This window comes from Mesorhizobium sp. M0664, assembly GCF_040320565.1.
GTDB lineage: Bacteria > Pseudomonadota > Alphaproteobacteria > Rhizobiales > Rhizobiaceae > Mesorhizobium.
Genome location: NZ_JAMYPW010000051.1, coordinates 1 through 46,049, shown reverse-complemented (window position 1 = coordinate 46,049; position 46,049 = coordinate 1). Strand labels below are relative to the sequence as shown.

General features: G+C 62.9%; 48 protein-coding genes, 1 tRNA gene and 2 pseudogenes. 26 read left to right on the top strand and 25 right to left on the bottom strand.

Annotation, left to right across the window (positions count from 1 at the left end):
* Positions 1-266: 266 nt before the first annotated feature.
* On the bottom strand, positions 267-770 hold the full coding sequence (gene secB, locus NKI39_RS29335) for a protein-export chaperone SecB (protein ID WP_352491249.1): 504 nt from the start codon (positions 768-770) through the stop codon (positions 267-269).
* Between the two features lie 113 nt (positions 771-883).
* Positions 884-1,375 carry an FxsA family protein gene (locus NKI39_RS29330; protein ID WP_352491248.1) on the bottom strand — a complete coding sequence of 164 codons (492 nt, stop codon included), beginning with the start codon at positions 1,373-1,375 and terminating at the stop codon, positions 884-886.
* A gap of 198 nt (positions 1,376-1,573) precedes the next feature.
* Here NKI39_RS29330 and NKI39_RS29325 point away from each other — a divergent pair, with 198 nt between their 5' ends.
* The 4 genes from NKI39_RS29325 to NKI39_RS29310 are packed head-to-tail and all read left to right on the top strand — an operon-like array spanning position 1,574 to position 4,366.
* Positions 1,574-2,281 (top strand): Tim44/TimA family putative adaptor protein, encoded by a 708-nt coding sequence (locus tag NKI39_RS29325; protein ID WP_352836183.1) that lies wholly within the window; start codon positions 1,574-1,576, stop codon positions 2,279-2,281.
* A gap of 23 nt (positions 2,282-2,304) precedes the next feature.
* Complete coding sequence (gene mltA, locus NKI39_RS29320; protein ID WP_352836181.1) at positions 2,305-3,411, top strand: murein transglycosylase A; 1,107 nt, start codon at positions 2,305-2,307, stop codon at positions 3,409-3,411.
* Entirely contained in the window at positions 3,408-3,944 is a 537-nt protein-coding gene (locus NKI39_RS29315; RefSeq protein ID WP_352473990.1) for a Smr/MutS family protein, read from the top strand. Before mltA ends, NKI39_RS29315 begins: the two co-directional genes overlap by 4 nt.
* A gap of 53 nt (positions 3,945-3,997) precedes the next feature.
* Positions 3,998-4,366 (top strand): helix-turn-helix domain-containing protein, encoded by a 369-nt coding sequence (locus NKI39_RS29310; protein WP_352473989.1) that lies wholly within the window; start codon positions 3,998-4,000, stop codon positions 4,364-4,366.
* Positions 4,367-4,375: 9 nt separating this feature from the next.
* Here NKI39_RS29310 and NKI39_RS29305 read toward each other — a convergent pair whose 3' ends face one another.
* The 3 genes from NKI39_RS29305 to NKI39_RS29295 all read right to left on the bottom strand — a co-directional run bounded on the left by NKI39_RS29305 (position 4,376) and on the right by NKI39_RS29295 (position 7,098).
* The gene (locus NKI39_RS29305; protein ID WP_352473987.1) at positions 4,376-4,993 is read right to left on the bottom strand and encodes a transglutaminase-like cysteine peptidase; all 618 of its coding nucleotides are present in this window, start codon (positions 4,991-4,993) and stop codon (positions 4,376-4,378) included.
* A 212-nt stretch (positions 4,994-5,205) separates the two neighbouring features.
* Positions 5,206-6,483, bottom strand: coding sequence for a polyhydroxyalkanoate depolymerase (locus tag NKI39_RS29300; protein ID WP_352836178.1), 1,278 nt, complete (start codon positions 6,481-6,483; stop codon positions 5,206-5,208).
* A 255-nt stretch (positions 6,484-6,738) separates the two neighbouring features.
* Positions 6,739-7,098, bottom strand: a complete 360-nt coding sequence (locus NKI39_RS29295) for a septal ring lytic transglycosylase RlpA family protein (RefSeq protein WP_352473985.1) — start codon at positions 7,096-7,098, stop codon at positions 6,739-6,741.
* Positions 7,099-7,403: 305 nt separating this feature from the next.
* Between NKI39_RS29295 and NKI39_RS29290 the strand changes: the two genes are divergently transcribed.
* Entirely contained in the window at positions 7,404-7,589 is a 186-nt protein-coding gene (locus tag NKI39_RS29290; protein ID WP_352491244.1) for a hypothetical protein, read from the top strand.
* Positions 7,590-7,648: 59 nt separating this feature from the next.
* Here the strand turns inward: NKI39_RS29290 and NKI39_RS29285 are convergent, their stop codons facing one another.
* The 4 genes and pseudogenes from NKI39_RS29285 to tauA all read right to left on the bottom strand — a co-directional run bounded on the left by NKI39_RS29285 (position 7,649) and on the right by tauA (position 10,611).
* Entirely contained in the window at positions 7,649-7,837 is a 189-nt protein-coding gene (locus NKI39_RS29285) for a hypothetical protein (protein WP_352453651.1), read from the bottom strand.
* Positions 7,838-7,856: 19 nt separating this feature from the next.
* Positions 7,857-8,720, bottom strand: coding sequence for an ABC transporter permease subunit (locus NKI39_RS29280; protein ID WP_352836176.1), 864 nt, complete (start codon positions 8,718-8,720; stop codon positions 7,857-7,859).
* Entirely contained in the window at positions 8,717-9,490 is a 774-nt protein-coding gene (locus NKI39_RS29275) for a taurine ABC transporter ATP-binding protein (protein ID WP_352686551.1), read from the bottom strand. The genes NKI39_RS29280 and NKI39_RS29275 overlap by 4 nt, the downstream gene beginning before the upstream one ends.
* Before the next feature lie 108 nt (positions 9,491-9,598).
* Positions 9,599-10,611: pseudogene (gene tauA / locus NKI39_RS29270) on the bottom strand (taurine ABC transporter substrate-binding protein).
* A 339-nt stretch (positions 10,612-10,950) separates the two neighbouring features.
* Here tauA and NKI39_RS29265 point away from each other — a divergent pair.
* The 4 genes from NKI39_RS29265 (at position 10,951) to NKI39_RS29250 (ending at position 13,821) form a co-directional block, all read left to right on the top strand.
* The gene (locus NKI39_RS29265) at positions 10,951-11,142 is read left to right on the top strand and encodes a hypothetical protein (RefSeq protein WP_352458582.1); all 192 of its coding nucleotides are present in this window, start codon (positions 10,951-10,953) and stop codon (positions 11,140-11,142) included.
* Between the two features lie 147 nt (positions 11,143-11,289).
* Entirely contained in the window at positions 11,290-11,742 is a 453-nt protein-coding gene (locus NKI39_RS29260) for an RrF2 family transcriptional regulator (protein ID WP_023675902.1), read from the top strand.
* 49 nt (positions 11,743-11,791) lie between these two features.
* Entirely contained in the window at positions 11,792-13,138 is a 1,347-nt protein-coding gene (locus tag NKI39_RS29255) for an FAD/NAD(P)-binding protein (protein WP_352473976.1), read from the top strand.
* A gap of 329 nt (positions 13,139-13,467) precedes the next feature.
* Positions 13,468-13,821 carry a winged helix-turn-helix transcriptional regulator gene (locus tag NKI39_RS29250; protein WP_352473975.1) on the top strand — a complete coding sequence of 118 codons (354 nt, stop codon included), beginning with the start codon at positions 13,468-13,470 and terminating at the stop codon, positions 13,819-13,821.
* 80 nt (positions 13,822-13,901) lie between these two features.
* On the opposite strand, the gene NKI39_RS29245 is transcribed toward NKI39_RS29250, so the two are convergent.
* Complete coding sequence (locus tag NKI39_RS29245; protein WP_352614702.1) at positions 13,902-14,549, bottom strand: cysteine hydrolase family protein; 648 nt, start codon at positions 14,547-14,549, stop codon at positions 13,902-13,904.
* Positions 14,546-14,875 carry a hypothetical protein gene (locus NKI39_RS29240; protein ID WP_352458586.1) on the bottom strand — a complete coding sequence of 110 codons (330 nt, stop codon included), beginning with the start codon at positions 14,873-14,875 and terminating at the stop codon, positions 14,546-14,548. The genes NKI39_RS29245 and NKI39_RS29240 overlap by 4 nt, the downstream gene beginning before the upstream one ends.
* Before the next feature lie 157 nt (positions 14,876-15,032).
* On the opposite strand from NKI39_RS29240, the gene NKI39_RS29235 reads away from it, so the two are divergent.
* The 8 genes and pseudogenes from NKI39_RS29235 to NKI39_RS29200 all read left to right on the top strand — a co-directional run bounded on the left by NKI39_RS29235 (position 15,033) and on the right by NKI39_RS29200 (position 25,023).
* Complete coding sequence (locus NKI39_RS29235) at positions 15,033-15,431, top strand: RidA family protein (protein WP_352614704.1); 399 nt, start codon at positions 15,033-15,035, stop codon at positions 15,429-15,431.
* Positions 15,432-15,618: 187 nt separating this feature from the next.
* Positions 15,619-17,043 (top strand): pyridoxal-phosphate dependent enzyme, encoded by a 1,425-nt coding sequence (locus tag NKI39_RS29230; protein ID WP_352542812.1) that lies wholly within the window; start codon positions 15,619-15,621, stop codon positions 17,041-17,043.
* A complete protein-coding gene (locus tag NKI39_RS29225; RefSeq protein WP_352458589.1) occupies positions 17,040-18,221 on the top strand; it encodes a cystathionine gamma-synthase in 1,182 nt (393 codons plus the stop codon). Before NKI39_RS29230 ends, NKI39_RS29225 begins: the two co-directional genes overlap by 4 nt.
* A 308-nt stretch (positions 18,222-18,529) precedes the next feature.
* The gene (locus NKI39_RS29220) at positions 18,530-19,507 is read left to right on the top strand and encodes a GlxA family transcriptional regulator (RefSeq protein WP_352458590.1); all 978 of its coding nucleotides are present in this window, start codon (positions 18,530-18,532) and stop codon (positions 19,505-19,507) included.
* A gap of 541 nt (positions 19,508-20,048) precedes the next feature.
* On the top strand, positions 20,049-21,353 hold the full coding sequence (locus NKI39_RS29215) for a M24 family metallopeptidase (protein WP_352539769.1): 1,305 nt from the start codon (positions 20,049-20,051) through the stop codon (positions 21,351-21,353).
* A 20-nt stretch (positions 21,354-21,373) separates the two neighbouring features.
* Positions 21,374-22,051: an isochorismatase family protein gene (locus NKI39_RS29210; RefSeq protein WP_352539770.1), complete on the top strand. Its 678-nt coding sequence runs from the start codon at positions 21,374-21,376 to the stop codon at positions 22,049-22,051.
* 16 nt (positions 22,052-22,067) lie between these two features.
* Positions 22,068-23,060 (top strand): alpha/beta hydrolase, encoded by a 993-nt coding sequence (locus tag NKI39_RS29205; RefSeq protein WP_352539771.1) that lies wholly within the window; start codon positions 22,068-22,070, stop codon positions 23,058-23,060.
* 321 nt (positions 23,061-23,381) lie between these two features.
* Positions 23,382-25,023 (top strand): annotated as a pseudogene (locus tag NKI39_RS29200) (ABC transporter substrate-binding protein).
* A gap of 139 nt (positions 25,024-25,162) precedes the next feature.
* On the opposite strand, the gene NKI39_RS29195 reads toward NKI39_RS29200, so the two are convergent.
* The gene (locus NKI39_RS29195) at positions 25,163-25,564 is read right to left on the bottom strand and encodes a hypothetical protein (RefSeq protein ID WP_352683973.1); all 402 of its coding nucleotides are present in this window, start codon (positions 25,562-25,564) and stop codon (positions 25,163-25,165) included.
* A gap of 760 nt (positions 25,565-26,324) precedes the next feature.
* Between NKI39_RS29195 and NKI39_RS29190 the strand changes: the two genes are divergently transcribed.
* From NKI39_RS29190 to NKI39_RS29160, 7 genes are all read left to right on the top strand, one after another.
* Positions 26,325-26,714: a hypothetical protein gene (locus tag NKI39_RS29190; protein ID WP_352836172.1), complete on the top strand. Its 390-nt coding sequence runs from the start codon at positions 26,325-26,327 to the stop codon at positions 26,712-26,714.
* Between the two features lie 33 nt (positions 26,715-26,747).
* Positions 26,748-27,188: a hypothetical protein gene (locus tag NKI39_RS29185; protein ID WP_352473549.1), complete on the top strand. Its 441-nt coding sequence runs from the start codon at positions 26,748-26,750 to the stop codon at positions 27,186-27,188.
* 113 nt (positions 27,189-27,301) lie between these two features.
* Entirely contained in the window at positions 27,302-28,222 is a 921-nt protein-coding gene (locus NKI39_RS29180; protein ID WP_352473550.1) for a Do family serine endopeptidase, read from the top strand.
* A 39-nt stretch (positions 28,223-28,261) separates the two neighbouring features.
* Positions 28,262-30,556, top strand: coding sequence for a lysozyme inhibitor LprI family protein (locus NKI39_RS29175; protein ID WP_352822452.1), 2,295 nt, complete (start codon positions 28,262-28,264; stop codon positions 30,554-30,556).
* A 100-nt stretch (positions 30,557-30,656) separates the two neighbouring features.
* Complete coding sequence (locus NKI39_RS29170) at positions 30,657-31,064, top strand: lysozyme inhibitor LprI family protein (RefSeq protein WP_352473552.1); 408 nt, start codon at positions 30,657-30,659, stop codon at positions 31,062-31,064.
* A gap of 115 nt (positions 31,065-31,179) precedes the next feature.
* Positions 31,180-31,680, top strand: coding sequence for a hypothetical protein (locus NKI39_RS29165; protein ID WP_352614725.1), 501 nt, complete (start codon positions 31,180-31,182; stop codon positions 31,678-31,680).
* Between the two features lie 78 nt (positions 31,681-31,758).
* Positions 31,759-32,130: a DUF4087 domain-containing protein gene (locus NKI39_RS29160; protein WP_352473554.1), complete on the top strand. Its 372-nt coding sequence runs from the start codon at positions 31,759-31,761 to the stop codon at positions 32,128-32,130.
* Positions 32,131-32,259: 129 nt separating this feature from the next.
* Here the strand turns inward: NKI39_RS29160 and NKI39_RS29155 are convergent.
* The 9 genes from NKI39_RS29155 to NKI39_RS29115 all read right to left on the bottom strand — a co-directional run bounded on the left by NKI39_RS29155 (position 32,260) and on the right by NKI39_RS29115 (position 40,943).
* A tRNA-Leu gene (locus tag NKI39_RS29155) sits at positions 32,260-32,344 on the bottom strand.
* 73 nt (positions 32,345-32,417) lie between these two features.
* Entirely contained in the window at positions 32,418-33,038 is a 621-nt protein-coding gene (locus NKI39_RS29150; RefSeq protein WP_352473555.1) for a 2,3-bisphosphoglycerate-dependent phosphoglycerate mutase, read from the bottom strand.
* Between the two features lie 59 nt (positions 33,039-33,097).
* The gene (gene dapB, locus NKI39_RS29145; protein WP_352817860.1) at positions 33,098-33,931 is read right to left on the bottom strand and encodes a 4-hydroxy-tetrahydrodipicolinate reductase; all 834 of its coding nucleotides are present in this window, start codon (positions 33,929-33,931) and stop codon (positions 33,098-33,100) included.
* Positions 33,928-35,787 (bottom strand): ABC transporter ATP-binding protein, encoded by a 1,860-nt coding sequence (locus NKI39_RS29140; protein ID WP_352817863.1) that lies wholly within the window; start codon positions 35,785-35,787, stop codon positions 33,928-33,930. Before NKI39_RS29140 ends, dapB begins: the two co-directional genes overlap by 4 nt.
* A gap of 119 nt (positions 35,788-35,906) precedes the next feature.
* Positions 35,907-36,932, bottom strand: coding sequence for a glucokinase (locus NKI39_RS29135; protein ID WP_352473558.1), 1,026 nt, complete (start codon positions 36,930-36,932; stop codon positions 35,907-35,909).
* 121 nt (positions 36,933-37,053) lie between these two features.
* Complete coding sequence (gene mepA / locus NKI39_RS29130; RefSeq protein WP_502895684.1) at positions 37,054-38,148, bottom strand: penicillin-insensitive murein endopeptidase; 1,095 nt, start codon at positions 38,146-38,148, stop codon at positions 37,054-37,056.
* A 56-nt stretch (positions 38,149-38,204) separates the two neighbouring features.
* Entirely contained in the window at positions 38,205-39,113 is a 909-nt protein-coding gene (locus NKI39_RS29125; protein ID WP_352822460.1) for an SDR family oxidoreductase, read from the bottom strand.
* Complete coding sequence (gene queG / locus NKI39_RS29120) at positions 39,110-40,270, bottom strand: tRNA epoxyqueuosine(34) reductase QueG (protein ID WP_352836169.1); 1,161 nt, start codon at positions 40,268-40,270, stop codon at positions 39,110-39,112. The genes NKI39_RS29125 and queG overlap by 4 nt, the downstream gene beginning before the upstream one ends.
* On the bottom strand, positions 40,251-40,943 hold the full coding sequence (locus NKI39_RS29115; protein ID WP_023678968.1) for a glutathione S-transferase family protein: 693 nt from the start codon (positions 40,941-40,943) through the stop codon (positions 40,251-40,253). Before NKI39_RS29115 ends, queG begins: the two co-directional genes overlap by 20 nt.
* 161 nt (positions 40,944-41,104) lie before the next feature.
* On the opposite strand from NKI39_RS29115, the gene NKI39_RS29110 reads away from it, so the two are divergent.
* Together NKI39_RS29110 and NKI39_RS29105 are read left to right on the top strand one after the other, a co-directional pair.
* Positions 41,105-41,911, top strand: coding sequence for an undecaprenyl-diphosphate phosphatase (locus tag NKI39_RS29110; protein WP_352473563.1), 807 nt, complete (start codon positions 41,105-41,107; stop codon positions 41,909-41,911).
* A 64-nt stretch (positions 41,912-41,975) separates the two neighbouring features.
* The gene (locus NKI39_RS29105) at positions 41,976-43,256 is read left to right on the top strand and encodes a flavin-containing monooxygenase (protein WP_352836167.1); all 1,281 of its coding nucleotides are present in this window, start codon (positions 41,976-41,978) and stop codon (positions 43,254-43,256) included.
* Positions 43,257-43,578: 322 nt separating this feature from the next.
* Here the strand turns inward: NKI39_RS29105 and NKI39_RS29100 are convergent, their stop codons facing one another.
* The 4 genes from NKI39_RS29100 to rsmI all read right to left on the bottom strand — a co-directional run.
* A complete protein-coding gene (locus tag NKI39_RS29100) occupies positions 43,579-43,815 on the bottom strand; it encodes a metallothionein (protein ID WP_352926009.1) in 237 nt (78 codons plus the stop codon).
* A gap of 82 nt (positions 43,816-43,897) precedes the next feature.
* On the bottom strand, positions 43,898-44,869 hold the full coding sequence (locus tag NKI39_RS29095; protein ID WP_352539784.1) for a complex I NDUFA9 subunit family protein: 972 nt from the start codon (positions 44,867-44,869) through the stop codon (positions 43,898-43,900).
* Positions 44,870-45,061: 192 nt separating this feature from the next.
* On the bottom strand, positions 45,062-45,439 hold the full coding sequence (locus NKI39_RS29090) for a YraN family protein (RefSeq protein WP_352822467.1): 378 nt from the start codon (positions 45,437-45,439) through the stop codon (positions 45,062-45,064).
* Positions 45,432-46,049 (bottom strand): 16S rRNA (cytidine(1402)-2'-O)-methyltransferase (rsmI, locus tag NKI39_RS29085; RefSeq protein ID WP_352836164.1); only part of this gene is annotated, 618 nt, incomplete at its 5' end. The genes NKI39_RS29090 and rsmI, both read right to left, overlap by 8 nt.

The following is a 46,049-nucleotide window of genomic DNA, read 5'->3' as shown; positions in this document are numbered from 1 at the left end:
AACAGGTGTGCGAGGACATCGCGAACAGTTTGGCGCGCTTTGCGCCGGGAGGTTCGGGATGCCATTCGAGGACACGAGCGCGATGTCTCCGGTCCAAACAGGGGGGGAGATTGGCAGACCCAGCGTCTCGCTCATTCCTGCGGCGATGAAGGATTGGCGAAGGCTGACGTGAAGTCCGATCTCCCCCCTTGTACTGCCCCGCCGGCGTCTCAAACAAAAAACCCGGCTTCGCGCCGGGTTTTTCAAACGCTGCGAGCCAACCAGCCTCAGCTCACCTTGACCTTGGCGGCGGCAGCTTGGTCCTCGGTCAGCTTCTGCTGGAACATCTGCGCGAAATCGATCGGGTCTAGCATCAGCGGCGGGAAGCCGCCGTTGCGTGTTGCCTCGGCGATGATCTGCCGGGCGAACGGGAACAGCAGCCGCGGGCATTCGATGAACAGGATCGGCAGCATGTGCTCCTGCGGGAAGCCGCTGATGGAGAAGACGCCGCCATAGACCAGCTCGACGTTGAACAGCACTTCCTGGTCGAACGACGCTTTTGCGTTCAGCGTCAAATTGACGTCGAACTGCTTGTCCGAAAGCGGGTTGGCGTTCACGTTGACATTGATGGCGATGCCCGGAGCCTTGTCGCGGCCGCGCAACGAGTTCGGTGCGCCGGGGCTTTCGAAGGACAGGTCCTTCACATATTGCGCAAGCACGTTGAGCGAAGGCTGCGCCGCATTTCCATTACCGTTGGCTGCGCCGGTCGGCGCGTCGTCGTTGCTGGCCATAAGCTGTGGTCCTTTTGCCTGGGCAGCGTTGCTGACCGGATTGAAATTCGGGCGTTCGCTATCATGGCCGGCCCGACAAGACAAGTTTGCAAAAGACACCGGTTGCCTTGCAGCTACTCGTCCTTGAGGCGGCGCCAGGGAGAACCCGGTCCGCGCGTATGGTCGTCGGCCCGCGAATAGTCGCCGTCGTCGAGATCGATGGTCTTGCCGCGTTGCCTTGCCCGCAAACCACTGCTGAAATCGGTTGCCAGCACGATGCGGCCTTTCAGCATCCGCCAGGCAAGATCGCGCACCGGCGGCAGGAACAGCAGAAGGCCGAAAATATCCGAGATGAAGCCGGGGATGATCAAAAGGATCGCTGCCAGCACGATCATGGCGCCATGCGCAAGCTGGCCGCTCGGATCACGCCCGGCATCCATTTCGGCACGGACCCTGGCCATGACGCCAAAACCCTGGTGCCGCAGCAGCAGGGCGCCGGCGACACTCGAGGCCATCACCAAGCCGACTGTCGCCAGCGCGCCGACCTGGCGGCCGACAATAACGAAACCCGCTATCTCCAGCAGCGGAAGCGCGAGAATGAACAGGGGAAGCAGCGAGATACGCAAATCTTGACCGATCGTTTCGATGTTTTGCCGGCCGGCGAGCAATCGCCGCTGGCACCAGAGCTGTTAGATAGGTATGGCTGCCTTTGATTTGAATGATTGCGCCATGCGTTCTATATGCTTTGGATACTGAACGCTATGTGATCGCGGCCCTTGCTTGGCCGCTGGTCCGGCCAAAGCAGGGATTGATTGGCGCAAGATATGGGCTTCTTCGACTTCGGCACGATTTTCTTTCTGATTGCGGCGGTGGTGATCTTCTTCCAGCTGCGCAACGTGCTTGGCCGACGCACGGGCAACGAGCGCCCACCCTTCGATCCATATACGGCAGCGCGCAAAAACGACAAGGATGCCGCCCAGAAACCCGAGAACGTGGTCTCGCTGCCGCGCAAGCGCCTGGCGGGAGAGCCGGCGGCCGATGCCTATGTGGCGATCGATGCCTTTGCCAAGCCGGACACCGATCTCAACCGGGGCCTGCGGGCGATCAAGGACAATGATCCGACCTTCGACCCGAAGACCTTCGTCGACGGCGCCAAGATGGCGTTCGAGATGATCGTCATGGCCTACGCCGATGGCGACCGCAAAACGCTGAAGAACCTTTTGTCGCGCGAGGTCTATGACGGCTTCGTCGCGGCCATCGGCGACCGTGAGGCGAAAGCCGAAAAGATCCAGTCCTCCTTCGTCGGCATCGACAAGGCCGACATCGTTTCGGCCGAGATGAAGGGCAGCGAGGCCCACATCACGCTGCGCATTGTCAGCGAACTGATTTCGGCGACCCGCGACAAGGCCGGCGCCGTCATCGACGGCGATCCCGAAACCGTCGCCGAGGTCAAGGATGTCTGGACCTTCGCTCGTGACGCGCGCTCGCGCGATCCGAACTGGAAGCTCGTCGCCACCGAAGAAGAAGACTGAACTGGACGGCGGCGGAGGCTGTCGTGTCGCTTTCTCGAGCCTTCAGCGAAAAATCCTTTGGCGAATTGCCGGGCTGGGGTGAGGACGACCATCTCCCTGCCTTTGACGCCTTTCGCCGCTCAGCCTTTCATATCCTGAGCAAACCCTACCGCTCCGGCGCGCTCGGCGTCGACTACAATGGCTTTGCCGACGCCTATGCCGAAGCGCGCACCGTTTCGCCGGCGAATCGGTCGCAGGCTCGAAGCTTTTTCGAGCGCCATTTCGTTCCGGCCCGTATCGATGCCGAAGATGGTGGTCCCGGCCTGGTCACCGGCTTTTATGAGCCGGAGGTCGAAGCCTCGCCGGTACGCACGCAACGGTTTTCGGTGCCGTTGCTGGCGCGCCCGGCCGACCTAGTCGACATCGACGACGGCAATCGTCCTTCAGCCTTGGATCCTTATCTCGCCTTTGCTCGTGCGGCGCCGAACGGCCCGGTCGAATATTTCGACCGCGGCGAGATCGAACGCGGCTCGCTTGCCGGAAAAAGGCTGGAAATCGCTTGGCTCGCCGACAAGGTCGACGCCTTCTTCATTCACGTGCAGGGCGCGGCACGCCTCAAGATGACCGACGGCAGGCTTCGCCGCATCACCTATGCCGCCAAATCCGGCCAGCGCTTTACCGGACCGGGCAAGATCTTGAGCGAGGAAGGCGAGATCCCGCGGGAGAAAGTGACGATGCAGTCGATCCGTGCCTGGTTCAAGGCGCATCCGGAACGCGTCGACGAGATCCTTTGGCGCAACCGCTCCTACATCTTCTTCCGCGAGATGGGCGTCGACGACCCAGAGCTCGGCCCGATCGCTGCCGCCAAGGTGGCGCTGACACCCGGCCGCTCGATCGCCGTCGACCGACTGCTGCACACGTTCGGCACGCCCTTCCATATCGATGCGCCGTCGCTGACCGCTTTCGACGGAAAACCGTTCCGGCGGCTGATGATCGCGCAGGACACCGGCTCGGCGATCACCGGGCCGGCCCGCGGCGATCTGTTTGCCGGGTCGGGCGATGCTGCCGGCGAGATCGCCGGCGTTATCCGCAACGCCGCAGATTTTTATGCGCTGATCCCCCGGCCGCTGGTTTCAGGAGCAGGCCGATGACCCGGCGCATCGACAGGCTGAGCGAGGACGACCGGGTGCTGTGGAACCTGGTGGCGCACACGGCAAAACCGCTGAAGGGCAGAACCGCCGTCGAAATTCCGCACGTCGGGCCGGAGATCGACGAGACCAGGCAGGCGCCGCCGCCGGCACAGGTCGCGGGCAATGCTGCCACGGCCGCAAAGCCGAAGGCGCAGCATGTCTCCCACGCACTCGACGAACCGACGCTGGACAAGCTGTCGAAGGGCCGGCTGCCGATCGAGGGCCGCGTCGACCTGCATGGCCTGACCCAGGACGAAGCCTATTCGCTGCTGTTTTCCTTTCTGCACCGGGCGCATGCCGGCGGCATCCGCTACGTCCTGGTGATCACCGGCAAGGGCTCTTCGTCGGGCGGCGATGGCGTCTTGCGGCGCGCCGTGCCGTCATGGCTGTCGACACCGGCCTTCCGGCCCCTCGTCTCCAGCCACGACCATGCCGCCCGCAAACATGGCGGCTCGGGTGCGCTCTATATCCGCTTGCGGCGGGCGCGCTCATGAGGACACGCCGATGAGGGACGCACCTATGAGGATGCACCCATGAAGGTGCGCTTGTGACCCCATTCGGCGAAAAGCTTCGCGTGCTGCGAAACGAGCGCGGCGTCAGCCAGAAGGACATGGCCAAGGCGATCGGCGTCAGCGCAGCCTATCTCTCGGCGCTGGAACACGGCCGCCGCGGTGCGCCGAGCTGGACGCTGATCCAGAAGATCATCGGCTATTTCAACATCATCTGGGACGACGCCGAGGAACTGGCGCGGCTGGCCGAAACCTCGCATCCGCGTGTCAAGCTCGACACGTCGGGCCTTAGCCCGGCGGCGACCGAGCTTGCCAACCTTCTGGCCGACAACATCGAAAAGCTTGACGAAGCCGAGCTTCGCCGCATCATTGCGTCGCTCCGCGCCGCACTGGCACGACCGAAATGAGCTGCCTTGTTACTGGACAGAGCCGACCAGCACCTGCTGGCCGCCGCGGATCGACACCCAGCGGCCGGTATTGTCGATCGCCTGCCGCTTGAGGAAACGATAGCCGGTCTGGTCCCAGGAACGGACCTGGTCGGTCAGATTGTCAAGGATGTAGTCGCCCTTGTCGGTGCGCACCGTCAGCACGGCGTGGCCTTCGCCATCCGGCTTGCGCACGACGGTCATCAGCAGATCGGAAAACGAGACGCCCAGCCGGTTCAGCTCACGGCGCTTTTCCAGGACATAGTCCTCGCAATCGCCGACGCCCTTGTCGGGATAGGCCCAGACCTCGTCCTTGCCGTAGATGTCGAAGTCGCTCTCCGGCTTGACGGCGGCGTTGACCCTTGTCGTGACGCTGAGCAGCTTGCGCCACAGCGAGCCGGTCAGACTGGCGGGCGACAGATCCTTCGGGCGGATCGAACATTCGGACGCGTAGCTCTTGCAGAAATCATAATGGCCGATCGGCTGCGAGGTCGGGCCACCTGTTATCATCGGGCTGGCTGCCGAGGCCGAACCGGCCCAACCTGCCGCCACAGTAAGTCCGGCCAGCGCACACAGGCGCAGCGTTCTCGCCATTGGTGAGGAAATCATTGTCCCCGCTTGTCCCTTGTTGTTAACGAAACGTTAAGGGGTATTTACAGTCCGTGTCAATTATGAGGATGGATTGATTTTTGCGGCATGGTTACCCGCGTGGCGCCAACGCGACTATTGTGCAACAGGTCGACCGGCCGCACGGCCCCGCCAACCGATGATTTTGGCATTGACCGACCTGATGCGGATTGACGGGCATCATCACTGGTCGCCTATTTCTTGCCGGTCCTGACCAGCTTGGGCTTGACCGCAACACGGTTCTGACGGCCGTAGCTGGTAATGAAGTCGACGATGCGCGGCACGATTTCGGAGCGGAAGCGCGAGCCGTTGAACACACCATAATGGCCGACCGCCGGCTGCATGTAATGGGCGTGCCTGTCGGCCGGGATGTTGATGCACAGGTCGTGCGCAGCCTTGGTCTGGCCGAGGCCGGAGATGTCGTCGTTCTCGCCCTCGACCGTGAACAGGGCGACATTGCGGATCGCCGAAGGGTCGACCGCCACGCCGCGATGCGTCATCGTGCCCTTGGGCAAGGCCTGGCGGACAAACACGGTGTCGACGGTCTGCAGGTAGAATTCCGCCGTCAGATCCATCACCGCCAGATATTCGTCGTAGAACTCGCGGTGCTTCTCGGCATTGTCGCCGTCATGCTTCACCAGATGCATGAAGAAGTCCTTGTGGGCGATGATGTGGCGGTCGAGGTTCATGCTCATGAACCCCGAAAGCTGCAGGAAGCCGGGATAGACCTCGCGGCCGAAGCCCGGCACCGGCCAGGGCGCGCGCATGATGACGTTGTCGCGGAACCAGTCGATGCCCTTTTCCTGCGCCAGCAGATTGACCGCCGTCGGATTGCGGCGCGTGTCGATCGGCCCGCCCATCAGCGTCATCGTCGAGGGCACGAACGGATCACCCTTGGCTTCCATCAGTGCCGCCGCCGCCAGCACCGGCACCGAAGGCTGGCACACCGCCATCACATGGGTGTCGGGACCCAGCGCATGCAGCATGTCGACGATGTAGTCGATATAGTCGTCAAGATCGAAGCTGCCGTCGGGAAGCGGCACCATGCGGGCGTCGACCCAGTCGGTGATATGCACGTCGGCATAGGGCAGCATCGCCTCAACCGTGCCGCGCAGCAGCGTCGCGTAGTGGCCAGACATCGGCGCGACGATCAACAGTTTCGGATCCGGTCGGCGCCCAGCAGGAACCGCCCGCTCGAAACGGACCAGGTTGCAGAACGGCCGCGACCAGACGGTATGTTCGCTGACCTCGACGGTTTTCCAGTCGACCACGGTCTTGGTCAGGCCGAATTGCGGCTTGCCGTAGCGGCGCGTCGTGCGCTCGAACAGTTCGGCCGTTGCCGCAACCGAGCGACCCCAGGACGTGTGTGAGACCGGGTTGAGCGGATTGGAGTAGAACAGGCGCACCGCATCGGCATAGAGGCGCGCCGGCTGCAAGGCGGCGTGGTTCAGTTCGTAGAGCTGGTAGAACATCGAGAACCCCGCTGCCGACTGCGATCGAAGGGCCGACGAGCAGCGCCGAGCCTTGAATGCCTTGCGGGGAAGTTAGCAACAATCTGCTGCGATGCAATACGTCAACTTGCGTGATTTAGGCTCGTTCTTTCGTCCAAGGCGTTGAGAATCCGCCTGGAACGGCAACAGCCGGCTCAATGTGCACCTGCGAAGGCCAGGCAGGCAGCACGGCTATTGGGGACGAGCGTCGGAGGCGGTGTCCGGCCGTGGCGGCCGTTAGACCCGTGCCATGCAGACAGCGGTGTGACCCGAGCTGATGAAGCCAAGCTGACTGGCGGCGCCCTTCGACAGATCGAGCATCCGCCCCTTGATGAACGGGCCGCGGTCGTTGATGCGCACGACGACACTGCGGCCATTGTTGCGATTGGTCACCTTCAGCTTGGTGCCGAACGGCAGGCTGCGATGCGCGGCGGTCAGCGCCGACGGGTTCATGCGTTCGCCGGAAGCGGTTCTGGAATGCAGTGAGTACCAGGACGCACGGCCGCACTGAGCGGCGGCGCTGGCAGTGGATGCGCCGACCATCAGGCCAGCCGCGATCGTGGCCGCGACAAGCGCGGTCTGGTTGCTTTTGTTCATGTGTTGGGGACTGGCTCCGTTGACAGACCCGCAGCGGTTAGGGACGAATGAGGCAGCAAATGCGGCAATGATCTGTCGGTTCCATGGCAATGTTACACGTTTGGAGTCGACGCGAAACAATTTGTCAGAGATTTCCCGCAGCGCGGCACAGCTTCCTTGATGATCTTTCCACCGATCTCCGCATGTCTTGCGCAGGATCAGAGGTTAGCATCTAAGTAGAAGTTGGCGTGATTGGGCTGCTTCTTTTAGCTGTTCCATTTCGGCCGGAATGCGGCTGATGATCGACTTGGAGAGGAGTTCTAGCGATGAGATTGATCAAAAATCTGCTGGCCTTGATTGTGCTCGCCATCGGCGTGCTGTGGTCATTGCAAGGCATCGGTTGGGTCCAGGGCAGCTTCATGACCGGCCAGTCGCAATGGCTCTATGCCGGCATCGTGACCGTGCTGGTCGGCCTGGTCGGTCTCGCCTGGGCAAACCGTTCGCGCGGTTGAGCAGGCGTCCATGCTCAGGCGCCCGCCGGAGCAGCACACAGCGGACCCGTGGCGGCCGCTCACCGCGACCAGTACTGCCAGCCCCAGTAGAAACTTTCGTCGCGCGGCGGCAGGCGGTTGCGCTCGGCATCCAGCTGGACCGGCGTCGGCGTTTTGCGTTCGCCGTCAGGCGGCTGTTTGTCTCCGGCCTTGATCAGGCGGAGCCAATGGCCGAAATGCGCAAACAGTACAGCGGTGGAATGGGGCATCGTCACGTCTCCGGTCCGGTTACTCCCGCCCCGCCCACGGGACGAGAACCCGCTCGATCCTGCGGATGATGAATTCGAGCACGAAGGCAATGGCAGCGATCACCAGTATGCCCATCACCACCACGTCGGTGACGAGGAACTGGGCAGCGGACTGGATCATGAATCCGAGCCCGCGCGTCGCGGCCACCAGCTCGGCGGCGACCAGCGTCGACCAGCCGGCGCCAAGCGCGATGCGCAGCCCCGTCAGGATCGAGGGCAGCGCGCTGGGCAGGATGACGTGCCTGATCACCTGGCGCTGCGTGGCGCCAAGCGAGCGCGCTGCACTGATGCGCTCCTGCGAGACGCCGCGAACACCCGATGCCGTCGACAGCGCAACCGGCGCCAGCATGGCAATGGCAATTACCAGGATCTTGGATGGCTCGCCAATGCCGAACCAGATAATGATCAGCGGCAGATAGGCGAGCGGCGGGATCGGCCGCAGGAATTCGAGCAGCGGATCGAAGATGCCGCGCCCGATCGTGCTGATGCCGATAGCCAGCCCGATGGGAACGCCGACGAAAACGGCCGCGACCAGCGCCGCAAACACCCGCCACAGGCTGGCGGCGATATGCTGGAGCAGCGTTGCGTCGACAAAGCCGTCACGGGCGACGACGACAAATTTGTTCCAGACTGCCACAGGCGACGGCAGGAAAACCGGCGACACCAATTGCAGGCGGGCCGATGCCGTCCACGCCGCCAGCATCATCAGAATGGTGATCGCGCTAACCACGCGGGCCGAAACGCGGCTGCGTCTCGGCCGCGGCCGCGACCATGGCACCGACAGCGCGTCGGCTCCGTCGTCGACCTTGCGCTGCGGCCGCTCGGCATAGGAGGTAACGGTCATGCTGCCTCCCCTTCGAAGATCGCGTCGGTCAGCTCGCCGCGCGCTGCGGCGAAGGCGGGATCGGCCTTGATGCTGCGAATGGCCTCGCCGGCTGCATAGCGCCGGCTGAAGCCGGTCTCGAAGCTCCACACCACCCGGCCAGGGCCGGGAGCGAGCACAATGATACGGGTTGCCAGCACCAGGGCTTCCTCGATGCCGTGCGTGACCATCAGCACGCCGACCTGGCTCGCCGTCCACAGATCGAGCAGCGTTGTCTGCATGCGTTCGCGTGTCAGCGCATCGAGCGCGCCCAGCGGCTCGTCGAGCAGCAGGAATTGCGGCTCGGCCGCCAGCGCCCGGGCCAGGCCGACCCGCTGGCGCATGCCGCCGGAAAGCTCCCAGATGCGCTTGTCGCCGGCGCCGTCGAGTTTCACCAGCGCCAGAAGGTCGTCGGCAGTCCGCGCCCGTTCCGCGGCCCTGACACCGCGCAGCCTGAGCGCAAAGGCGACATTTTCCCGCGCGGTCAGCCACGGAAACAGCGCGTCGTTCTGGAACACGACGGCGCGGTCAGAGCCTGGCGCCGTGATCGGCCGGCCGCCAATCGTGGCGCGTCCGCGCACAGGCTCGACCAGGCCCGCAGCGACGTTGAGCAACGAGGTCTTGCCGCAGCCGGAGCGGCCGACCAGGACAACGAAGTCATCCTTGGCGATCTCAATCGACACATTTTCGACCGCCGGCGCCGGCTGACCGTCATAGTGGACCGAGACCTTGTCGAGCACGAGATGCGTCATGGGAACCTCGCCGATATTCCGAATCTGTCTGCCCCGAAGCCGCTCCTCGCAAGCGGTTCGGGGCAGGGAGCACGCGGCGTCAGGGAAGGAGAACCGCGCGCGTTGGCGTCAGTTCGAGGCAAGTGCTTCGCTGACATATTTCGACGACACGTATTCCGAATAATCCGGCAGCACGGCGTCGATCTTGCCCTGCTCCTTGAGGAAGGCCGATGTCGCCTCGACCGCTTTGACCGTGCCGCCACCGAGGAACTTGTCCGAGGCTTGCTCCTCGAGCGTCGGGAAGACATAGCCCCTCAATAGTTGCGGCACGTCCTCCAGCTTGGCCCCGGTGATCGTGGCGATCTTCGCCGCTTGCGGCGACGTCACCGACCAGGCGTCCGGCTTGGCCAGGAACTCGGCATAGCCGCGCCCGTCACCTTGACGAAGTCGCGCACCGCTTCCGGGTTCCTTTCGGCGAAATCGGTGCGCACGATCCAGGCGTCGAAGGTCGGCGCGCCCCAGGCGGCGACCTGCGAGGAATCCAGCACGACCTTGCCCGAAGTCTTGATCTGACCGAGTGCCGGATCCCAGACATAGGCGGCGTCGATGTCGCCGCGCGCCCATGCCGCCGCGATCTCCGGTGGCCGCAAATTGAGAATATCGATCGACTTCGGGTCGACACCCTCATGCTTCAGCGCGGCAAGCAGGCTGTAATGCGTCGTCGAAACGAAGGGCACCGCCACCTTCCTGCCGGCAAGGTCGGCGGCCTTCTCGATGCCGGCGCCGTTGCGGGCGACAAGGGCCTCGGATTCGCCGATCAGCCCGACAATGAAGATTGTCTGGATTGGAAGCTCGCGGCTCGCCGCCGCCGCCAGCGGGCTCGAACCGACATAGCCAATGTCGACCGATCCGGAAGCGATGGCGGCGATCACGTCGGCGCCGGAATCGAATTTCCGCCAGTCGATTGCCGCCTTGGTCGCGCTCTCATAGGCGCCGTCGGCCTGCGGCACCTTCGAGGGCTCGACGACCGTCTGGTAGCCGATAGTGATCTTGAGGTCCTGCGCATCGGCTGGGCCGAGAAAGGCGGCGCCAGCCAAGGCCGCCGAGGACAAGAGAACGATACGTCGCGAAATGGTGGACATGAAACGCTCCTTGGAAACGAGGAAAACCCGGATTGCGTTTCATAGTCATCTAACTCTATCGTTCTTGTAGAGTTAAATCCTTCCAATCGGTGCGGTCTTGTTAGAAAAATTCATCTGGCTATGGCAGTTCGCGCGCTTCTGGGTGACGGCTCGGGTGAGAACTATCGTCCTTGCCCGGGAACCTCTTCCACGTCGTCCTTGCGCGCAACAAGGATTTTCCCGTTTTCGCCCCTGCATCGGCAAATCCATACTGTGGATAGCCAAGAAATTGGAAACAAGTTCCCTGTGTTCGCGGTTAAGTCTAGTATCCTTATCGACATTGAAGGATTGGAGAGGACGATGAGCGACGCCACCCTCCTTGTTGCCGCGCGCGGCATGCTTTGGCCTTCAAATTCAGGGGCAGAAGCTGCTGTTGGTATTCTCGCCGATCGGGACATTCCTGCCGCCGGCCAGTTTGCCGGTGTGTCATTCGCGGTGGCTCCTGTGCTCGCAAGAGCACAAGCCCCGGCCAAAATGGCCATTGCGGCGTGAAAACGAAGCAAAATCAACGTTTCTCGGCTTGTATATCATGTCACTAGAATTTATCTGTAGTGACAGCTTGGACGCGGCGGGGAGGCACGCCAGGCGTTTCGCAACCGGTGGCCTTGCGCCATCGCATGACAGAGAAACGTGCGGGTTATGCTCACGAAAAAAGGTAAATACGGCCTCAAGGCGCTCGTCCATCTGGCGCGCCTGCCGGTTGGACAGCTCGCCTTCGTCAACGACATCGCCACAGGAAACAATATTCCGAAGAAGTTCCTCGATGCCATCCTTGGCGAATTGCGCAATGCCGGTTTCGTTCAGAGCCGCAAGGGCAAGGAAGGCGGCTACCGGCTGGCACGCCCAGCGGACGAGATCAAGGTCGGCCACGTCGTGCGCGTGCTCGACGGGCCGCTTGCCCCCATTCCTTGCGCCAGCCGCACCCAGTATCAGCGCTGCGAAGACTGCAACGAGGCGACATGCCAAGTCCGACACCTGATGCTGGAGGTCCGGCAGGCCATCGCCGAGGTGCTGGATCAGCGCAGCCTCGCGGAAATGCGCGACATCGCCGGCGACGAGGATTTTTCGGCGGCGTTGAAAATCCAGGCCTGAACCAATCTCTCCTGAGCCGGCGACGATCGCCAGGACAGCTGGTGTGCGCATGACCGGGCGCGCTACGCCAAGTTCGATCATCATTGTCGGCGGCGGCGCCAGCGGTGTCGTGCTTGCCGCTCATCTGCTGAAGTCGCCCAATCCCGATCTACGTGTCAGCCTGATCGAAAAACGCCCGCATTTTGGGCAAGGCATGGCCTATTCAACGCTGCTGTCGGCGCATGTGCTGAATGTCAGCGCGTCGGGCATGAGCGCCTATGCCGACGATCCCGGCAATTTCTCGCGCTGGCTGCTTGAACGCGGCCTGGCAACGCCGGAACAGGCGCCGGTCTATGCGCCGCGCAGCGTCTACGCCCGCTATCTCAAGGAGTTGCTCGACGAGCTCGAGGCGCGTGAGCAGCAGACGGGCCGGCTGCGCTTGATCCGCGAGGAGAGCCTGTCGATCTCGCCGACCGCGTCAGGCGTCGAAGTGGCGCTGGCCAACGGCACCAGCGTGGTTGCGCATCTTGCCGTGCTCGCCACCGGCCACGACGAAGAGCCGGGGGCGGGGCAGGGGCATGCGATCAGGATGGGATCCGAGGCGGACACTGCGCTCGACCCCGAAGCCCGAGTCCTGGTGCTGGGCACCGGCTTGAGCATGGTCGATGCCTTCCTGTCGCTCGAGCAGCGCGGCCACCGCGGCGCGATCGTCGCGGTGTCGCGGCGCGGCCTGCTGCCTTCGCCGCATCGCAAGGGCAATCCGATCAAGCTCGACGTTGCCGACATTCCGCTCGGCACCCAGCTTTCCTATTTCGTCGGCTGGTTCCGCGACCTGATCCGGGAAAACCAGAAGGCCGGCATCGACTGGCGCGACGTCGTCGACGGTCTGAGACCCTTCAACCAGAAGATCTGGCAGAACTGGCCGTCCTCGGCCAAGCGCCGCTTCGTCGAGCACACCAAGGCCTGGTGGGACATCCACCGCCATCGCATGGCGCCGGAAGTCTACGCCCGCGTTGCCGAGGCGGTGCAAGCGGGCCGCATCCGCCTTGTCGCCGGCCGCGTCGTCGAGATCGCCGCCGGCGACGGCTTCAGCCTACAGGTCCAGTCGCGCCACACGCAGCAGCTCGAAAGGTTCGACGTCACCCGCATCTATGATTGCACAGGCATCGCCAGGGACATCTCGACCACCTCGAACAGCGTGGTGCGGTCGCTGGTCGAGCGTGGACTGGCACGGCCGGATCCGCTGCGCCTCGGCCTCGACGTGACCGCGAACTGCGAGGTCATCGCCGGCGACGGCACGGTATTCGCCAATATCCTCGCCGTCGGGCCACTGACGCGCGGCACCTTCTTCGAAATCGACGCCATTCCCGATATTCGCGTGCAGTGCGCGCGGCTGAGCAAGCGCTTGCTCGGATGAGGCCGCCTCTGTCTTGACGCGATCTCGGATGCAAGACCACTGTCGCCGGGTGAAAAGATCTCGACCGCATAGCCGCGTTCGGTGAAGGCGAACCAGGGGTGCGGGAGCTCGCTCCACCAGAGCCGACCAGCAGCCTGTGGTGGTCGAGACAGCCAGGCGATGACGCCACACGTTTCGGCCGTCTCGCATCGACCGGATTGATGTCGCGCACGCTCGTCTTCGTTCTCCTCCATGGATTTTGTAGTCGGCGAGGCCGTGAGCCGCGACCCTGGCCAGATGGCCGGGCAAATTCTGCTTTCGTCGTCACCGTGCCTTGCCTACCATGGCGCATGACCCAACGCGGAAGACTCTACGGCTGTCCGGTCGAGTTCGCGCTCGACGCGCTCGGGGGCAAATGGAAGACGGTGATCCTGGCGCGCATCAAGGAACAGCCGATGCGCTATTCCGACCTGCGCCGGCTGATTCCCTCACTCTCGGACAAGATGCTGACGCAGCGCCTGGCCGAGCTTGTCGAGATCGGCTTCGTCACGCTCCAGACGTCGCCCGACGGCAAGGGGCGCTACGCCTTGACCGGGCGCGGTGAAGATCTCGCCGCCGCGCTCCAGGCGCTCTACGACTGGGGTAGCGTGCACGGTCGCGCCGAAGGCGTGCGCTTTCGCACCGACAGCGCAGCCACCACCTAGATCAATTCCGGGAAAGCGCGGAGCGGTTTTCCGTCCGCAATTGCGTGAAACCGTGAATGGCTCCAGCAAGCCGATTGCCCTCAACCCGCGCCGGCAAGGGCGCTGCAGAAGCTTGCGACGTTGGTGACGACGGCTTCGCCGAGGAAGCGTAGCGTCGCCATCGAGCGGTCGCGCGCTTCGCGGTTGCCGAAGCCACAGGCATCCTCGATTACCACGGAGACAAAGCCATTGTCGGTCGCCTGGCGAACGGTCGGCTCGATGCCGATCTCCATGGCGATGCCAGCGAGCGCTATCGTGCGCACGCCGCAATCGCGCAAGGCAAAGCCGAGCGCGGTGGAATCGAAGGCCGACATCGTGAGCTTGTCGAATACCGCCTCGTCCGCGCGGGGGTCCAGCTCGGGCACGATCCGCGTCGCTTCGGCGTCGCGCGGGAACCACGGCTCGACCGTGTCGGGGCTGTCGCGCCGCTGCCAGGCCATGGCGGTGCGCAGCTGCGTCGCGCCCATCCATTTGCGCGGCAGCGACAGGTGGCGCGTGAACGCCACCCGCATTCCGGCCCCGCGCGCCGCTTCCAGCACCGTGCCGGTACGCTCGACGATGGTCGCGGCGCCGGCCACCTGCCGGCAGATGCCGACCTGCATGTCGTAGACCACCAGCGCCGTGCGGCGCGGATCGCACCACTCAGCCAGGCTGGCCGGGATTTCGATCCCGTCGCTCGACCGGATCATGCCGCAGTCCGGTCCCATGGCTTGGCGATATCGACCGTCGGATCGAACAGGAATTCCAGCGGCAATGGCGCGTCGAAGGCGATGAAGTGCCATTCTAGCAGCCCGGCCTTGGACAGCGGGAAGTCCTCGGTGTAGCGCCGCGCTTCCGCGACGCTGTCGAGCTCGAAGACGATGATGACGCCGCCAATATCGGCGCGCGCATAATTCTCGCGCACGATCCCCGCCTTCCAGAGCCGCCAGACATTCGACACTTCGTCGCGCAGATAAGGCCGCAAATCGTCGAGCGTGACGCCGGGCTTGAAATTGTCATAGGCAAGAATCTTCATCGGCCGTTCCTTGTATTGCTGTTCGCCCAGCGCCGGGTAGCATGGCCGAATCGGCGGCCGCAACGAACGAGATGGTGCGTTGAAACGCCCGCACGATTGCCGTTGATCCTATGGGCGGCCGCGGGATAATTTTTGCTGAAGAGGAGGAAAAAGTGCGGTGACCATCGAAAGGCTGAACCCCGAGGGCATGCACAGCAATCCGGCCTATTCACAAGGCGTGTCGCTGCCGGCATCCGCGCGCATCGTGCTGGTCGGCGGCCAGAATGGCGTCGACGCGCAAGGCCGGATCGTCGCCAGGGACGATCTCCCTGCGCAGACCGCTCAGGCGCTTTCCAACCTGGCAAAGGTGCTGGAAGCCGGTGGGGCAAAGCCTGAAGACCTCGTCAGCCTCTCGGTCTATATCGCCGGCGACCTGGACATAGGGCCGGCCTTCGGCGCCTGGATGGCGTTCTGGGCAAACCGTGGCGCGCCGCCGATCATCAAGGTGCTGCGCGTCGCCGGCCTCGGCAATCCGGATTTTCTGATCGAGATCGAAGCCCAGGCCGCGATCGCCTGAACCCTAAGCGGGTTCTGCAAATCTTTTGCCCCTGCCTGCAGGCCGACGAAGCTTTCGCGAAATTCCATTCCCCTGCTGGCGGCCGGATTGGCACGATCTATCTTCTTTCCAACTGCAAACGGCTGGAAAAGACGGTAGGTTGCCGTCTTCCAGGGCGGTTGCTCATTCTGGCAACGGAGCATCTGACATGAGCAAGCACAAGATCGTGGCATCGGACGATGCATCGTCCCGCCTGCGCCCGCCTTATGCCTCGGTTCTCGACCTGATCGGGCAGACGCCGGTCGTCGAGCTGACCAAATTCGACATCGGCAAGTGCCGGCTGTTCATCAAGCTCGAAAGCCAGAATCCCGGCGGCTCGATCAAGGACCGCATCGCGCTGTCGATGATTGCCGCCGCCGAAAAACAGGGCAAACTGAAGCGCGGCGGGACGATTGTGGAGGCGACCGCCGGCAACACCGGTCTTGGTCTCGCCCAGGTCGGCATCCCCAAGGGCTACCGCATCATCCTGGTCGTCCCCGACAAGATGTCGCGCGAAAAGATCCAGCATTTGCGGGCGCTCGGCGCGGAGGTGCGGATGACGCGTTCCGATGTCGGCAAGGGTCATGCCGAATATTATCAGGACATGGCCGAAAAGATCGCCGCCGAGCTGCCCGGCGCCTTCTATGCCAACCAGTTTGCCAACCCGGCCAATCCGCTGGCTCATGAAACCACGACCGGACCGGAAATCTTCCAACAGCTCGAAGGCGACGTCGATGCGGTTGTCGTCGGCGTCGGGTCCGGCGGCACGCTGACCGGGCTCGGCCGCTACTTTGCGAAAGTCTCGCCAAAGACCGAGATGATTTTGGCCGATCCGGTCGGCTCGGTGCTGGCGCCGTTGATCAAGACCGGCAAGATGATAGAGGCCGGGAGCTGGACCGTCGAAGGCATCGGCGAGGATTTCGTCCCGCCCAATGCCGATCTGTCGCTGGTCAGGAAGGCCTATTCCATCCCCGACAAGCAGAGCATGCTGGCGGTGCGCGACCTGCTTTCGAAGGAAGGCATCCTCGCCGGCTCGTCGTCCGGCACGTTGCTTTCGGCAGCGCTCCGCTATTGCCGCGAGCAGACCGTGCCGAAGCGCGTCGTCACCTTCGTCTGCGACAGCGGCAACAAGTACCTGTCGAAAGTGTTCGACGACTTCTGGCTGGCCGAGCAGGGCCTTGCCGAGCAGGAGCAGCATGGTGATTTGCGCGATCTGGTGATGCGTTCGCACCGCACCGGTGACACCGTGTATGTCGGTCCGGACGAAAGCCTGCTCAACGCCTATGGCCGTATGCGCCGCTCGGACGTCTCGCAGCTGCCGGTGCTGGACGAGGGCAAGCTCGTCGGCATCATCGACGAAAGCGATATCCTCGCCAAGGTCGAAGGCCCCTATGACAGCCGCTGGGACCGCTTCAAGGCTCCGGTCAGTACGGCCATGACCTCTACCCTGCACACGCTGCAAGCCAGCCAGACGCTGGACGCGTTGCTGCCGGTGTTTGATCGCAACGAGGTCGCCATCGTCTTCGACGGCGACGAATTCATCGGGCTGATAACACGCATTGACCTGATCAACCATCTGAGGCGCGCCCGATGACCGTCAAAGCCACCGTATCGGGCAAAAACCGCCTCGCCTTTTCGACGCGCACCATCCATGGCGGCCAGAGCCACGACCCGACGACGGGCGCGGTGATGGTACCGATCTATGCCACTTCGACCTACGGTCAGCAGAGCCCGGGCGTGCACAAGGGCTTTGAATATGCCCGCAGCCAGAACCCGACCCGCTTCGCCTTCGAACGCGCTGTGGCCGATCTCGAAAGCGGCACAGCCGCCTTCGCCTTCGCTTCGGGGCTGGCAGCGATCGCCACTATTTTCGAACTGCTCGATTCCGGCGCCCACATCGTCGCCACCGACGACATCTATGGCGGCACGTTTCGGCTGCTCGAGCGGGTGCGCAAGCGCTCCGCCAACCTCCAGGTCGACTTCGTTGACTTCACCGATCTTGCCGCGGTCGAGGCGGCGATCCGCCCGGAAACCAAAATGCTCTGGGTCGAGACGCCGACCAACCCGCTGCTGCGTGTCGTCGACCTCGAAGGCGTCGCAGCACTTGCCAGGCGCAAAGGCGTGCTCTCAGTCGCCGACAACACTTTCTGCAGCCCCTATCTGCAGCGGCCGCTGGAGCTCGGCATCGACATCGTGGTCCATTCGACGACAAAATACCTCAACGGCCATTCCGACATGGTCGGCGGCGTCGCCGTGGTCGGCGACAACAAGGATCTCGCTGACCGGCTGAAATTTCTGCAGAACGCCATCGGCGCCATTTCCGGGCCGTTCGACAGTTTCCTGGCGCTGCGCGGACTGAAGACGCTGGCGCTGAGGATGGAGCGTCATTCGTCGAACGGCCAGAAGATCGCGCACTGGCTGGAAAGCCGTCCCGACATCCGCCGTGTCATCTATCCCGGCCTGCCCAGCCACCCGCAGCACGCCATCGCCAGGCGGCAGATGCACGCCTTCGGCGGCATGATCACGGTCGAGCTCGACCGCGACCTCGCCGGCACCAAACGCTTCCTCGAACATACGCAACTGTTCACGCTGGCCGAAAGCCTCGGCGGCGTCGAAAGCCTGATCGAGCACCCGGCGCTGATGACGCACGGCTCGATCCCGGCGAAAAAACGCGCCGAGATCGGGATTTCGGATTCGCTGGTAAGGCTGTCAGCCGGGATCGAGGATGGCGACGATCTGATCGCGGATCTGGATCAGGCGCTGGCGAGCTGAGCCCGCCAACAAGAACCTGCGAGACGTCGGCAGGACAGTGCCCCCCTCTGCCCTACCAGGCATCTCGGCCACGAGGGGGGAATTTGGCCGTCATCTTGCGCTGAAACACGCACGGGACGGCGAAGCTGCCGATCTCCCCGCTTGTGGGGGAGATGTCCGGCAGGACAGAGGGGGCGTGAAGGATCGCGAACGAGCGGCGCTTATTCTGCATCCATATCCATGTGTCTTACATTCTATTCCGTTGACCTTGGCGCCATCTGGCAGAATTGTAGCTTCCTGATCCACCTTGCTGCCTGGCTCCGGAAGCTATGAACAACCGACAACGCAACCAACCGACGGCAAGCGATACCCCGCTCACCTTCGCCATCCTGGTCTTCCCAGGCTTTCCGATGATGGCGTTCAGCTCGGTGATCGAGCCGCTGCGCGCGGCGAACGTGCTGGCCAAGCGGGACTGGTACCGCTGGATCATCGTCGGCGCCGCCGAAGGCCCCGTCGAGGCCTCGAATGGCGTCGTCATTCAGCCCGGCTTTTCCGCCCATGACGCGCCGAAGGTCGATCGCATCGTCGTCTGCTCAGGCGGTGACGCCGATCATCTCGTCGCCGAGGATGCCGTGAGCTGGATCCGCAAAAGCCTGCGCGGCGGTGCCCATATCGGCGCGGTGGCGGATGCCGCCTTCTTCCTGGCTCGGGCCGGCCTGCTCGACGGTCATGCCTGCACCTTGCACTGGACCAGCCAGGCTGCCTTCACCGAAGCGTTTCCGGACATCGAGCTGAGGCGCGATCTCTATGTCATCGACCGCAAGCGCTTCACTTCGGCCGGTGGCGTCGGCAGCCTCGACATGATGCTGGAGATCATCACCGGCGATTATGGCGCCGAACTGGCCGCCGGCGTCGCCGAATGGTTTGTGCACAGCCCGCTACGCTCCAGCGTCGACCGCAAGCTGATGCCGCTCAGGCTGCGGACCGGCGTGCAGAACGAACTGGTGCTGTCGGCCATCGCCATCATGGAGGATGCGGTGGAGGAGCGGCTCGGCATGGCGGAACTGGCGGGGCGACTTGGTATCTCCTCCGATAAGCTCGAACGCAATTTCCGCTCCGAACTCAGTATCTCGCCCAACGGCTATTACCGCCGCCTGCGGCTGAAGCGTGCCGCCGACCTCCTGGCGCATTCGACGCTGATGGTGCGCGACGTGGCGCTGGCCTGCGGCTTCGCCTCGATGTCGAGTTTTGCGCGGGCGTTTCGGGAGGAGCATGGCCATGCGCCGAAGGTGATGCGGAGGCATTAGGTATTTCGGACGTTGGCGGGACAGCGCCCGGGACAGCGCCCCCTCTGTCCTGCCGGACATCTCCCCCACGAGGGGGGAGATTGGCAGCTTCGATGCTCCGCTCCTCCTGCGACGGTGGAAATTCACGAAAGCGGCGATGACGAGCCGATCTCCCCCCTTGAGGCAGGGCTATCGCAGATGGAAAGCCGAGGCTTTCGCTCTACGACGTACCCCCACCCCTAACCCCTCCCCACAAGGGGGAGGGAGACTTCCGTTGGCGCTGACCTCGGCAAATTGCCTGCCTTTCGGCGCCAAAAGGGGAAGTAAGGGCGGGCGGCAGCGTTCCCTCCCCCTTGTGGGGAGGGTTAGGGTGGGGGTCCATCTTCGTAAGAATCCAAATGCGATTGCCCTGCCCCTTGAGGGGGGATGTCCGGCAGGACAGAGGGGGGCGCCGTAGAACGCTACGGAACGACTTCAAGCGGTATTTCGCACAACATCTGCGGTATCTCGCACAGCCTCTACGCGGCGCATGGCCCATCCTCGCCGCTTCCAGGAGGCACCCATGAGCATCGTCGTTTTTGACCCCGACAGCACCGAGGATGTCGACTTTAGGGATCGCATGCGCCATCCGGCGGCGGCGGATCCGGCCGGCGGTATGTGGCTGTCGGACACCGAGCCGTCCTTCATCGACGCCGACGCGCTGCGCAAGGGCCGGCTTGCCAGGCTGCGCGCCTGGATGCGCGAGGCCGGCTATGGCGGCGTCGTTTTGTTCGATCCCTACAACCAGCGCTACGCCACCGGTTCGCGCAACATGTTCGGCTATTTCCTGCGCAACTCGACGCGCTATTTCTTCATACCCACCGAAGGGCCGATCGTGCTGTTCGAATATCCGCAGAGCTACCATGTCTCGATGGTGCTCGACACGATCGACGAGGCGCGTCCGTCCAAGCTGGTCTGGTCGTCGGTGTCAGGCCGCGACGACGAGACCGCCGGCCCGTTCGCCGATGAGATCGCCGAATTGCTCAAGGTGCATGGCGGCGGCTCGATGAAGCTCGGCCTTGACCGCTGCAGTCATCTGCAGGCACTGGCGCTCGAAAAGCGCGGCTGCGAAGTGCGGGATTGCCAGGGCGAGATTTTGGCGGTGCGCGCGGTCAAGACGCCCGAGGAAGTAAAATGCCTGCAGGTGTCGATGGCTGGTGCCGAGGCTGCGGTCTATGCCGTGCGCGAGGCGATCAAACCTGGCGTTTCCGAAAACGAGCTGTTCGCCATCATGTATGGTGAGGTCATCCGGCAAGGCGGCGAGTTCATCGAGACCCGGCTGCTGACCTCGGGCCAGCGCACCAATCCGTGGTTCAACGAGGCGAGCGGCCGCAAGATCAGGCCGGGCGAACTCTTGGCGCTCGATACCGATACGATCGGCTGCTACGGCTATTATTCGGACTTTTCGCGCACCTTCCGTTGCGGACCGGGCAAGCCGACGGATTATCAGAAGTCGCTCTACCGCATGGCGCACGACCAGGTTCAGCACAATATCGGGGTCGTCAAGCCGGGCATGGCGTTTCGCGAGATTGCCGAAAGGGCCTGGAAGATACCGGACCGCTTCGTCGACCAGCGTTATACCTCGGTCATGCACGGCGTCGGCATGCATGGCGAAACGCCGTTCATAGCGCACGCCATGGACTACGAGACCTATGGCCGCGACGGTTTCATCGTGCCCGGCATGGTGGTCAGCGTCGAAAGCTATATCGGCGAGAAGGGCGGCCGCGAGGGCGTCAAGCTGGAAGACGAGATCCTGATCACCGAGACCGGCACCGAGCTCCTGTCGCGCTTCCCCTATGAGGATGATTTCCTTGACAGACACGTTTGAGTGCTGACAGGCAGTTTTGCATGAAAAGCCCGATCTCGATCAAGCGCGGCAAGGCGGCGGCGGTGTTTATCGATCTCCAGGAGGAGCATCGGCGGGACAAGCGCTATCTGGTCGAAGGCTATGGCGATATCCTCGCCAACGTCCAGCGCCTGCAGACAGCAGCACGGGCCAATCATGTGCCTTTGTATCACTGGGCCTATATCGTCGATCTCGCCACGGCGCGGCCGTTCCACCCGGTCGAGGCCAGCGGCAAGTCGGCATTTTCCGACAAGGACGATCCGCTGACTGCGATCTGCGCGGAAGTAGGCCCGGCGACAGGCGAGATGATGTTGGTCAAGACCGATGCCAGCGCCTTCCGCGCGGGGCCTGCCGCCGAGCGGCTGAAGGCCGATGGCATCGAGTGGCTGGTCGTTGCCGGCGTCTGGACCGAGGCCTGCATCGATGCCACCGTCAAGGATGCGGTGGCGCTCGGGTTTCGAGTGCTGCTGGTCAAGGATGCCTGCGGCAGTGGCAGCACGGCGATGCACCAGACGGCCATCCTCAACCTTGCCAACCGGCTCTATGGCGGTGCCGTCACCACCACCGACGGCGCCTGCCGGCTGCTGGCAGGCGAGACGGTCGAAGCCTGGCAGGTCGAGGGCTCGGTGCCGCTGCGCTTCAGCTATGAAAATGCTGCCCGGCTCTACGCCGAGCTCTGAGCGGGATCGCGCAGCGATGATCACCGAGGCCGAGCGACCCGGAACGAGAGGGCGCGGAAAATACCAGACGCTGCTCGATCCGGAGCTGTGGGCCTATATCGATCGGGTCAACGAGTGGTATCCGCCCGAAATCGTCTACATGCCGATCGACAGGCAGCGGGCGGTCTATGATGCCATGTGCCGGGCGTTTCGCGAGCCCTATCCACCCGGCGTCAAGGCCAGCGACAGCGCGGTTCCTGCCGGCGACCGTGCGATCCCGGTCCGGCGTTACCAGATGGCGGGCACGGCGCCGCAGGCGATGGTTGTCTATTATCACGGCGGCGGCTTCGTCCTTGGCGGCCTCGACAGCCATGACGACATCTGCGCCGAGATATGCGCCGGCACCGGCTTTGCCGTGCTGTCCGCCGATTACCGGCTGGCGCCCGAGCATCTGCATCCGGCCGCCTTCGACGATGCGCTGGCCGTATTCGAATGGGCGACGGCGACGGCCGGCCTGCCGATAGTGCTCTGCGGCGAAAGCGCCGGCGGCAATCTGGCCGCTGCGGTGGCACAGGCGACACACCGCCATCCTCGCCATGCGATCGGCCAGGTGCTGATCTATCCCGAGCTCGGCGGCCCGGAACCAGTTGGCAAAGAGAGCGCCGGCTCCTGTGTCGAGCACGCCGAAGCGCCGCTGCTGACGTTGCGCGATATCGAATTCTATCGCAACGTGCGCTCCGCAAAGGCACAGTCGCCCGACGATCCGACCTTTTCGCCACTCCGAGGCAGCAATTTCTCCGGCCTGCCGCCGACCTTCATCATCACGGCCGAGTGCGATCCGCTGTCCTCCGACGGCGAGGCCTATCGCGACTGCATCCTCGCCGCCGGCGGCCGCGCCTGGTGGCGCGAGGAGCCGCGTCTGGTGCACAGTTTCCTGCGCGCCCGCAAAACCGTTCCGCGCGCCGGTGAAGCCTTCGCCCGCATCATTGCGGCCATCGCCGCGCTTGGCAAAGGCGACTGGCCTTACTGAGGTTGCGAAGGCCCCCTCATCCGGCCGCTTCGCGTCCACCTTCTCCCCGCTGGCGAGAAGAGCCTGGCATCAACGCAGGCGACCTCCTCTCCCCCCGGGGGCGAGGTCGGATTGCCCCGAACTGCCCTTCGCAATTCGGTTGGCGATCCGGGTGAGGGGGACCTTCCGCTTGCGGAACAGCGCACAAGAACTGCGGAAGTCCGAACACTCCCCCACGGGCGCTCGCCCTATCATCCCCGAGGCAATGGCGCTCCGGCGATCGCATCCGTCCCCCGCGTTTGGCGATCGGCAGAGGTGCCCAACAACAGGGGAATGACGACAATGAAGTTCATGCTGACCGATCGAAAACTGCATCCGCAGGCCGAGCCCGTCGCCGATGGCTTCAAGAAAGGCCAGATGAACCGGCGCGAATATCTCGCCACCATGGCTGCGCTCGGTGTCAGCGCTGCCGGCGCGCTGGCGCTTGGCGGGCTTGCTCCGTCACCGGCCAGGGCCGAGGAGGCGAAGCGCGGCGGCGTCTTGCGCGTTGCCATGAATGTCAAGGGCTGGAAGGATCCGCGCACCTTCGACGGCGTCGAGATGTCCAACGTCGCCCGCCAGTGCAACGAATATTTGGTGCGCTGGAAGCGCGACTTCACCTTCGAGCCATGGCTGCTCGAGAGCTGGGAGACCAGCGACGACGCCCGCGTCCTGACCCTGCATATCCGCAAGGGCATCACCTGGTCGAACGGCGACACCTTCAACGCCGACGACGTGATCCACAATCTGACGCGCTGGTGTGATGCGTCCGTCGCCGGCAATTCAGTCGCCGCGCGCATGGGCGCACTGGTCAACGCCGATACCAAGAAGCCCGTCGACGGCGGCATCGAGCGCGTCGACGACGTCACCGTGCGGCTCAATTTGCCGAAGCCCGACATTTCGCTGATCGCCGGCATGGCCGACTACCCGACGCTGATCATGCACCGCAGCTATGAAGGCGACGGCGATCCGCTGAAGGCATTGGCGATCACCACCGGGCCTTGCGAACTCGTGGCATGGGACGCCGAGGTCGGCGCCGAAGTCCGCCGCAAAGACAAGCCATGGTGGAAGGGCGAGTTCTACCTCGACGGCATCAAATGGGTGGACTACGGCTCCGACCCCAATGCGATGCTGTCGGCCTTCGAATCGGGCGAGATCGACACCGATCACGAAACCGCCTCCGACACGGTTGCGCAGACCGACTCCATGGGCCTGAGCAATTCGGAAATCGCCACCGGCTCGACCATCGTCGCGCGGTTCAATATCGGCAATCCGCCCTATGACGACATCAAGGTGCGCCGCGCCGCCCAGCTCGCCGTCGACAACGCCGCCGTGCTGAAGATCGGCATGGACAACCGCGGCAAGCCTGCCGAGAACCATCATGTCGGGCCGATGCATCCCGAATATGCCGATATCGGCCCGGCCGTCCGCAACATTTGATCAAGCCAAGGCCCTGCTCGCCGGGGCCGGCAAGGCCGACCACGAATACGAACTCATCTCGGTCGACGTGGACTGGCAGAAGAGCTCCGGCGACGCCATCGCTGCGCAGATGCGCGAGGCCGGGCTGAAGATCAAGCGCACCGTGCTGCCGGCCGCGACCTTCTGGAACGACTGGAGCAAATATCCTTTCTCCTGCACGGAATGGCTCGGCCGGCCGCTCGGCGTCCAGGTGCTGGCGCTCGCTTATAAGTCTGGCGCCGCGTGGAACGAGACCGCCTACGCCGATCCGGAATTCGACAGTCTGCTCGACAAGGCGCTGGCGATGCCCGATCCCGGCGCCCGCAAGGAGCTCATGGCCAAGATCGAACAGAATCTGCGCGATTCCGGCGTCATCATCCAGCCCTACTGGCGCTCGGTCTACCGCACCTACCGCAAGGGCGTGCATGGCTGCGAGCAGCACCAATCGCTCGAGCAGCATTTCGAGAAGGTCTGGCTCGAGGCGTAGCCTTGCAGACGACCAATTGTCGGGGCCAGCGCCGCTCTTTCTTCCTTCTCCCCTTGTGGGAGAAGGTGGATTGGCGCGCAGCGCCAAGACGGTTGAGGGGTGCGGACGGAGTGCCGTCAGTATCAAGCTGGAACACCCCTCATCCGGCCGCTTCGCGTCCACCTTCTCCCACAAGGGGAGAAGGAAGAGCCACGCCAGGCCTTGAAATCTCCAGTCCAAGCCGCACGGTCTCCCGCACCAGCAGGTCCAGATCGTCGCGCCGGGTGCGGTGGTTGTTGATCGCCACCCTGAGGCTATGCTGGCCATGCACCGTCGTGTCGGAAATGGCGGCGATGCCTTCTTCCTGCAGCCTCAGCATGATCTCGGTATTGAGCGCTTTCAGGCGCTCCCCGCCCAGTCCGTCCGCGCGGTAGCGAAAGCACACGATGTTGATGCTCACCGGCGCTACCAGTTCGAGTGCCGGTTCGGCCGCGATCAGCGCGCCGAGATAATGCCCTTGCGCGATGTTCTGGTCGATCAGCCGGCTCCCAAAATCGCGCAAGCTGTGTGCGCTGCTCGCCTATCTGGCGCTGGCGCCGCATCCGGTCGGCCGCAGCCGCCTCTGCGAGCTTTTGTGGGATGTGCCGCCCCCACTGTGCCTCTATTTGGCACTCCGCAGCGTTGAAAAGTCGGGCAAAGGGCACGTTTCTTTCGGCCCTCGCAAGGGTTGGCTGGGTTCGACAAAATACCACAATAGATCGCGATTGGGGTGGGTTCGTCGCGCCCTTTTTGTAGAGCTGGCGCAAAATTCACAACAGCATAGAATATTGCTTGTACTAACTCGGCTTAATGAGAACAAACCTAAGGAAGCATTCCTGAATCTTGCTGCTGGTCACATTTCAGTATCTGCTAAGATAGCCCGTGCTGATTCCGAATTATTAAGCATTTGCAAAATTCAATCCTGCGATATTGGGATTTGTCCTTGTCATAGGCTGACTTGGATGCATTTCTTGGAAGCACAGCCGCGTCAGCGGATCTTGAAACATGCTTGGGCGGACGGGGCACTAAGCATGGAGAGGAATATTGACACTCGCTAATGCGGCGGCCCCGGCCGGGAGCGTTCGACCCGACGCAAGAGACTACGGCAACCGTCGGCTAAGTCGTCGAATGCATCGCCCACAGCCTGGCTCTCGTTTGATGGCCGGCGAAGCTTTGCCCTCCTCCGATTGGCGCCAGCCTTCGCGGCAAAAGCGGGGATCGCCGCCTGCAATGGCCTTCCGAAATGGACGATGTCCGCCGCCAGCCAGTCGGAGGAATGAATCATGAAATTCGTAATCTATGCGGCCTTGGCCACTGCTTTGATGGCGATCGCCGGTTGTACCACCGACGACTACGGCGGTTGTCGCGGAAAGGGCTGCCTGGCTGATCGGCCCCATAAAGGTGGCCGACAGATTGACTATCGGCCGCAGTTCGACAGGAACGGCAATCCCAACTTCGATACCAGGGGCCGTTACATCGGCTGCCATGGGCTCGGATGTAAAGTCGACGATCCTGATGACGGGGATCAAAGTATCGACGACAGACCGCAGTACGACAGAGAAGGCAATCCCAACTTCGATACGCAAGGCAACTACCAAGGCTGCCGCGGCATCGGCTGCGAGGTCGATACACCGGACGATGACAATTCATCCGACGATGACGATTCCGATTAACGGACTCGGGGGCGAACAAGGAGGAAGCCAATCATGTCTGAATTCAGCGGCCTGGTCCGGCGACATGCCAAAATCGTTATGGTCGGCCTTGCGGGGTTGGGAATGGCGCTGACGTCCGCTTTCGCTGCGAATAACGCCTGTGACGGTATAAAGGTCGAAGTGACGAAGGCGCGCAAGCAGGAATATGCCCCTCTCGTCGTCTCGGCGATGACCAATAAGTTCAAGCCCGCTCAGGCAAAGTTCTTCACGATCATGGAGAGCGGCAGCTGGAGCGCCGCCTACGTCTCCACGCCGGTGAGCGACGACGGCGTGATGTTCTTCCAGACAGTCGACGGAAAGAAGCAGTTTCGCGACGTGTGGGGCGGCTATGCCGAGCCGTCGGAAAAACCTGAACTGGTATCCTGGGCGAAGAAGCTCGGAGCGCCGCAAGACCTGGCAAAGTGTTTTGCCGAGGAAGTTACGGAACGACGGTGATGATCGCTGGAAATTGCCGCTGACCGTTGGTGCAGGGGGAGAATGATTGGTGAGCGCTCCGGGGCGCCGGGGCTCTGAGATCGACTCCAATCATCAGCTGCAGGATGTGCAAAATGCAAACCGTTCGAAAATCCAGACTGATAATGCAGCTCGCCCGTGCATTGGCAACTTCAGTGAAAATGACGGCTGTTGTGAGTGTAGCTGTCCCGCACACGATCAATGTTGCGTATGCCAGCAAATATGATCTGCCGAAACCCTATGTTTCCCGGGCTCTTAACGCGGTTCTGATACCGATCAATCACGCCTCTCGGCACCGCTACCAGATCCCGCCCAAGCTTCGCGGCGTGTATGTCCTGGCCGTTGCACCCCACGGTGTTGCCGCGCGGCAAGGCATCCGACCGGGTGACGTGCTTGCCACAGTGCGGCATCAGCCGATTTCGACGCCGCGCGATGTCGATAGGTTCGTTTGGGCCGCCCTTGCCGCGAGTGCCACCAGTTTCCTGTTTGGCGTGAACCGCGGGACAGAAGTCACAGACGTCGTCGAGGTCAACACCAACATCACCGTCAACAACTTCAACACCAACATCTCGGTCAACAATATCTCCCAATGGACGAGTGTCGACAATCGAGAGGAATGGACGCAGATCGTCGATGAGTATGACGAGGAGATGGAGACGGGCCTCAATGACACAAGCTATCGCGGGGACGACTCGCAGCCTGGGGACGCCAGTCAGGACGCAGAAACGTCTCCTCCCGATGCCGATGACAAAAGTTCCGATGATCAGGACGATCCGAGCGATCAGAACGACGACACTGACGACGATAGTACGGATAACGATGCGTCGGATGACAGCACTGACAACAATAGTTCCGACGATCAGGACGATTCGAGCGATCAGAATGACGATGCAGACCCAACGGACGGTGGTGATGGCGACAACAACACCGACACTGACGACAACAGCTCGGATGACGATGCGACGGATGACAGTACCGACGACGCTGCCGGATCGAACGACGACGATGCCAACTAGCAGCCGACCGGGCCGGCAGTTCTAAACAGAGGTCAACCGATGAAAACCGCGACGCTGACCATTGCCATGGTCCTGGCCATGCCGGCTTTCGTTTTTGCCCAGGACAAGTGCTACGACGCCGCCAAGGATCAGGCCGCCGCGAACGAGTGCGCCGATGCCGCGTCCAAGAAATCCGACAACAAGCTCAACGAGCTTTACAAGCAGATTGAAACCCGCGTGAAGGATGATGTGGATACCAAGACGCTTTTTGTTCAAGCACAGCGCGATTGGGTCAAATTTCGCGACGCGGAGTGCAGTTTCCAGACCGTGGGAGCGGCCGGAGGAAGTGTAATGCCAATGCTCGTCGCGCAGTGCATGGACAGCCTGACGCAATCCCGTGTCAAAGACTTCGAGGATTACCTGAAATGCCAGGAAGGCGATCCGAGCTGCCCCGTTCCGGCAGCGAACACATCACATGCTGCACCTGCGGTGGCCGAAGAGACCGTCCCTGTCCAGGCTGCCGGACCGATACTTATTCCATTGCAACACGTCAGGGAATACGGAACCGACGGTGGTTATCACAAACTCGGGATCATGGTGGGCATCAATAGTGCCAAGCCTCGTCTGTTCGAATTCGACACCGGGTCGGATGAGTTCAACGCGGAGATCGATTCGAGCGTCCCTGGCGTAAAGCCGGTGCCCGGCAGCAAGCCCGCAATGTACGCCTATGGTGACGGCACCTATGGCGATTGGGTACAACAGGTACGGTTCGACAGCCTGTCTTTTTACGATCCGGATGATGCGTGGGAGCCTGTCGTAACCTTCGACGGCGGCTTTAGCGCTGCTCGGGTGGTGGATTACGTCTACACCAAGGGTTTCGGCGACCTCGAGGATGTGAAATTGATGCAGAAGCCCGTTGGTCAATACGGCGATACGCCAGTCTACGCGGATCTTAATGCGCGCGAGAGAATGCAGAAAGGCGAACCCGGTGGTTCGACGACGTTTTACGGCATCTTTGGAGCCGCCGATTTTATCTTTCCAGGAGACCAGACCAGTGCCCCCGGCGGTCAAACCCGAAGCGGCTATGTGGTCTCTGCCAATGCAAATCTTGGAAAAAGGAAGACGACACCGGGCTGCGGTCCGTGCCTGACGCTGAATTTGTCCCCCAGTCTGAGATCCCAGTTTACGGCCCTGACGCCGTGGGGCGAAGGGGATTTTCAGGCTTACCAGAGACGATTCCCGCGATCAGGCGCGAATGCATCCAATGAGTACGAAGGGTCTTACCGTTATACGATTTCTTTTGACCATAAGGGAAAGAAGCAATCGGTTGATTTCAGCGGACCCGTCTTATTGGATACAGGAACAGCGACATTTGTTCATATTACGAATGAAGATACTTTAAATAAGCTCAAGTCGAAAGGTTTTAAAATTGATAAATACAGTTCTGGCATAATAAACTTCAAGTTTTTTGGATTTGACGATAGTTTCAACAACAGGGAATACAGCGATGTCGTTATCGATCGCCAAAGCGATGAGGAGAGAGGCCATGGAATTTGGGTCGGCCTACCCTTCTTTCAGTCCAATTCCGTGATGTATGATCTGGAGAACAAAACAACCGCCTATTCACCCTATTTTGTCAGCGCTGCCGACTTTACGACAGACGCGGCTGTCAAGGATCAAGTGCAGCTCAACCGAGTGAACGGCGAAATGGGCAGCGACGGATGGCTCGGATTGGCCGGGAACATCTTCGGCGCCGGCGACTTCACGATCGAGAAGGACGCGGACGTGCGCATGACCGGGGCCAATACCTACACGGGCACAACCCACATCGCGGCCGATGGCTATCTTACTCTGGCCGGGCCGGGCAGCATCGAGCATTCCTCGCGCGTCATAGTCGACGGTGTGCTCAACATCGATCAGAAAGGAAACCACCTGAAGCCCTGGGGAGTGGCGCACTCCCTGAACGATACGGCCATTCGCAACCTTGGCGGTAAAGGCGAGGTCTATCTGGGCGCGGGCAGACTGATCCTGACAGCAGCCGACGGGCAATTTGATGGAACCATCGCGGACTTTGATGACGCCGGCGACAGCGGCGGCCTCGTTGTTGCCGGTGGCAAGCTGACGCTGAGCGGCAAGAACAAATATTCGGGCATGACGGAAGTGGTGGCGGGAGCGGAGTTGCACGTGACCGGCTCTTTGACCGGTGACGTTTCCGTCTCGGGACTGCTTGTCGTTGACGGAGAGGTCTCCGGCGAAGTCATGGTCAAGGAGGGCGGCACGCTGACCGGCTCAGGAAAGGTCGGCAACGTCACGGTCGCCGAAGGTGGCAAAGCTGATCCAATGAAAACCAGATAATCGGGCCATGGGCCGATCGTGGCAATAACGGACAGCTGACGAGAACATAGGGCGGGGCTGAGCAACTTAAGAGCTTGACTGCAATCGGAAAGGGAAATCGATGAAAATAGCGATATTGACTGCTGCCGTGGTTCTGGCTGCGCCGACATTCGCCCTTGCCAAGGACAAGTGCGCCGATGCCAAGGATCAGGCCACCATGAATCAGTGCTTCGGTGCCGAGTTCCAGAAATCCGACAAGAAGCTCAATGAGCTTTACAAGCAGATCGAAGCCCGCCTGAAGGACGATGCGGATACCAAGAAGCTTCTTGTTCAGGCACAGCGGGATTGGGGCAAGTTTCGCGACGCGGAGTGCAGTTTTCAGACTGCTGGATCGGCCGGAGGAAGCGTAATACCGATGCTCATCGCGCAATGCATGGACGGCCTGACGCAATCCCGTGTCAAAGCCTTCGAGGGTTACCTGAATTGCAAGGAAGGCGATCTGAGTTGCCCCGTTCCGGCCGCGAACTGACACGTGCTGCAACTTATTTGATCATGATGAAGCCGGCGGCGAGCATGACGTCGCTGCCAGATATGAACAATGCGAGGGGCATCATCACTGCGTGGGGACTTGAAGGAGGTGGATTGTGAAACGCTGCGGATCATCGCTCGCAATGGCGATTGCGGCATCTGTGCTGCTGGCATCTGCCGTGCCGGCAACAGCCCAGGATGACATGGGCTTCGACGTCAACGTCACGCTGTCCAAGAAAGCAGCCGCCAAGCTCGCGGCTGAAAAGGAGGGAATCGTCGTCTTCGCCTCCTATTACGGCGACCCCAAGCCGAGCGCCGCGAAGCACGCCAACGAAGTCGGCCTGATCGATCTCACACCGCACGACGAAGAGGTGGAGATACCGGGCACAGGCGGCCACGCCCGCATCAGCGGCGCCAAGGTCGACGCAAAGCGTCTCGACTGGCTTGCCGGCCCTCCCGATGTCAACGTCAACGTTGCGTCGGCGCGCAAGAGCAGCTCGGTCAATCTGCTCGGCTGCGATTTCATCGACGGTCCACTCAGCAACGTCCAAAGGGCGCCCGTGACGCTTCATTGCGGATTGATCGAAGAACATGTGGACACGAAGTTGAAGCCATAAGGCTCGCAAAAGTCATGCGCGTCCCCGGCGCCAACGGATCGGCGGCACGACCTGACCTACTTCAGGGAGGAGATATTCATGCGCCCACTGTTCGCTATCTGTGTCTGCCTGGCTATCATGTCCTTGTCTGCAGCCGCCCATGCCGAGCGCCGTTGTGGCTGGTACTCCAGCCCGACCCCCGGCAACCTCGTCCTGACCGACAGTGACGGGGATTGGTGGATCCAGATGCAGGGACGCCCGGATCCCAAGGGCATCGACAATGTGCCGGCCTTTGACGAGCGGCAATTCGTCGAGACCAATGTGCCTGGTTCGGGTCACGGCTACGGATGTGCGTGCATGAACGTCGTAACCAACGCCAAGCAACAGAAGATCACCAGAGTGATCTCGGGCCAAATCCTTCCGCTGCTGCGCTGTCGCAACGACAGATCGCTGCCTAACCCGGACGGATAATTGTTGGATATCTTGTGGATACCATGGCTGACGGTAGGCAGCTTAGAGCATTGGATCAAGAAAAAGCCCGGCAAACCGGGCTTTTTCTTGGGTCTCTGAAACCGCATCAATCGGTTCGAAACGGGAATTTGGTGCCCAGAAGAGGACTCGAACCTCCACTCCTTGCGGAACACGGACCTGAACCGTGCGCGTCTACCAATTCCGCCATCTGGGCTGGTGCGCGCTCATTAAGCGGGCGAGGGATGAGTGTCAACGCGCTTTTTTGAAAGCCGCGTTCCTTCTCCGGCTCAATGCTCCAGCACTTCCTTCGACGCCACCGTGGAATCGGCGTTGAGCGTGTAGATGATCGGCACACCGGTGCCGAGCTCGAGCTTGACGATCTCCTCGCCCGATTTGCCGTCCAGCGCCATGATCAGCGCGCGCAGCGAATTGCCGTGCGCCGCCACCAGCACGGTGCCGCCGCGCAGCACATGCGGTTGCAGATCGTGCAGGTAATAGGGCCAGACGCGCGCGCCGGTGTCCTTCAGGCTTTCACCGCCGGGCGGCGGCACGTCATAGGAGCGGCGCCAGACATGCACCTGCTCCTCGCCCCATTTCTTGCGCGCATCATCCTTGTTGAGGCCGGAGAGATCGCCATAGTCGCGCTCGTTCAGCGCCTGGTCGCGAATGGTCTCGAGGTCGCTCTGGCCAACGGCGTCGAGAATATGCTGGCAGGTCTTCTGCGCCCGGATCAGCGACGACGTGAAGGCGATGTCGAACTTCATGCCGCGCGCCCTGAGCTTGGCGCCGGCCGACTTGGCCTCGGCATGGCCCAGTTCGGTCAGGTCGACGTCGCGCCAGCCGGTAAATAGGTTCTTCAGGTTCCATTCGCTCTGGCCGTGGCGCACGAGCACGAGAGTTCTCGACATATTTGCTCCTTCAAATCTTGTGGATCAGCCAAATCTTGTGGATCAGCCAAATCTGTGGATCAGCTTGTCAGGCCGAGCACGTCCCGCATCGAATAGAGGCCCGGCTTGCGGCGGCGCGCCCACAGGGCTGCCTTGACCGCGCCGCGGGCAAAGATCGCCCGGTCCTCGGCATGATGGGCAAGCGTGATGCGCTCGCCGGTACCGGCCAGCACCACACTGTGGTCGCCGACCACCGAGCCGCCGCGCAAGCTGGCGAAACCGATCGAGCCTGCCTTGCGCACGCCGGTATGGCCGTCGCGCACGCGAACATCGTTGCCGGCAAGTGCTACGCCGCGCCCGGCAGCGGCGGCCTCGCCGAGCAGCAGCGCCGTGCCCGACGGAGCATCGACCTTGTGCCGGTGGTGCATTTCCAGGATCTCGATGTCGAAATCGTCGGCATCGAGCGCGCGCGCCGCCTGCTCAACCAGCACCGCCAGCAGATTGACGCCGAGGCTCATATTGCCTGACTTGACCACCGTCGCGTGCCGCGCCGCCGCCGCGATCCTGGCATTGTCTTCAGCCGAGCAGCCGGTGGTGCCGATGATATGGACGATGCGCGCCTGCGCCGCATAGCCGGCGAATTCGACGGTCGCTGCCGGCGTGGTGAAATCGAGCACGCCGTCGGCCTTGGCGAAGGCCGGCAGCGGATCGTCGCCGATCGCCACGCCGAGCCTGCCGACGCCGGCCAGCTCGCCGGCATCCTTGCCGAGATGTGGCGAACCGGCCGGCGCGATGGCGCCGGCGACACGCGCGCCCGGTATCGTGTGGATGGCGCGGATCAGCGCCTGGCCCATGCGGCCAGCCGCGCCCACCACCACCAGGCCCATTTCACTCACGGTCGGCGTGTCGCTCATGAATGTCTCCCGACCGCCTTTTTCGCGTGATCATTTTGCGCCGCAGTCTGGATTGGCTTGGCGTCATCGACAAGCCCCAGCCCTTTCCTGCCTTGCACCCGATGGAACCGCGCATAGACGCTGTGCGGGTCGGCCATCAGCGAGGCATGCGTGCCCTGTTCGACCAGCCGGCCCTGCTCCAGCACGATGATATGGTCGGCATTGACCACCGTCGACAGCCGGTGCGCGATGACAATGGTGGTGCGCCCTTCCATGACATGGGTCAGCGCTTCCTGGACGCGGGCCTCGGCCTCGTTGTCGAGCGCCGAGGTCGCTTCGTCGAGCAGCAGGATCGGCGCCTGCCGAACGATGGCGCGTGCAATCGATACGCGCTGGCGCTGGCCGCCCGACAGCGTCACGCCATTCTCGCCGACCGGCGTGTCGTAGCCTTGCGGCTGCTGGCGAATGAAATCGTGTGCCGCGGCCTGTTGGGCGGCGCGTTCAATCTCTGCGTCGGTGGCGCTCAGCCTGCCGTAGCGGATGTTGTCGCGGATGGTGCCTTCTAACAGATAGGGCTGCTGCGATACATAGGCGATCGAGCCGCGCAGCGAATGCTTGGTGACCTTTGAAATGTCCTGGCCGTCGATTTCGATCCTGCCCGACTCGACATCGTAGAAGCGCTGCAGCAGCGCAACCAGCGTCGTCTTGCCGGCGCCCGAGGCTCCGACGATGGCGGTCACCTTGCCGGCGGCGGCGACAAAGGTCAGATCCTGCAGGACCGGCGCCTCTTCGACATAGCGGAAGGACACGTTGTTGAAGCGCACTTCGCCAGAGGTGAATTTCGCCTCGGCGGCTGCCGGCACGTCACCTTGCTGCGGCTCGAGGTCGAGAAGCTCGTAGATCATGCGCGCATTGACCAGCGACTTTTCCATGCCAACCTGCATACGCGCCAGCCGCCTGGCCGGATCATAGGCAAGCAGCAGGGCGGTGATGAAGGCAAACACCGCGCCCGGCGGCTGGCCGCCGACGGTCGCCCGGTAGCCGGAATAGGCGATGACGCCGGCGACGGCGAAGCCGGCCAGCATTTCGGAGATAGGCGTCAGCCGTTCCGAGACGCGGGCGATCTTGTTTGCCCGCTGCTCGGCGCCCGCGACGAGGCCGCCGATGCGGCGCGACAGCTCGTCTTCCAGGGTGAAGGCCTTGACGATGGCGATGCCTTGCGTCGCTTCCTGCATGGCGCCGATCAGCCGCGAGTTGATCTGCACCGATTCACGGGTGATGCGACGCACCCGGCGCATCAGATAGGTGACACTGTAGATCAAGGGCGGGCCGATCAGCAGCGACATCGCCGAGAGCATCGGGTCCTGCCAGATCATGACGCCGACTAGCGCGACAAGCGATACCGCATCGCGCGCCAGCGATGTCAGCGTCATCGACAGGAGATCGCGGATGCCGTTGACGTTCTCGTTGATCTGCGCGGCGAGCCGGCCCGAGCGGGTGTCATTGAAGAAGCCGACGCCGAGCTTCATCAGATGGTCGAAGATGCGGCGTTGATAGCGCGCCACCAGATTGTTGCCGATTTTGGCCAGCGTCACTGCCTGGCCGTAGCTGGCCAGGCCGCGCAGCATAAAGGCGGCCAGGATCGACACGCTGATCAGCGCGATAAGATCGCCGCGCCGTTGGTAGAAGATCTGATCGATGACATCCTTCATGATCCAGGCTGTGAAGGCGGTCGTCGCCGCGATCGTCACCAGGCACAGCACGGCAAGAGCATAGTACCAGCGATAATCGCGGCTGTTCTCGGCGATGATGCGGCGGATCACCGCCACGATCTCGCTGGGACGGACTTTCCCTTTGGTTGGTGCTGGAATTGTCACGTTGGAGCGCTTTGTGGTTTCGGTTCGGCCGGACTGCAATTCGGCAACCTCTTAACGCCCCGATGGCGGCTTGCCTATGGCCGGGGACGGCGAAACTTCGTCGCGGCGCAGCTTGTGTCCTAAACCCGCCAGCGCCGCCCCGCCGTCTGCACGCCGAACAGCGACGGATTTCTGGCATAGGCGGCCAGCCCTAAAAGCGCCGCAAGCGGATGGGTGATGACGTAGACCGGCATGCCGCGCATCAGGGCGCTGTGCGGCGCCTTGTCCTCGAAGGCGGCGCGGAAATTGCCGGTGCGCAGCGCCGGCAGGATTTTTTGCGCGATGCCGCCGGTGAGAAACACGCCGCCGCGGCTCATGAACACCAGAGCGAGATCGCCGGCGGTGCGCCCCAGGCAAGTGACGAAGATCGACAGCGCCTCTTCGGCCACCGGATCGTTCTTTGCCAGCGCCGCGGCGGTGACCTCGGCAGGCGTTGTAAAGGGCGACGGCTTGCCGTCCGCCTTGGCCACCGCCCGGTAGGCATTGACCAGGCCGCGTCCGGACAGGATCTGTTCGCCGGAGATGCGGCCCTCGAGCTTCTCGATATGCGGAAACACCTGGAAATCGCGCGGCGAGCGCGGGCCGATATCCATATGGCCGCCCTCACCGGGTACCGGTATCCAGTGATGCAGCGCATAAACCAGCCCGGCGACACCGAGCCCGGTTCCCGGGCCGAGCACCACCCGCCCGGAATTCGGTTCCGGCTCGTCGCCGCCGATCTTCTCCATATGCTCTTCGCCGAGCGCGACGACAGCCAGCGCCTGTGCCTCGAAGTCGTTGAGCACCACGACGTCGCTGAGACCGAGACTGGCGAACATCTGTCTCGGCTTGACGATCCATGGGCAATTTGTAAGCGGGATCTCGTCGCTTTCGACAGGACCGGCTACCGCCAGCACAGCTGAATTCGGCCGGACCGACGAGCGGTCGAGCACGGCCGACTGGATCGCCTCGTCAATCGTATTGAAGTTGGCGGTCTGGACGATGGTCGGCTCGCCGGCCTCGGAATTCGCGTCTAGTACGATCGAGAAGCGCGCATTGGTGCCGCCTATATCGCCGATCAGGATCGGAAATCGCAACAGAGTGTCGTCGTCGCTTACGCCTGGCATGCTCTCGTCCGTTCCCGACGCGTATCGCCGTTCTCTCGTTGACTAGCGCATGACCGCAAAAAGGGAAATCGGTTTTCGAAGTGGAGATGCACGGATGCAGACGGCGAACACGCTGCCCGCATCAGTGCCCCGGTCGTGGCCGCGGCAGCGGAATGCCGATCTCGGGCGTCGCCACAAAGGCGTTCGCCGAGGCCGGAAGCGCTGCCGCGCCGGCTGCGACCGTCGGCGGCGGCGAAGACTCTGCCGCGGGAGCAGGTACGGCCGCGATCGGCACGCCGTCGCCATAGTAGGTGACTGCTTCCGCCGACGGCGGAGCTGGCGCGTCGAGCACGAACTGGCATTGCCTGGGCAGGTTCGCCATGGTCATCAGGTCGCGTGCCTTCGGCTTGTCCGGGTTCTTGTTGGGGCGCCACGGCTCCTCGGTGAACCACCAGGCCAGCGCCTGGTCGCAGCCATCGCCTGGCGCCGTCGCTTCCTGTGCCTTGCAGTCGGGTGATCCAGCCTGGCAGCCGATGCGAATGTGGAAGTGGTAGTCGTGGCCCCAGAACGGCCTGACCTTGCGCAACCAGCTACGGTCGCCTTTGACCGTGTCGCAGAGCTTCTTCTTGATCCCGGGATTGACCAAGATGCGCTCGACTTCGGGATAGCTCGCGGCGCGCTTCAACAACCGCGTGTGCATCGGCGTCCACAGCCCGTCCTTCACCAAATGGGTCTTTTCATCGACCATCAAGGTAGCGCTGATGTTTTCGCGCTCTTCGGCCGAGAGCTTACGGTCGGGCATCGGCGTCAGCCAGATGTCGGCGTCGAGGCCGATCTGGTGCGAGGCATGGCCGGTCAGCATCGGACCGCCGCGCGGTTGCGAGATGTCGCCGATCAGCAAGCCAGGCCAGCCGTCGGCAGCGGCATCGCGCGACAGTTTCTCGATCAGCGCGATCATTGCCGGATGGCCCCAGCGACGATTGCGCGACGGTCGCATCACCTCCCAGTGCCGGCCGTCCATGGGTAGGGCGACGCCGCCGGAAAAACAGCCTTTGGAATAAAAGCCGATCGATTGCGCTGCTGCGAGTGCCGGCAGCTTTTTGGCGCCGAACAGGTCCTTTGCCCGTTGCTCGGCGCTCCCTGGCTGCGTTGCAAGCGCCGCCAAGCCGGCGATGGCCAGTACTGCCGTCAGCAGCAGCGTTTTGCCCGGCAAGGCTCGCGCTAACGTCTTCCCCAAGCTGGACCCCTCCGCGATTTGAACCGCATCATACCATAGCCCGCGCAACGTATCGATCATGACCGTTTCATCGGGCTGCGCGCCTCGCCGTCGCGCCAGTCGCCGCTCGCCCACATGGCATCGAGCGCCGAGCGATAGTCGGGAAAGCGAAAGCCATAACCGGCCGCCTTGATTGCCGCATTGGCGACACGCTTGTTCTCGCTGTAGAAAGACCGCGCCATGGGCGAAAGTTGGGCGGTCTCGAACGGAATTTCGGGCGGCGGCTCGATGCCCATCAATTGGGCGGCATAGGCGACGACGTCCTGCGGCGGCGCCGGCAGGTCGTCGGTGACGTTGAAGATGCCGCCGCGATTGCCCTCGGCGAGATGCCAGAGCGCACCGGCAATATCGTCGCAATGGATGCGGTTGAACACCTGGCCCGGCTTGACCAGCCGCCGCGCAGTGCCGTTTTCCAGGTTGACCAGGGCGTTGCGGCCCGGCCCGTAAATGCCGGAAAGCCGCAGGATCGCCACCGGCCGGTGGATGTCATGGCCCAATTGTAGCCAATCCTGCTCGGCTGCAACACGCATCACCGACCGCTTCGACAACGGCCGGCATTCGGCGGCCTCGTCCACCCAATTGCCGCCACGGTCGCCATAGACGCCGACGGTGGAGAGATAGGCGATCCATTCGAGCTCCGGCATGTTGGCCGCGATCTCCTCGCGTGCCGCGCCCAGCATCGGGTCGCCGGCCTTGTCCGGCGCGACCGAGACGACGAGATGGGTTGTCTTCCCAAGGGCATCGCCGATTTCGGAGGTCAGCGTGCCATCGAAACGCAGCGGCACGATACCGGCTTGCCGCAGCGCCGCGAATTTTTCCAGCGACCGTGTTGTACCGAAGATCGTTGTGTCGGCATCCCTGTTGGCGCGGGCGAAGGCCCTGCCCGAATAACCGGCGCCGAAGATGAAAATCTGCTTTTTTGTCATGTATGCGCCTCGATCGGCTTTGGCAGGGCCAGAAGCCATTCGCCTCTCACCGCCTCTTCATGTTCTGCTTGCAAAGCGGCTGCGGCACGTTCGGCGAACTCCCGACCCGGCACCAGCCGCGACAGCGCCCATACCGCAGCTCCGCGAACCAGGGGCGAGGCGTCGTCGAGCAGCGCGCGAACGGCGCCGGCCAGCGACAAGTCCTGGGAATTGCCGGCCGCTATCAGCACGTTTCGGATAAAACGGTCGCGGCCGATGCGCTTGATCGGCGAGCCCGAAAAAAGCGTGCGGAAGGCAGTGTCGTCGAGACGCAGCAGCTCGGCGAGCGGCGGTTCGCGCAAGTCCGCGCGGGCGGCAAGCTTTGCCTCCGAAGCGGCTTGGGCGAACTTGTTCCACGGGCAGGCGGCCAGGCAGTCGTCGCAGCCATAGATGCGATTGCCGATCTTTTCCCGGAACTCATGCGGGATCGGTCCTTTGTTCTCGATGGTGAGGTATGAAATGCAGCGCCGCGCATCGAGCCGGTAAGGCGCCGGAAAGGCGTCCGTCGGGCAGGCGTCGAGGCAGGCCCGGCAGGAGCCGCAATGATCGTTCTCAGGCGCGTCCGGCACCAGCTCGGCCGTCGTGAAGATGGTGCCGAGGAACAGCCAGGAGCCATGCGCGCGGCTGACCAGGTTGGTGTGCTTGCCTTGCCAGCCGAGGCCGGCCGCCTCGGCCAGCGGCTTTTCCATCACCGGCGCGGTGTCGACAAACACTTTCACGTCCCCGCCGGCGCGCGCCACGATCTTGCCGGCGATCTCCTTCAGCCGGCCTTTCATCACGTCATGATAGTCGCGGTTCTGCGCATAGGCCGAGATCGCGCCGCGGTCGCGCTTTGCCAGGATGTCGCGTGGGTCGTGGTCGGGGCCGTAATTCATCGCCAGCACGATGATCGAGCGGACCTCTGGCCAAAGCGTCGTCGGTTTGCCTCGCCGCTCGAGCGTTTCGGCAATCCAGCCCATCGAGCCGTGAAAGCCGTCGGCAACGAATTCGGCCAGCCGTTCCGGCGCCTGCGGAATCGCATCGGGCGTGGTGACGGCAACGGCGTCGAAGCCGGCATTCCGCGCCTCGCGGTCGATCAGCGCGCGCAGCTTTGCCGTATCAGAAATCGAGGTCCGCATAATGTGACACCGGCGACAGGCCGCGCACCCGGTCGGACAGAAGCGGCCGGAACGAAGGCCGTGATTTCACCCTTGTATACCATTCGCGCGCGGCGCTGTGTTCGCGCCAGTCGATCTCGCCGAGATAGTCGAGCACCGACAGTGCCGCCGCCGCCGCGAGATCGGCATAGGTGACCTTGTTGCCGGCCAGCCAATGACGGGTGCCGGCCAGCCAGTTGGTGTATTTCATGTGCTGGCGGATATTGGCGCGGGCGGCGCGGATCGCCGCCGAATCGGGCGAGCCGCCGCCTGCCGTTTCCGGCATGACCGGCTTCAGGACGCGCTCGCGCACTAGGTGCCGGGTAACCTCGCTTTCCGCCTTGTTGAGGTACCAATCGGTCAGCCGTCGGATTTCGGCGCGCTCCATCGGATCCTCGGCGAACAGCCGCTTGTCGCGCTTGAGTACCCCGCGCGTCTCGTCGAGATATTCGGCAATGACCACTGCGCCGACGATCGGCACGTCGCCTTCGGCGAGCAGGATCGGCAGCGTGCCGGCCGGGTTCAGCGCCAGGAACTCCTTGCGCCGCGTCCACGGCTTCTCTTCGATCAGCGCCAGTTCCTCGCCATACTCGCCAAAGGCGAGGCGGACGAAGCGGCAGCTGGCGAACATCGGATGGTGGAAAAGCGTCAGCATGGTCCCGCGATAATAGAGCGCACTGGCAAATCGCCGGCTGCGCCGGTAAGTCTTGGCCGCCCGATTCAGGGGCTGTCAGGGTGCTGCGACCTATAGGGGGAGTTCCGCGCCGTGACAAGCAAGCCCTTTTCTCACGCCCTCACTCCAACGCCGAGGTTGCCATGGAAAGCCAGACCGTCGTCGAAGCGCTGCTGCTCGGCATGCTCGAGGGCCTGACCGAGTTTATTCCGGTGTCTTCAACCGGTCATATCCTGCTTGCCGGCCATTTCCTCGGCTTTCATTCGACCGGCAAGGCCTTCGAGATCCTGATCCAGCTCGGCGCCATATTGGCGATTCTCAGCGTCTATTTCCGCCGTCTCTGGAAGATGCTGCTCGAGCTGCCCTACGATCGGCTGACGCGGCATTTCGTCCTTGGCATCCTCATCGCATTCCTGCCGGCGGCCATTATCGGCGCGCTGGCGCACGATTTCATCAAGACGGTGCTGTTCGAATCGCCGCGGCTGATCTGCATCATGCTGATCATCGGCGGTGTCATCCTGCTGCTGGTCGATCGCATGAAGCCGAAGCCCTATTACCACGATGTCGAGCGGTTTCCGACCAGGCTTTATCTGCAGATCGGGCTGTTTCAGTGCCTGTCGCTGATCCCCGGCACGTCGCGCTCGGGTTCGACCATCGTCGGCGCGCTGCTGCTCGGGGTCGACAAACGGGCGGCGGCGGAATTCTCCTTCTTCCTTGCCATCCCGACGATGGTCGGCGCCTTCGCCTTCGACCTGTTCAAGAACCGCAATGTGCTGAGCAGCGCCGACCTGCCCATCATCGCCGTCGGTTTCGTCGCCGCCTTCGTCACCGCGCTAATCGTCGTGCGCTTCCTGCTCGACTACGTCTCGCGCCATGGCTACGCGCTGTTCGGCTGGTGGCGGCTGGTCGTCGGCATCGTCGGCCTGGCGGGGCTGGCCATCTGGGGATGAGCCGGCGCGGATAGCGCAATCCCAGCCGGAACTCTATTCTTGCCCGAAGTCGAGCCATACGATCTTGTGGACGTATGGTTGGCAGGGGGAATGCGTGAGCGAAGTTCTTGACGCCCTCGTTATTGGCGCCGGTCCGGCGGGACTCGGCGTCAGCTACTTCTTGAAACGGCAGGGCCGCGACCACCGTGTACTCGATCGAGGCCGGATCGGCGAAACGTGGCGAACGCAGCGGTGGAACTCGTTTCGACTGAATTCGCCGACCATTCGCTCCATCTTACCCGGTGATTCCTACGAGGGGCCCGAGCCGTGGGGCGCGATAACCCACCACGAATTTGTCGCGTATCTCGAAGGCTATGCCGAGCGGCACCGCCTGCCGGTAAGCACCCAAACTCCGGTGCAAGAGCTGACGAGAGACGACGGGATCTTTCGCATCACCACGACGGACGGGGCATTTCTGGCGCGCAATGTGGTGATCGCCACCGGCGACCAGAATCGGCAGGTCCGGCCAGCAGGGTCGGCGGATTTGCCAACCGCAATTCGCCAAGTCGATTCCTCGGCTTATCGCAACCCGGCCGAGTTAGAGAGTGGCGCGGTGCTGGTGGTCGGCAGCGGTCAGTCGGGCGGCCAGATCGCCGAGGATCTGGCGCCGGCCGGACGTGCGGTCTTTTTGGCGACCAGCCGCAACGGCCGTTGGGTGCGGCGCTACCGCGGGGGCAACATACTTAAATGGCTGACGCTGTCCGGTTTTCTCGACGTTCCGCGCAAGGAACTCGTCCTCCCCTCCGGCAAGCTGCAGGCCCGCGCGCTGGTCGGCGCGACCCATACGATCAGCCTGCAATCGCTGAGTGCACAGGGCGTGGTGCTGCTCGGCCGCTTCAGGGGTGTGGAGAACGGCAACCTCGTCTTCGGCGACGAGCTCGACGACCATATGCGATTTGCCGACGAGGTCTCCGCGAATGCCAAGCGCCTGGTTGACGAGTACATCGAGCGCGCCGGCCTCGAAGCGCCACTGGCCGAGGATGATCCAGCCGAGACGATTGAACCGCGCTTGCCCGATCCTCCGATCCGCTCCCTCGACTGGACGGCGAGCGGCATCAGATCAGTGATCTGGTGCACCGGCTTCACCGGCGATTTCTCATGGGTTCGGCTTCCCGGCGCGCTCGATGCAGCCGGCCAGCCCGTCCACGAGGATGGCGTCGGCGTTGTTCCAGGTCTCTTTTTCGCCGGCCTCGATTTCGGATCGACGCGGAAGTCGGGCACCATACCGGCCATTCCAGAGGAGGCGGCCGCCGTCGTGGAGCGACTCGTCCAAGCGGGAGCCGACTTGCCACGGAACGACGTCTAAACGAGCCGTCGAACGCGGGTTCTTGAACGTGCAAGAACATGACAGCTCTGGCGCGATCAAGACGACGCACGCTGCCTTTTGTCGAAGCGCACCGACAATTTTCCGTAGTCCGATTGGTGCGACAGCCAGAAATCGCCGGCACCTTCGATACGGCGCTCCGATTCGTGGCCGACTGCATCCATTGCCTCCATCAACGTGCGGCGGCCTTGACCTCGGCGTCTTGACCTCGGCTGGTCGTCGTCGTGCTGACAGCACTGGCAATATGGGGTGAGCCGGCGCAGTCGTTCGGAATGGTCGACCCGGAGACGCCAAAGGAGGTGCATCAAGGCGCGCGATCGGTCAGCGCGTTCGCACCTTCCTCCGCGGCGCAATGTGCGCAGCAGTAGATGATGTCATCCTGTTCGACGCCATGTCCGATGATCCGGCATCCGCAATGCGGACATATCGGAGCAAGTTTCTGGACCGCGCATTCGAAGCTGTCGAACGTGTAGGTCTCCTCGGCCATCGTCACTTTGAAAGCCTTGTCGTAGTCATTCCCGCATTGATCGCATCTGGCCATAGTTCGTTTCCTTCTTTCACGGCTTCAAGCTCGACCAACCTGTCGCGCGGCGATAGGTTCCCGCCAGGATCAGGGGGCCGTCCTAAGGCGGAGACGAGCGCGAGCCTACGCCACGGCGCTGTTCGATCGCACGGATCACCTCGTCGATATCCCGCGGCTCGATGTCGAGTTCCTTCAGGCCAGGCGCGTCGATTGCTGCCACATTGTCCTGACGCATAAGATCGATCTGGTTGCGCGTTATGGGGGCAGCCGGGAGGAGTTCCGCGACGCCAGCCAAGGCGTTCCATACCGCAAACGGCACCGGCATCAGCTTGACGTGCGTATCGAGCTGTCGGGCGATCTCCCGAAGCAGTTCCTTATAGGTATAGATGCGCGGGCCACCGAATTCGAATATGGATGAACCCGTGTGGGTTCGCCCGTCGATCAGCCGGCTCACTGCTTCGGCGACGTCTGCCACATGGACCGGCTGAAGCCGTGTGCCACCATCGCCGAACAGCGGATAGACCGGCAGGAGGCGTATCATCCTCACAATGGTCGTGAGGAAAGCGTCGTCAGGTCCTGTCATGACGGCGGGACGCACAATGAAAGCGCCGGGAAATGCGCTTTCCACGGCACCTTCTCCGCGCCCACGCGCCCTTATGTAATTCGAATCCGATTGAGGATCGGAGCCGATCCCTGAAATCAGCACGAACTGGTCGATCGCGCGGTCGCGCGACGCGGCAGCGAGATCGGCCGCGGCTTTCACATGCACGCGTTCAAAGGTCTGGACGCCGTGCTCGACGTAAAGACTGACAGCATTCACGACCGCCTGTGATCCGGTAATGGCCGACCCGATCGAGGACGCATCCAATATATCCGCCTCGACTGCCTCGGGCATCCTTGTAATCGAGGAAAAGACCAGGGCCACGCGAGCTGGATGGCGAGATGCAGCGCGCACCGTGAAACCTCTTTCCAGGAGCCGCTTCACGATCCTGCGCCCGAGAAAGCCGGTTCCGCCGAACACGGTGACGATCCGTACCGGGTTGAGATCGTCGGGATCCATTTGCCTCGCCATCCCTTTGTCCTCGCATAGCTGCCACGAGGATTGCCCTGGCCGGCATTTGAACCAGCCCGTCGAACATCAGGACGATTGGGGAACAACGCAGGAACGCTTTTGTTCCAGTCAGCGCTGGGCGGATGCTTGACAGATCGGCAAACCATGATCTGAACCGCAGGCGCAGCAAAACGGCCCCACTTCGGGAATAGCCTAGTTCCGCCCGTAGAAAACGTTCTCGACATGCACCGGCCAGCGCCACGGCAGCACCGCCACCATGTCGAAGCGCACCGATAATTTTCCGTAGTCGGATTGGCGCGACAGCCAGAAATCGGCGGCGCCTTCGATGCGGCGCTCCGATTCACGGCCGACTGCTTCCATTGCCTCTATCAGCGTGCGGCGCGCCTTGACCTCGACGATCAGCACCAGATCGCCGCGCCGCGCGATCAGGTCGATCTCGCCGAACCTGGTGCGGTGGCGGCGGGCCAGAATTCGGTAGCCTTTCAGCATCAGCGCCGCCGCCGCCAGCCATTCGCCGTGATGGCCGCGCCGGTAGGCCTTTTGTCGGCTGGCGCTCGGCCGTTCAGCCATCGCCGTCTTCGCCGGTCCCGTCTCTTCCGGCATTCTTGAGGTCGAGGAGCCGACGATAGAGCGCCTGCTTCTGGCCACCCGTCATCTTGGCGGCTTCCGCCGCTGCCTTGGAGGCCGGCATCTCGGCGGCGAGCGAAAGCAGCAGCCGGTCGATGTCTTCTGGCTCATCAGCGACCGCATCGGCCGGGCCGACGCAGATGACGATTTCACCCTTGGGCGTATCGGCTCCCGCATAATGGCTGGCGAGCGATTGCAGGGTGTCGGTCCGCATCTCCTCGAAGGTCTTGGTCAGCTCGCGGCCGATCGCCGCCTTGCGGGCACCGCCCAGCACCTCGACCATGGCACTGAGCGTCTCGGCCAGCCGGCGCGGCGATTCGAAGAAGATCAACGTTGCCGGCACCGCCTTCAGCGCTTCCAGCCGCGTCAGCCGCTGCCCGGTCTTCACCGGCAGGAAGCCGGCAAACAGAAACGCGTCCGAGGGCAGGCCGGATGCCGTCAACGCGGCAAGTGGCGCCGACGGTCCGGGGATCGGCACGACACGAATGCCGCGATCCAGCGCCTCACCAACCAGCCGGTAGCCGGGGTCGGAGATGAGCGGCGTGCCGGCATC

Bases quoted from the DNA above. Each gene is read 5' to 3' on its own strand.
- NKI39_RS29090 (WP_352822467.1), bottom strand. From the start codon at position 45,439: ATGGCTGAACGGCCGAGCGCCAGCCGACAAAAGGCCTACCGGCGCGGC.
- NKI39_RS29230 (WP_352542812.1), top strand. From the start codon at position 15,619: ATGAGCAAGCACAAGATCGTGGCATCGGACGATGCATCGTCCCGCCTG.
- NKI39_RS29190 (WP_352836172.1), top strand. From the start codon at position 26,325: ATGAAATTCGTAATCTATGCGGCCTTGGCCACTGCTTTGATGGCGATC.
- NKI39_RS29210 (WP_352539770.1), top strand. From the start codon at position 21,374: ATGAAAAGCCCGATCTCGATCAAGCGCGGCAAGGCGGCGGCGGTGTTT.
- NKI39_RS29170 (WP_352473552.1), top strand. From the start codon at position 30,657: ATGAAAATAGCGATATTGACTGCTGCCGTGGTTCTGGCTGCGCCGACA.
- NKI39_RS29295 (WP_352473985.1), bottom strand. From the start codon at position 7,098: ATGAACAAAAGCAACCAGACCGCGCTTGTCGCGGCCACGATCGCGGCT.
- NKI39_RS29175 (WP_352822452.1), top strand. From the start codon at position 28,262: ATGAAAACCGCGACGCTGACCATTGCCATGGTCCTGGCCATGCCGGCT.
- NKI39_RS29135 (WP_352473558.1), bottom strand. From the start codon at position 36,932: ATGCCAGGCGTAAGCGACGACGACACTCTGTTGCGATTTCCGATCCTG.
- NKI39_RS29255 (WP_352473976.1), top strand. From the start codon at position 11,792: ATGACCGGGCGCGCTACGCCAAGTTCGATCATCATTGTCGGCGGCGGC.
- NKI39_RS29245 (WP_352614702.1), bottom strand. From the start codon at position 14,549: ATGATCCGGTCGAGCGACGGGATCGAAATCCCGGCCAGCCTGGCTGAG.
- NKI39_RS29305 (WP_352473987.1), bottom strand. From the start codon at position 4,993: ATGATTTCCTCACCAATGGCGAGAACGCTGCGCCTGTGTGCGCTGGCC.
- dapB (WP_352817860.1), bottom strand. From the start codon at position 33,931: ATGAGCGACACGCCGACCGTGAGTGAAATGGGCCTGGTGGTGGTGGGC.
- NKI39_RS29095 (WP_352539784.1), bottom strand. From the start codon at position 44,869: ATGGCGAGGCAAATGGATCCCGACGATCTCAACCCGGTACGGATCGTC.
- secB (WP_352491249.1), bottom strand. From the start codon at position 770: ATGGCCAGCAACGACGACGCGCCGACCGGCGCAGCCAACGGTAATGGA.
- NKI39_RS29150 (WP_352473555.1), bottom strand. From the start codon at position 33,038: ATGTCGAGAACTCTCGTGCTCGTGCGCCACGGCCAGAGCGAATGGAAC.
- NKI39_RS29300 (WP_352836178.1), bottom strand. From the start codon at position 6,483: ATGTTCTACCAGCTCTACGAACTGAACCACGCCGCCTTGCAGCCGGCG.
- NKI39_RS29110 (WP_352473563.1), top strand. From the start codon at position 41,105: ATGGAAAGCCAGACCGTCGTCGAAGCGCTGCTGCTCGGCATGCTCGAG.
- NKI39_RS29275 (WP_352686551.1), bottom strand. From the start codon at position 9,490: ATGACGCATCTCGTGCTCGACAAGGTCTCGGTCCACTATGACGGTCAG.
- NKI39_RS29290 (WP_352491244.1), top strand. From the start codon at position 7,404: ATGAGATTGATCAAAAATCTGCTGGCCTTGATTGTGCTCGCCATCGGC.
- NKI39_RS29205 (WP_352539771.1), top strand. From the start codon at position 22,068: ATGATCACCGAGGCCGAGCGACCCGGAACGAGAGGGCGCGGAAAATAC.
- NKI39_RS29225 (WP_352458589.1), top strand. From the start codon at position 17,040: ATGACCGTCAAAGCCACCGTATCGGGCAAAAACCGCCTCGCCTTTTCG.
- NKI39_RS29265 (WP_352458582.1), top strand. From the start codon at position 10,951: ATGAGCGACGCCACCCTCCTTGTTGCCGCGCGCGGCATGCTTTGGCCT.
- NKI39_RS29115 (WP_023678968.1), bottom strand. From the start codon at position 40,943: ATGCTGACGCTTTTCCACCATCCGATGTTCGCCAGCTGCCGCTTCGTC.
- NKI39_RS29325 (WP_352836183.1), top strand. From the start codon at position 1,574: ATGGGCTTCTTCGACTTCGGCACGATTTTCTTTCTGATTGCGGCGGTG.
- NKI39_RS29215 (WP_352539769.1), top strand. From the start codon at position 20,049: ATGAGCATCGTCGTTTTTGACCCCGACAGCACCGAGGATGTCGACTTT.
- NKI39_RS29240 (WP_352458586.1), bottom strand. From the start codon at position 14,875: ATGAAGATTCTTGCCTATGACAATTTCAAGCCCGGCGTCACGCTCGAC.
- NKI39_RS29260 (WP_023675902.1), top strand. From the start codon at position 11,290: ATGCTCACGAAAAAAGGTAAATACGGCCTCAAGGCGCTCGTCCATCTG.
- NKI39_RS29180 (WP_352473550.1), top strand. From the start codon at position 27,302: ATGCAAACCGTTCGAAAATCCAGACTGATAATGCAGCTCGCCCGTGCA.
- NKI39_RS29160 (WP_352473554.1), top strand. From the start codon at position 31,759: ATGCGCCCACTGTTCGCTATCTGTGTCTGCCTGGCTATCATGTCCTTG.
- NKI39_RS29185 (WP_352473549.1), top strand. From the start codon at position 26,748: ATGTCTGAATTCAGCGGCCTGGTCCGGCGACATGCCAAAATCGTTATG.
- NKI39_RS29250 (WP_352473975.1), top strand. From the start codon at position 13,468: ATGACCCAACGCGGAAGACTCTACGGCTGTCCGGTCGAGTTCGCGCTC.
- NKI39_RS29100 (WP_352926009.1), bottom strand. From the start codon at position 43,815: ATGGCCAGATGCGATCAATGCGGGAATGACTACGACAAGGCTTTCAAA.
- NKI39_RS29280 (WP_352836176.1), bottom strand. From the start codon at position 8,720: ATGACCGTTACCTCCTATGCCGAGCGGCCGCAGCGCAAGGTCGACGAC.
- NKI39_RS29220 (WP_352458590.1), top strand. From the start codon at position 18,530: ATGAACAACCGACAACGCAACCAACCGACGGCAAGCGATACCCCGCTC.
- queG (WP_352836169.1), bottom strand. From the start codon at position 40,270: ATGCGGACCTCGATTTCTGATACGGCAAAGCTGCGCGCGCTGATCGAC.
- NKI39_RS29285 (WP_352453651.1), bottom strand. From the start codon at position 7,837: ATGCCCCATTCCACCGCTGTACTGTTTGCGCATTTCGGCCATTGGCTC.
- NKI39_RS29125 (WP_352822460.1), bottom strand. From the start codon at position 39,113: ATGACAAAAAAGCAGATTTTCATCTTCGGCGCCGGTTATTCGGGCAGG.
- NKI39_RS29315 (WP_352473990.1), top strand. From the start codon at position 3,408: ATGACCCGGCGCATCGACAGGCTGAGCGAGGACGACCGGGTGCTGTGG.